We start from the raw sequence: 57,671 nt of genomic DNA, 5'->3' as shown, positions 1-57,671 counted from the left end.
CACGACCGGCTCGCTCATTACGGGCTACGTATTTGAACATTACGGCGGACAAACGGCTTTTTACTTTTCGCTCATACCCATCGGATTGCTAATTGTGGTTTTGATCTTATTCAGTCGTTTGCAGGGCAAAAATGTCACGCTTGAGATCAACTCGGTGGGTGGACATTGAGCGGATCATTGATGTATCATTTTTAATACTATGTACGAATGACTTTACCCGAATCTCAACATTCAGATGCTGCATTTGCTGAAAATTTTCAGTCGTTGTATAATGATGTACAGCAGAGTACCTTATTTCCTGACTCAAAAACATTTTCAGATGCAATTGCCAAATATCCTATTGTTCAGATAGTTGAGCAGTATGATCGGCAGAAGAATCAACCGAGTTTCGATTTAAAAACATTCGTTGAAGAGAATTTTACGCTTCCTGCCGAACAACTTACCGATTATCACAGCGACCTCCACAAACCGCTCCGGCAGCATTTGGAAGATCTATGGGAGGTATTGACCCGACAGCCTGAAAAAGCAAAAGATACAGGAAGTCTAATTCCGCTTCCGTTCAACTATGTGGTTCCCGGCGGGCGGTTCAGGGAGATTTATTATTGGGATTCATATTTTACAATGTTAGGGCTGCAAGCTTCGGGGCGCGAGGATCTAATCGAAAGTATGATCAATAACTTTGCTTATTTGATCGATACTGTTGGTTTTATTCCCAATGGCAATCGCACGTATTACCTGGGACGTTCGCAACCTCCTTTTTTTGCCTTAATGGTTGAGTTGTTGGTAGCCCAAAAAGGTGAAAAGATTTGGCAATACTATTTGCCTCAATTGGAAAAAGAATATGCATTTTGGATGCGCGGCCGTGAGGAATTATCAATAAAAAGTAAAGAAACATCGTCGAAAGGTCGTGTCGTAATGTTGCCTGACGGAAGCGTTTTGAATCGGTATTGGGACGACATTCCACAACCAAGACCCGAAGCTTACAAAGAAGATGTTGCGTTGGCGGCGCAGATAAAAGATCAATCTCCGGAAGATGTGTACCGACACTTGCGGGCGGCGGCTGAGTCAGGCTGGGATTTCAGCAGCCGATGGTTTAAGGATCGCGAATCCATGGCAACCATTCATACCACAGACCTTATTCCCGTTGATTTGAATTGTTTGATTTGGAATCTTGAAAAAAGTCTGCAATATGCCTATGAGTTACAGGGGAATACCTTTTTAGCAGCCATTTATCATCAGAAAGCAACCCAACGACAATTAGCTATCCAAACTTATTGTTGGAACGGGGCCCAGGGATTTTATTTTGATTATGATTGGAAACTGAACCAACAAACGAATAGCTACACCTTGGCAGCCACCTTTCCATTGTTTTTTTCATTGTCAACAGTAGCGCAGGCAACGCAGGTGGCGAAAGTGTTGGAGGAAAAGTTTTTGAAGAAAAACGGCTTGTTGACCACACTTCAATTTACACACGAGCAATGGGATGCCCCCAACGGCTGGGCTCCGCTGCAATGGATCTCCTATCAGGGCTTTAAAAACTATGATTTTGATGACTTGGCAAACCTGATAAAAACAAACTGGATGACCAATAACGAAGCGTATTACGCCAAAACGGGCAAAATGATGGAAAAATACAACGTGTTGACAGATGATGTTTCCGCTCAAGACGGCGAATATCCCAATCAGGATGGTTTTGGTTGGACGAATGGAGTGTATTTGAAAATGAAGGAAAGCCTTTGAATCAGCAGAAAAAAAATCTTTTGCTGATTTTATCAGACATGGCAAGGTTTGATCTTGTAGAAGAAAAACTTGCCATGTCTGATGATTAAAAACTAAAACGGCAGATTATCTTCATCACCGCTTTGGAAAGTAGACGGCAACTCAGTTGTAGGGCGAGTAGACGTGCCCGATGTGCCGGAAGTGGCAGGAGCAGGAGAAGCGTCAAAACCACCCGCGCCAAGCGCATCAATTTTCCATGCTTTAACGTCAGTGTACCAACGACCGTTGTATTCGCGGCTTTCAACGTCAAAAGAAACGTTTACTTCGTTGCCAACTTGCAGGGCGCTTTCATTGATCTTATCTCCCCAAGCCGAAATACATATCTTTTTTGGGTATTGTCCGTCGGTTTCAATGACGAAATCCTGTTTTTTCCATGCGCCGTTTTTGCCTTCACCCGTTTGTAAAGCCAATAACTGGATAACTCTTCCTTTAATGTCCATAATTAGTATATCGGAACGCCGATGCGATTTAAGGTTGCGTATAAAAAAACACGAGCCATCGGATGCTTCCAATCGCTCGTTCTTTTCTACGTACAAAAAGCATTGCTGCTTCGTACGATTGTACCTAGTCTTTAAAGAATTTTTTGTAGTTGCGCTCTTGGCTTTCCAAAATACTTCCTACCCAAAATGCGATTCCAAGTAACACAACATAAAATATAATTGTACCAATAGTTCTTAAGTCCATTATGATGATTTTAAATAGGTGAAACCTTTTTGTACTTCCTGCAAAAGTAATAAGGTAAGGTGCTTCGATACAAACTTAATTCGTTTTTTTTAAGAATTATAAAACTCCTTTGGTGGAGGGCAATACATCCAACGCTTTCAGATCACGTTTTACCGCCATTTTGATGGCTTTTGCCCATCCTTTAAAGATAGATTCAATCTTGTGGTGCTCGTTGGAGCCGGTACATTGAATGTTCAGATTGCAAAGCGCCGTATCTGAAAATGATTTGAAAAAGTGATAAAACATCTCAGTCGGCATTTCACCGATCTTTTCCCGTTTAAAATCAGCCTCCCAAACCAACCACGGCCGGCCCGAAAAATCAATGGCGACTTGGGCCAATGCTTCATCCATCGGTAGTAAAAAGCCATAGCGACTGATGCCGCGCTTATCGCCAAGAGCTTTGCGGTACGCTTCTCCAAGGGCTAAAGCTGTATCTTCGATGGTGTGGTGTTCGTCGATGTGAAGATCGCCTTCAACCGTTATTTTCAGATCTGCGCCTGAGTGTTTGGCCAATTGGTCGAGCATATGGTCAAAAAAGCCAATGCCTGTGTGCATTTCTGAATGCCCGTTGCCGTCAAGATTGAGTTCTATCTTAATTTGGGTTTCGCGGGTATTGCGCTCTACGGTGGCAGTACGCGCGGGCAAACGCAGATGTTCATAAATTTCATCCCAATCTTTACTTACCAACGAAATGGCATCGTGCTGCTCTTTGGGTAAATCAGCGGGCCATTCTGACGCAAATAAAATAGCTTTGGCGCCCAAATTTACCGCCAACTGCACATCCGTCAGGCGGTCACCAATGACGTAACTATGGGCCAGGTCGTACGCATCGCTGAAATATTCGTTCAATAACGCCGTACCCGGTTTGCGCGTGGGAGCGTTTTCGTGTGGGAAACTACGATCAATGTGAATATTTTGAAACGTAACACCTTCACCTTCCAGCGTTTGGAGCATTTTATTTTGAGCAGGCCAAAAAGTATCTTCAGGAAAGGAATCAGTGCCTAATCCATCCTGATTGGTCACCATCACAAAGCCGAAATCCGTTTCTTCAGCTAAACGGCGTAAGTTGGAGATGGTTTTAGGTAAAAAAGCCAGTTTTTCTAATGAATCTACCTGAAAGTCAACGGGCGGTTCTGCAATAATGGTCCCGTCGCGGTCTATGAAAAGAAGTTTTTGCATTAATCTCAATGGTTTAAACCGCGAATATCGAACATACCATTCCGATTTTTCATAAATTGCTTGAAATTTTTCTTAACGACAACTAATAACTTCATGAACAAACCTATCTTATGCGGCATTATTGCGGGGCTTAGCCTTTCTACCGGCTTTGCTCAAAGCGGCCTCAAACCCGTCATTAATCAGTCGGCCGATGCCATTGAAAGTAAAGTCATTGCGTGGCGTCGCGATTTTCACGAACATCCTGAATTAGGAAACCAAGAAGTAAGAACCGCCAATATCGTGGCCGAACATCTGCGTAAACTGGGCTACGAAGTTCGCGAAAAAGTAGCCGTAACGGGCGTAGTGGCGGTACTCAAAGGAGGTAAGCCCGGTCCGGTGGTAGCACTGAGAGCGGATATGGATGCCTTGCCCGTAACGGAGCGAGTAGACGTACCGTTCAAATCGAAAGTAATGACGGAATTCAACAACCAGAAAACGGGCGTTATGCACGCGTGTGGGCATGATAGCCACGTAGCGATCTTAATGGGTGTTGCAGAAGTATTGGCTTCTATGCAAAAAGATTTGTCCGGAACGGTAAAGTTGATCTTTCAACCGGCCGAAGAAGGAGTTTATAACGGGCAGACGTTTGGCGCCAACCGTATGATCGAAGAAGGTGCATTGGAAAATCCAAAAGTAGATGCCATTTTTGGGCTACACATCAATTCTCAAACGGAGGTTGGCAAGATTCGTTACCGTCCGGGCGCTACGATGGCGGCGGTTGACCAATTGACCATCAAACTGAAAGGAAAACAGGCACACGGCGCGTCTCCTTGGTCGGGCGTAGACCCTATCGTGACGGCTTCACAGATCGTAATGGGTCTGCAAACCATTGTTAGCCGTAATGTAAACATTACCGAAAACCCTGCCGTTGTCACCGTAGGCGCTATTCATGGTGGAATTCGTTACAATATTATCCCTGAATCACTGGAAATGATCGGTACCATTCGGACATTTGGCGACGATCAACAGGCATTGGTACACCGTCGTATCAAAGAAATATCTACCAATATTGCCGAAAGTGCCGGCGCAAAAGCAGATGTTGAAATCGGTATCGGCTATCCTGCAACGGTGAATGATCCTGCACTTACGGACAAAATGATTCCAACGCTGGAAGCATTGGCAGGAAAAGAAAACGTTATCATTTCTCCCGTTCAAACGGGGGCCGAGGATTTCAGCTATTTCCAAAAGAAAATCCCGGGCTTCTTTTTCTTCCTGGGTGGAATGCCCAAAGGCAAAAGCCCTTACGACGTTCCTTCGCACCACACCCCTGACTTTTTCATCGACGAAAGCGGTTTCACATTGGGCGTAAAATCCCTGAGCCATTTGGTGGTGGATTATATGGAAATGAACTCAAAAGCCGCTGCAACAACAAGCGCAAAAGCGAAGAAGGTAGGCAAGTAATTTCTTATTGATTTTATATGAAAAGAGCAGACGGAAAACCCTCTGCTCTTTTTGTTGCTGCTTAAATGTTATTTCTCAGTAGTGAAGTGAGTTTTTATTTGATCTCTTTCACTGCCGGTTGTTCTATGGAATAGTAGCTATTTTTGAAACGATCTCCCGAAATATAGTTGCCTCATTGTTCAAAAAATAAGTATAATGGTATATTGAATAAGTAAGCCATAAGAATTAATTTACATTATTTTGTTTGACCCCGGATGGGGTCAAACAACCGGCCAATAATTTAAACTGATTTTGAACAGGTACTTAAATAGTTTAGGATATTCTATCTTTGAAAATTCTATATGAAGTGAATTTTGGAAAGGTATTTACGATAGCGTTGCTCTCTGTTTCATTTTTCAAAGATAACTTTAGAAAAAAATAATACATTCACCGGGCCGATACAAAAATCAATGTCTGAACTTCTGCATTTTGCTTTTGGTTATTCTACTTCTATAAAAAAAATCTTATCTTTTCAGAGCCATAGACGCAACCTATCATTTCAAATTTCCGTAAACTGATACTGGATGTTATTTTCTCGTGCGTTGAAAACTTTACCGGAACTGCTTGAAGGCTGTCTGCAAAACGACCGCAAGTGTCAGGAATTGCTTTATAAGCAATTCTACGGTTACGCCATGGGAGTTTGCATGCGCTATGTGCCTAATCGGGAAGAAGCTCTGGAAGTGGTCAACGACGGTTTTCTGAAAATATTCCAAAAAGTTCAGAAATACGATGCTGAAAAACCCTTTAAAATATGGTTACGGCGCATTATGATTAATACTGCATTGGACCATTATCGCCAAAATGTAAAATACCAAAACCACACTGATCTCAGTGTAGCTGAAAATACTGTTGCCGCTTCCGACGGTGACAACGCATACAGTCAGTTGGCACACGAAGATCTGATCGAGCTTATTCAACAGCTTACTCCGGCTTACCGCACTGTTTTTAATTTGTACGTCATTGATGGTTATTCACACGAAGAAATCGCCCGGCAACTGGGCATAAGTGAGGGGACTTCCAAATCAAATTTGGCACGTGCCCGCGAAAATTTAAGAGTTATGTTATCTAAAAAGAAAAGCAATGAGTATGCAAGAGTTTCCGGACGATGAACTGGACGAACTCTTCAGAAAATCTGCTGAGGAGTTTGAACCGGAATATGAACCCCAGGCATGGGCCAAGATGCGCAAAAAGCTGGATAATAACGGAGGCATTCAAAAAAGGCCTCTGTTGTTACCGATTCTTCTATTGCTTTTAGTTTTATCTGTTTTCAGCGTTGGCGGTTATGTATTGTGGCCTCAACTTAAAACGTTGGCCTCTAAAGATTCTACAGGAACGTCCTCCGTTTCACATCAAAGTTTGGCGTCGAATCAACCCAACGCAGGAAGTGAAAAAGAGACGAAGCTTTCTCCCGAAAATACCTCCAACAGTCCTGAACAAAACGATCTCAAACAACAAACGGAATTGAAGCAAGCCGAAGTGGAGGGAACCAAAGGCGTTTTCCCAGCCAATGCTTCTGAAAATAAAGAGGACGTTTCAGACAAAACAGTTGCTGCTGCCTCTACTCTTGCTTCAACAAAAGATAAAAAGGACGATCTCATCAACCCCAAAAAACAGGCTGCCGACACTAAAAAAGCCGGTTCTCCCGAATCGCCTTCCCGCATATCAACGACGACCTATAAGGCTGAACGTTCGAAAGTGAAATCAGGTCAAAAAATGCGTGAGGTAAATCCGACCCTTTCAACCGTTCCTGCTGTTGCCTTTTCGACAAAACACTCGTCGTCCAAAACCGGATCAACGGCAGACCAACAACCGGTAAATGCTGCCAACAGGAAGATCAAAAACGAATTTTCAGGTTCGTTAGGTAAGAAAAGCAATTTAATAACTGCTGATCAAAACAAGCTTTTATCACCCGACCGTTCATCTGCCTCTACGCCGGCTTCAGAAAAATCCACTTCGATCAATTCTTCCGTTCCGGCCGGCAATAACGGTCTGGAAACGGCAGTTATGACGCCACAAATCAGTACTCCAAATGAACTTTCAATCCATCAGTGGAAGCTTCTAAAGGTGGCTCATGCACCTATTGAAGTTTCGTACGCCACTCCTCCGGCGCCTTTGGCAATCGTTAAAAAACCGGAAACGGGAGTTGCTTCCGTCTTTAAGCCGGGGTTGAGTCTACGAGTATTAGCCGCACCGGATTTGAGTTTTATTGGATTTGATCAAATGAAACGCCCGGGCATTACGTTGGGCGCTATGTTGGAATACCGATTCAACAACAGATTCAGCGTGCAGGCGGGCGCTATTCGGGCGATGAAACTGTACGATGCCCTCGGCAGCCAATACATCTGGCCGGAAGCATGGAATTCACAAAAAGCGCGCCCCAGCAACATTGAAGCCGCCTGTAAAGTATTGGATATTCCCTTCAATCTGCGCTATGACATTACCCAAGCCGCCGATAAAAGATGGTTTGTGTCATTGGGAATTTCAAGTTATAAAATGATCAACGAGAAATATATTTACATTTATCCTCCCCATTCCTATAACATCAAATGGCCTGATTGGGAAGGCTCTACCGGTAGTTATTGGTTTGGAGTGTTAAATGTATCAATGGGTTTTGAGCGTCAAATAAGCAAAAGATTCACACTACAGGGAGAGCCTTATCTTAAAATCCCGTTGTCGCAGGTAGGTTTGGGGAAAATAAAGCTCAATACCGCAGGCATATTCATCTCTGCCCGTTATCGGTTAGGTCGTTTTTAAACTTCAATTACATTAAATTCATCAACTCATTGACCATCGTCTCTGCGCCAATGTAAAGCGGTGCGCGTTGATGCAGTGATTCCGGCGTTATTTCCAACACCCGTTGAAAACCGTTAACGGCTTTTGCCCCCGCCTGTTCGGCAATCATTGCCAACGGAAAACACTCGTACAAAAGGCGCAATTTCCCTTTAGGATCTTTATTGGTTGGAGGATATAAATAAATGCCGCCTTTCAACAGATTCCGGTGAAAATCGCCTACCAACGAGCCAATATACCGTGCAGAATATTTGCGTTTACGGCACTTGATCAGGTACTCTCGTACAAAACTCTCGTAACTGTTATAGTTTCCTTCGTTGTACGAAAAGATCTTCCCATCCAAGGGGCTGCGAATATCCGCGTGAGAAAGAATGAATTCTCCCAACGAAAAATCATAGGTAAAACCCGCTACACCGTTTCCCGTAGTATAGACCAAAATGGTGGAAGAACCGTATAAAATATACCCGGCGGCTACCTGCTTATCTCCGCCTTGCAGAAAATCTTCCAATGTTGGCTTCTCGCCAAGCGGACTCACACGACGGTAAATCGAAAAAATAGTACCAATAGAAACGTTAACGTCGATATTGGAAGAACCATCCAACGGATCAATGGCCACTACGTATTTGCTTTGGTTATTTCCGGTATAGATAATATCGTCCTCTTCTTCCGAAATAATTCCGCATACTTCGCCGCCGTTGATAAGCGCCCGGATAAAACGAATGTTCGCCACCACATCCAATTTTTGCTGTGCCTCGCCCTGAACATTGTCGGTTCCAAAACCTCCCGTAATATCGATCAAACCGGCGCGATTAATTTCACGGTTAATGATTTTTCCGGCCAAAGCGATGTCTCTCAGTAATTGGGAAAGTTCTCCTGTAGCAAATGGAAAGGCGTTTTGGTTGTGCATGATATAACGGTCTAACGTTACACCTACGGGCACTGCAATGTGTTGAGCAATGTTCGTTTCCATATTTTCCGTTGAGATTGATTTTGTAGAACTGTATTACACAAAACTACAAAATATTATATTTTTGCAATCGAAAACAGAAAAATAAAATTTTGATTTTTATAAAAAATGTACAATTTTAAATCGCCCTGCTTTTCATCCAATTTTTTACTTAAAACGTGAAATTTTAAACACCGACATAACGCTTGACAAGTCGTTCGACGGGAGGCAAATAGCTTTTCCCGAAAAGATTGACATGAACCAGCAACGGGTACAGGTTATAAATGGGAATGCGCGCTTCAAAATGAGGTTCAAGCGGGAAGGCTTCTTCATAATTATCGTAAAATTCATCGTCAAAACCGCCAAAAAGGTGCGTAAAAGCAATTTCAGCTTCTCGTAAACCATAATAAGGAGCGGGATCTGCCAAGGCAACCCGCCCCTGTTCATTGACCAGAAAATTACCCGACCACAGATCCCCGTGCAGAAGTGCCGGGCGTTCGTTGGGAAGTAAGTTTTTAAGAAGGGGATAAAATCGCTCCAAGCGGTTGTACAATTCATGGTCAATCAAGTTATTGTACAATGCCAATCCTGCCTGGGCGCGCAGGCGATTTTCTATAAAAAAGTCAATCCCATTTTCGACAAATGTATTGACCTGCTCCAGCGAGCCGATATAATTATCAAAGTCTAACCCAAAATCGGGACGCGTGTGGGAATGAAGTGCGGCCAACGCGTGTCCGAAAATCCGCCAAAAATCGGGGCGCTGTCCTCCGTTCTCCACAAACTCCTGAATCAAATAGGCCTTGCCTCCGTTTTTACCATACCCATGCACAAGAGGAATGTGAATCGCATTTGTTTTTCGTAACAGTGCTAATCCACGCGCCTCTTTTTCAAACATATCTTCTTTTTCGGCGTGATTAAATTTAACAAAAAACGTACCTTCGGGCGTAAAAATTCGGGCGGCCGTATTGATACTTCCTCCCGAAACAAATCGAGCCTCTGTCACTTCAATGGTGTGCCCGAGGGTTTCAAAAAGTATACTTTCAAAAAATTGATATTGATCGTTTCCTGCCCACATAACACAAAATTAAACACCGATCGATTTTTCAATTGAGTATTGACATCGACTTTTATATGAATCCAAACCTAACAAAACTTTTCCACATCGCCCAAAAACCGGAACGCCGAATCATAGGCCTTATGTCGGGCACTTCCATGGATGGATTAGACGTTGCCGTGTGTCGTTTCAGCGGCAGCGGTTCGACTACAAGTGTCACGCTCGAACACTTCGATACCGTCTCATTCAGCGAAGACATCAAAGATGAGATCAGAAAAGTGTTTGCCAAGAAAGAAATTGATTTTCAACATCTTTGCCTGCTAAACGCATGGACCGGACAGCTTCACGGCAAACTGGTGTTGGACTGTTTGAAAAAATTTCAGCTTGAACCGCAGGATATAGATATCGTTGCAAGTCATGGACAAACCGTTTTTCACGCTCCGAAAATCCTGCACCGCCTCAAAAAATATCCCAATGCAACCCTGCAAATTGGCGACGGTGATCATATTGCCGTCACAACAGGAATCATTACTCTCAGCGATTTTCGGCAAAAACATTGTGCTGCCGGCGGCGAAGGCGCGCCATTGGCGGTGTATGGCGATTATTTTATTTTTTCCAAAAAAGACGAAAATCGCATTATGCTCAACATGGGTGGAATTGCCAATTTTACCTATCTGCCCGGCACTTTAAATGCGGAGGAAGTTTTTGTAACCGATACAGGTCCGGGAAATACGTTAGTCGATGCCTTTGCCCGTCAATTTTTCAATTTGCCGTACGATAAAGGCGGTGAAATTGCCGCAAGCGGAAAAGTAAATGCCGACCTTCTGGAATTTCTGAAAAAAGATCCTTTTTTTGAAGCACCTTTTCCCAAAACAACGGGTCCGGAATTGTTTAATTTAGACTATGTGCGCTTGGCACAACAACGCAGCGATACTACCTCTTTAGCCCCGGAAGATATCATGGCTACATTGACCCGATTTTCGGCAGAAACCATTGCAGAATCCATCCTGAGGGTTTGTAAAGAAGAAGAAAGCTATCGGTTGTATCTGAGTGGCGGGGGCATGCATAATCCTGTATTGGTGGGTGCATTGGGCGAATTGCTACCGAATTTTCCGATGGACGCTACCGATTCCTTAGGAATAGCCGGCGATGCCAAAGAAGCCGTCCTGTTTGCCATTCTGGCCAACGAAACACTGTGTGGTCAACCCACCGATTTTGGCAGCAGAGAAGGGGTCCCAAGTGTATCAATGGGTAAGATTTCCTTTCCTTCTTAAAAATACGCATATAAACCTTATAGGTCTGTTTACAGTTGACAAACAGACCTATAAGGTTTTGTTTTCAGATCATTCGCTTCAATTGGAATTTGGCAAATTGTATACTTCCTTTTCGACGAATAAGAAGCGTAATTTCTTTGCCTTCTCCTTTCTGAAGCAGTTTATAGACTTCACTGATGACTAAATCGTCTGAAGATTTATTATTGATAAACAGTACCTCATCGCCTTCCTGCAATCCGGCTTCCCACGCCGGGGAACCTTCTACAATTTTGTCAATGTAAAATTTACGAAGGTCAACACCTTTTGCCCGCAATTCCATCCCGCTCATGTCGTGTTCAAAGGTCTCTTTTAAACGGCGTTTGACAGGTTTAAGAACAATATACCGATCTGCATAGTTGAAGGTTACCCGAAAACGCCGCAGCAATTCACAGCCAATGTTACCCTGTCGTTCGGTACGGGCCGCGAATTTTACCCCAAAAGCCAAACTGTCGGGAAAAGAGGCCAGTACATTGTCCAGTTCATATTTTCCAAAACGGACTTTATCGATTCTACCTAAGTTTCCATTGATCACCCCATTAAGTCCTCGCCCTAATTGGGCACGCAGGACTTTCTCAGGAAGTTGAATTTTGTTATCGTACGATTTATCGATCAACAACGCATGGCCCGCCCCGGTATCGATCACCACTCGAATAGGAAGTTCTTTTCCATTTCCAACCAATGCAATAACATCTGCATAGGGTTTGGTGTCTTCAATAATAATGGGATATCTGTCTCCTTGTTTGCGACGGTATTTGTAGCTTTCAGGTTTTATCAAAACCAGTTCCCGATTGGTAAAATCAATGGTCACCACAAAATTATTGAATACTTCATAACCAAATATACCATCAATAGGAATGCCAACATATTCAGAAAGTTGCAGTACATCTTCTTCCAATACTACGATGTTTTGATATGTAGCCCGCATACGACCCATTTCGATCACATTACCGATCGCTACCGAAGCACTCAACGATTGTCCTTCGCCCGCCCCTGTGAGTTGCACGCGGCGTGTATAGCGCAGATTTTGCTTTTTAACCGCTGCAGGATTTGTAATAATAAGCGAGCTTACACCTGTATCAAGAATAAAATGAAGGGTATCAGAGTTATTGACTTTGACCGGAACAACAATAAGATTTGCGTGTAATTCAAAGGGAATTCGCGTGAATTTGGAATTCCCCAACAAAAAGTACCCGAACTTATCTTCTTTCCTGGTGCTTTTTTGAGCGAAGATGAAAAAAGGTAAAAAGGATAAAAGGGCCAAGTATATATAACGTCGTACCATAGCTACCCCCGGAAAAAACGATTGGCTGTTAGTAAAGTTATTGTTATTTCTTAGAAAAACAAAAAATATACCCAAAAAAGTGCCGTTTTGAATTAATATATTCTTACTAATTTCGCAACGCTTTCTTTACAGGCAAAAGCTCTTTTTCAACTAATTTTGAAGTTTTCATGCAAACAGCAGGAAAGTACTTTCAAAGCCTGAATATACGAAATAAAATCAACCCAATATTCATTCAAACTCCTCTATTCCAATGAGAAAAAAAATAGTAGCCGGCAACTGGAAAATGAACAAGACCCTCGACGAGGCGCTCATTCTTACCTCTGAAGTGGTCAATATGGTTCGCGACGAAGTGATTGGCGACGTGGAAGTTGTCCTGTGTACGCCTTACATCTACCTGCCGGTATTACAGAAATACGTTGAAGAAGTAGACCGCATCTCTTTGGGAGCACAAAATTGTCACCAAAAAGCATCGGGTGCTTATACAGGAGAGATTTCGGCCGCTATGCTTGCTGCTCTGGGTACGCCTTACGTGCTGGTCGGACACAGCGAGCGCCGCCAATATTTTGGAGAAACCGATGAGTTATTGGCCGAAAAGGTAAAAATTTCTTTGGCAAACGGTTTGAAACCTATTTTCTGTTGCGGTGAATTGTTGGAACAACGCCAAAACGAAGATTTCTTAGCTATCGTAAAAGCACAGATCACTGCTGCTCTTTTTGATCTGTCGGCCGAAGATTTCGGTAAAGTAGTAATTGCTTACGAACCTGTTTGGGCAATTGGTACGGGCTTGACGGCTTCGTCGCAACAGGCGCAGGAAATGCACGCGGAATTGCGCGCACACATCGCCGGTCAATACGGCGAGCAAGTAGCTGACGATACCACTATCCTGTATGGCGGAAGCTGCAACGAAAAAAATGCAGCAGAACTCTTCGCTTGCCCTGACGTTGATGGCGGTCTGATCGGTGGTGCTTCGCTCAAGTCTCGCGAGTTTACCAACATCATCAAAGCTCGGATGTAGATTTTTAAGAGTTAGCGGTCTGACGGTTTTGAACGGGGACACGGTACCGCAACGGCGTGCCGTTGCGGCCCGGTCCGTCAGACTGCTGATTATACCAACTTTATACACTGTATTCCTTTTCTTTAAAACTGTGCATTCGACCATGAAAATCTCTTACTTGTCTTCTGCTTTTGCCATAGGCTTTCTTTTATTTTTCAATGCCTGTCAACGCCCTGCTTCTAAACTGCAAACAGGCGGCACTATTGTAAAAGAAGGGTTTATTGATTGTTTTCAATCAGGACTTCAGGCTGCAGGACGGGAAGTATGGTGCGAAGCGTCGGCGGTTTTGAACGATGGCAAAAACATTTCAATTGCCAATGACAAAGATATGCCCGGCACCGATGCCTCAGTCTTTTATTGGGCGTATGCCGAAGCGGGCGTTTTTGGCAGTAAACCAACCTATCTTACCCAAAATCTTTTCAAAACTTCGCAGAAATACGAAGATTTTGCCCTGACTCCCGATCATAAAACAGCTTTTTTAACCACCGCTTTTGACCGCGTAAAAGAAGGTAGCAATGAATGGGACAGTTATAACGCGCTGCTTTATTGGCCCGTCAATGGCAATCCTCAGGCTATTCAACCGAAAGCAGTTCATTTGGCAACGGGCGAAAAGTTTTCAATGGGTTTGCGTAAAGCATTGTCTAAAACCTTACGCTCGTCGGAATTTCCTGACGGTATGCCTTATTTTAAAGTGGAAGGCTTTGCGGCTACGAATAATAAACTCTTTTTCGGGATTCGGGAAGAAGGTAAAAAATTCGACGATTTTAAATACAAAGCCAAAGTGTTGACAGTTTCGTATCGTTTTAATGGCGACTCGCTCATTGCAGGTACCGACTTTCAGACCTTAGCCGATATTGACATTGCGGCCTTGGAACCCGGTCTTCCCAAACCGCTCGCACTTTCATGCATTGAGTTTGATGCCAAACGCAACGTATTTTGGGTGCTGACTTCTATGGAAAGTGAAACACAACTCAACAGCGCGTACCTGTGGTGGGCAACGGAAGCGGAATTGAAAAGCAACAAGCTTCATTTGGTCAAAGACCGCACCACCGGCCAACCGCTAAAATTTACGCACAAAGCCGAAGACCTCACGCCAATCAGTGCTAATCGTTTATTAGTAATCCACGACGACGACCGCAATCGCACCAAGATCGGCGACCAAACCCGCCAACCGCATCAGGCGGCGTATACGATTGTGGAATTTTGAGATGAAAAACGACAACCCAAAACATTACATCAATGTTGAGCTTCTCCGAAGCTTTGTGGTTAATTAATGACTAAAATTTCTACAAATGTTGGGCTTCTCCGAAGCTTTTTGGATATCTAACGCCATCGTCGGTGTTTTTCACCTTTACTTATTTTAATAGTAGACCGGGAACAATCCTTTTACATTTTTCAGTTTACCATTTATCGGTTCAACAAAGCTCTAACGAATCTCAAACCTATCAGCATCTAAGTACGCCGGAAAACGCTCTCGAAACGCCTGTAACGCTTCGTAATCAAGCGTTTGCTCTATAATCATTTCGTTAGCGTTGCGACGACTGAGCAATTCTCCTTTAAAATCAACAAAAGCTGAATCCCCCGCGTAAAACAATTTATTACCATCCTCTCCCACTCGATTTACCCCCACTACATAACTTAGGTTTTCAATGGATCGGGCCTGCAAAAGTGTATTCCATATCTGGCGTCGAACTGCCGGCCAATTGGCTACATAGACCAATAAATCGTACTCTAACTGTTGGTTGCGTGCCCAGACCGGGAACCGCAGGTCATAGCATATCAATGGACACACGCGCCAACCTTTGATCTCTTTGATGATTCGACGCTCACCGGCGGCATAGTGTTCGTGTTCTTTGCCCATCCGAAACAAATGGCGCTTGTCGTAAGAATCAAATTCGCCATCGGGCTGCATCCAAAGCAGGCGATTGAAGTAGTTACCATTTTCCTTTACAACATAACTTCCCGTAACGACCGCACCCGTTTGAGCCGCCATTTGGCGCATCCACTTAAAAGTCGTAAAATTCATAGGCTCAGCTACCGTTTCAGGCTTCATTGTAAAACCCGTCGTGAACATTTCGGGCAATACAATGAGATCCGCAGGCTGCTCAATAGCGGCAATTTTCTCTTCCAACATGGCCAAATTGGCCGTTGGGCTTTCCCAATACAATGAAGTTTGAACAAGTGCGACGCGTAAATCCATACAATTCTCAGTTTACTGCGATTAAAATTATTTCAACTCACTTGCTTTGATCTCACGCGTCCAGAGTTGCTTATTTTGGGCATTATAAACAGTCACTTTCAAGGCTCTTTCTTTGGCAGGCCCGGTGATCTCGAACATGCCGAAATTGCGCGTATTTTCCACAACCGTTCCGTCCACAAATGTTTGAGCCTTTTTCTCTTCATCGTTTGGTTTGCCGGCACCCGAAGTAAGCGGTGAAATGGTAAAATCGTACAAAGGATACGTGCCGAAACGCTCCAGTTTGTGCAATGCCGTGTGGTGACGGTCGCCCGTTAAGAATATAACGCCGGGAATTTTTGCATCTGCGATCTTTTGCAGAAAACGAGTTCTTTCTTCTCCGTAAATCGCATAATTTTCAAACAACGCTGCCGAATTGATGATCTGGCCTCCGGATACAATAAATTTAAAAGGGGCTTTGCTGAGGGTCAATGCATCAATTAACCAATTGATTTGCGCCTCTCCGAAGTAAGTACGGTCATCGGCGCGGTTGTTGGGAGCACGAAACCAACGGTCGTCCAACAGGAAAAACTGGACATCGTTCCACTCAAAGGTGCCCGTACAGGCACCTTCAAAAATGTAATTGGGATTTCCCCAAAACAATCGAAAGGCCTCTGAAGTAACGTTTTTCAAAGCAAAACTACGGTCAGAATCATTGGGGCCGTAATCGTGATCGTCCCAGATCGCGTAGTGGTGTACCGAACCCAGCAAAGGCTGCATCTCGGGCAACGAACGGGTATGGGTATTGCGGTACAAAACACCCGTACGCGTATTCCAATCCGGATCGCGCGTATATACGTTATCGCCGCCCCAGAGCATAAAATCAGGCTTTTGTGAAGCAATGCTTTTAAATATTTCGTACTCTCCACCATATGCACTCGGACGATCGTAAGGGGCATCATTTACATATGCACAACTGCCAAAGGCAAATTTGAACGCCGGCGGTTCGCTGCGCCATTGCCACAATGTCTGTGATTGAAAGCTTAACGGATACGTAATGGCTGCTTTTTTGCCATCGATCCATACTTCGTAGTCATACTTTTTTCCCGGCTGTACCAGATCGGCAATGAGGCGGGCAACGAATGCCGTATTTTTAGCGGTGACTGTTTCGTCCGTCGTCCATTTTTGAGCCGTATTTCCCTGCTCCCAATACACAAACTTTACCTTGGCAGGCTGCTTGGTTTGCACCCATAATAGCACCTCCCGCATTTCAGAGTATCCCACCATTGGGCCTGATTGGATTTGCGCAAAAAGCGAAAACGAGACAAAACAAAGTAAGAAATGTAGGAATAGCCGTTTTTTCATAGTAATGGTTAATTTTGGTGCAAGTTAAAAAAACATCCTTTGAGGGTTATCTACATAATTGAGTTTCAGTGTAAAGATTTTGTAAAATTAATTCCAAAATGAAAGATCTATTCTCCGGCCATGCCACTGATTACGCCCTTTACCGCCCTGATTACCCGGAGGTGCTATATCAATGGGTTTTAGAAAGAGTTAAAAATTTCGATACAGCGTGGGATTGCGGTACCGGTAACGGACAGGTAGCCACCGTATTGGCCAAGCACTTTCAGCACGTTGAAGCAACGGATCTCAGTCAGGCGCAAATCAATCAGGCAGTTCCGTTGGATAACGTTCATTACCAAGTCAGTCCGGCCGAAACAACGCCTTTTCCGAACCAAACATTCGATCTGATCACAGTTGGGCAAGCGTTGCATTGGTTTGATTTTGAACGTTTTAACAATGAAGTAAAACGTGTGGCAAAGAAAGGTGCTATTTTGGCAGTATGGGGTTATGAATTACTGACAATTTCACCTGAAACAGATGCCGTCATTCTGGATTTTTATCAAAATACCCTAGGTGACTATTGGGATATTGAGCGCCGCCATATTGAAAATGAGTATGCTGATATTCCTTTTCCTTATACCAATGTAGCGAAGAGTGTTTTTCTTCAAACCTACCAATGGACGTTGGAGCAAGTGTGCAATTACCTGAATACTTGGTCGAGTGTCCGAAAGTTTGAAAAGGCCAATGGCTATAATCCGATTGAGTCATTATTTGATAGATTGGCCGCTGTTTGGGGCGATTTTCCTGCGCGTTCGGTTACATTTCCCGTTTTTGCACAACTCGGTGAGGTTTGAAAAAGAGGAAGCATCAACTATCTTTGCGGCTTCGTTTTCAACCAATCATCTTTTTTTTAACGTCATCATTAATAAGCCATAAGGCAATGTATTAATGATGAACGCATTAGACCCAATCATCATGCAATTAGTAAACGACCGTTACGAAATTCAAGGAATACCTGTTTTAGACATCGCGCAGCAATTCGGAACCCCGCTTTATGTATATGATGCCGATAAAATTGTCGATAAGATCAATCAGCTGCGTAATGCTTTTCCATCGGTCGATTTAAAGATAAAATTTGCCTGCAAAGCTCTCACCAATATTTCCATTTTGAAATTGATGCGCCAAAACGGTGTAGAGCTGGACGTTGTTTCGCCGCAGGAATTGCAATTGGGATTGCACGCAGGTTATGAAGGAACCCAGATCACTTTTACGCCCAGCGGAGTTTCTTTTGATGAAATAGAAGCCGCCGTTGCCGTAGGTTCGATCATCAATTTAGACAATCTTATTGTTCTGGAAAAATTTGGGCAACGCTACGGGGGAAATGTGCCGTGCATGATTCGTATCAAACCCAACGTAGCAGCGGGTGGCAACGCTAAGATCATGACCGCGCACGAAGGCTCGAAATTCGGAATCGACATTCGTCAACGTGAGGCTATTTTACGCATTGTTAATCAATACGGGATCAACGTTGTTGGTCTGCACCAACACACGGGTTCAGACATCAAAGAAGCAGATGCTTTCGTGCGTGCGGCTGATGTTATCTTTACCTTTGCCAATGATTTTTCAAATCTTCAGATCATTGACCTTGGCGGCGGGTTTAAAGTTGCTTACAAAGAAGGCGATCCTATTACCGATATGCCGGCGCTGGGCGCCAAGCTCAGCGAGGCGTTTTTAGGCCTCAGCGAAAAATTGGGCCGTAAACTTCAATTGTGGTTCGAGCCGGGCAAGTTTTTGGTGAGTGAATCCGGCGTATTGTTGGTCAATGCCAATGTGGTAAAGCCAACGCCTAATCGCACTTTTATCGGCGTCAACTCGGGACTTAATCATCTGATCCGTCCGATGATGTACGACGCTTATCATCACATAGTCAACGTTTCCAATCCTGTTTCGGATCAAGTCAAAACGTATGATGTGGTGGGTTATATCTGCGAAACAGATACGTTTGCCACCGACCGTTCGATCAGTGAAGTGCACGAAAATGATACACTTGCTCTCCTCAACGCAGGGGCTTATGGGTTTACAATGAGCAGCCAATACAACAGCCGTTTCCGACCCGCTGAGGTGTTGATCTATCAGGGAGGATCGCACATCATACGTCAACGCGAAACGATGGATGACATTCTGAAAAATCAAGTACTTTTGGAACTATAATTAACTAACATATACTCATTTAATATGGGACGCGCATTTGAATACCGAAAAGCAAGTAAATTAAAACGTTGGGGAATGATGGCGAAGGTCTTCACCCGAATCGGTAAAGACATCGTAATGGCCGTAAAATCAGGAGGTTCTGATCCACAGAATAACTCTCGTTTGCGGGCCATTATCCAAAATGCCAAAGCCGCCAACATGCCCAAAGAAAACGTAGAAAGGGCTATCAAACGGGCAATATCAAAAGATCAGGAAGATTACAAAGAAATAGTATACGAAGGAAAAGGCCCGCACGGCATTGCGATCCTGATCGAAGCGACCACCGACAATACCAACCGTACCGTAGCCAATGTCCGCAGTTATTTCAATAAATTGGGGGGCAGTTTGGGAACCTCAGGCATGTTGGATTATCTGTTCGACCGCAAATGTCTCTTCAAAATTGCCAACGAAGGTATTGATCTGGAAGAACTTGAATTTGAACTCATCGACTTGGGCGGCGACGAAGTTTTCTTGGACGATGAAACCAACGAAATAAATATTTATGGAGAATTCTCCGCTTTTGGAGCCATTCAGAAATTTTTGGAAGAAAAAGGGTACGAGCTGAAAGGTGCGGAATTTACCCGAATTCCGACGGAATTGAAAGAACTTTCCGAAGATGAAATCGCCGAAGTGGACAAACTCATTGAGCGTCTCGAAGAAGACGATGACGTACAAAATGTATATACCAATATGAAGTAGAATAAGGCGGCCGTGAAGTCCCTTATCTTTTTTTAAGCGAGGCATTTGCCTCGCTTTTTTATTCGCTTTCGGATTTCATTTCTGCCAATTCTGACCGTATTTGAAGCAATACACCTTCAAAATCATCCGCCCGAAATCCTTTGAAATTGCCTTGGTGCTTAAACCACGTTATCTGTCGTTTGGCGTAGCGTCGCGAATTGCGTTTCAGGAGCCGAACCATTTCTTCGTAATCGTACTGCCCGTCCAAATACTCAAATACTTCTTTATAACCAACCGTTTGCAATGCATTGTGCCAACGATACGCTTCCAATGCACGCGCCTCTTCTACCAAACCCGCCGCCAGCATTTGCTCCATTCGAAGGTCAATGCGATGATACAGTTCTTCCCGTTCCCGTTCCAACACGATCTGTAAAATTCGGAAGGGGCGTTGCGCCGGTTGGTGTTCTCTGAAAGAAGAGAACGGTCTGCCGGTCATTAAACAAACTTCCAATGCGCGTACCACGCGTTGGGTATTTTGAATGTCATTGTTTGCACAATAAATAGGATCTAATGCCTGCAATTGAGTTTGAAGTGCATAAAGGCCTTCATTCTCAAGACGGCTCATGAGTTCAGTGCGCAGTTCGGGCGGTGTTTCGGGCAGATCGTCCAAGCCTTCACAAACGGCTTTGATGTATAACCCGGAACCGCCTGTCAAAATAGCAATGTCGTGATTTTGAAAGAGTTGATCCAATACGACCAACGCGTCGCGCTCAAAAGCGCCTGCACTGTAAAGGACATCAATGGAATGGGAATTGATAAAGTAATGCGAAACACCCTGAAGCTCTTCTTCTGAAGGTTTGGCTGTTCCGATGGTCAATTCACGATAAAACTGCCTTGAATCGGCTGATACAACTTCAGTTTTTAAGGTTTGTGCCAAACGAACACAAAAATCAGTTTTTCCAACGGCGGTAGGACCCGCTATGACAACGAGAAGTTTTTGCAAAAGATAAATTATCCGTTTTTCTTAAAAGTACGTTCAACAGTTTCGCCAAAAAGGGTTTTTATCGAAAGGCGCAGCGTTACATTGTTGAGTTCCAGAATTGTATACCGCTGTTCATTATTGATGATAAGTTCGGTCTCACCGGCATTAAAGGCCCACGTTCCTTTCTCATAAATCTGGGGATCCTGTGAACGACATTTGGTCTCGCCTTCATTGATCTCATATGATTTATTAGTGCGGTAAACGGTGATATCATCCCGAGTACACACAAGGGATTGATTGAATATCTCTTTGCCATCTATTTTAGACGAAATAAGCACCCAATTTCTGGAAGATGTACCCGCCAACAATTCAGTTTTGGTAACTCCCGGTGCAGGGGTAGGATCTTCTTCTTTATTTTTATTGCATTGCGTCAAACCAAACACAAGCATTAACATTATAACCAACGCGGAGATATTTTTCATAGGATTTGTGCAGAAATATTATTCTCAAAATAACACTTTTATTTTTAATCAAGCAATGATTTTGCCAAAGTAACTGTCCAACAGAATCAACATTCTATTGGTCATAAATTTTACCTAACTTTCGCAAAATCCAACAATTATGGGACTGTCATCACTTATTTTTTTCATTATTACCTTAGGATTGGGCGGTAGCTTGGGATTTGGCATCTTTTATGTGCTGACCCAAAAACTAAATACCAATAAACAATTGGTGCAATCGTCTACGATTCTCCTTGAGCGCATCGAAAAAGTATTCAAAGTAGTGATGGCGGAAGGCTATTTCACCGAAATCTACGACTACAAAGACGACAAACCTTTTCTGTATTTATTCAAAAATTCTAAGAAAGCACTGGTCATTGCCAAAGCTAAAGTGCTGGTAGGTTTTGATTTTGCCAAGATGCGCTATCGTATAGACGAAAAAACCAACAAAATGGTTGTGGAATACTTTCCCGAACCCGAAGTTTTGTCGATTGACACCGATTATAAATTTTACGACATTGAAAACGGACTTTGGAATCGCTTCAATCACGAGGATTACACCAATTTGCTCGTAGATGCCAAACAGGCCATGAACGAAAAAGCCCTGACCAGCGATCTGCCGCGTATTGCCAACAACCAAGTCCAATTTATGATGTACCAATTGGCTGCTTCTATGGGTTGGAATGTTGACATGCAACTACCTCCAACCAATCAACAACAACTTGAAGAGTTTAAAAGCTACGAAGAAGTTAAAGCTGAGGTTAAGGTTTTAGGAGAAAGTGGAGAGGGATTAACTGAAAAATAATAAACTGAAAAATGTAAAACCGAAAAACTGTAATTCTTCGTCTTAATTATATAGCTTCGGAGAAGCATAACATTTGTAGGAGGTTCGTTATCAATTAATTAAAAGGCTTCGGAGAAGCCTAACCTGAATTTTAGGTTGGGCTTCTCCGAAGCCTTACTATTTGACAACCAAATCATTATCTACAAAGGTTGAACCTCTCCGAGGTTGCAGTACCATTGCTCGTGATAGCATCTGCTAAAGCGTAAGGACTACAATTTTTCGGTTTGTTATTTTTCAGGCGCAGGCGCATCGGCGCTTCGATTTACATTTTAAGGTTCAAAACCCTAATGCAATATCCTAAAAATCAACTCCTTTAAAATGGCTTCTTCGTCTACGCTTCCTGCTTCTATACCTTTGGAGGCATTGTCGGCGCGGCGAATGGCTTTGATGACGTTTACGACGTGGCCTAACGAATATTGGCGAGCTGTAGAAAGATAATCTTTTACAAAAAACGGATTTACGCCCAAGACCGATGCCAGATTTCCTTCCGATTTATCCTGTGTGCCGTGAACGACGAGTACTTTGCTGAAAAAGTTATAGAGAATAATGAGAACTTGCGGTAAAGGATTTTCTTTCGTATTGGCCGCCAAATAGTTAGCAATCCGATTGGCTTTTAAAATATCCCGTTGCGTAAGTGCTTTTTGGAGTTCAAAAACGTTGTATTCTTTGCTGATGCCAACGTATTTTTCCACAATCGCCGCCGTGATTTCTTCACTTGCGGTAAGATTCAACAATATTTTATCGATCTCACTTGTGATGCGTTTGAGGTCATTCCCAATGTTTTCGACGAGCATTTGAATCGCTTTGATGCTGATCTTCGTACCCAAACTTCGGGCGTATTCGCCTACCCAATCGGGCAGTTTGTTGTCGTACATTTTTTTGCTTTGAATCATTGCACCATTCTTTTCAAACACTTTGGGCAACGATTTTCGCATGTCGAAATTTCCCTGAAAACAAAGTACCAAAACAGTCGAAGCAGGCGGCCGCGACGCGTAATCTTCCAGAAAAGCCGTTTTATCTTTCGAGTCAAATCCGCTTATTTGTTGAGCTTCTTTGACCAATACCAACTGACGTTCAGCCATAAAGGGAAACCTGCGCGCATAATTCAGAATGGTACCGATATCCGTCTCTTTGCCAAACAACACAAATTGGTTGAAACCTTTTTCAGCTTCGGGAACCGTCACTTTTTCGATAGCGTCCGCCAGCAATTCTATATAATAAGGCTCATCTCCGTGGATAAAATACAGCGGCTGTAATTTCTTTTGACGAATATCTTTGAGGGCTTGTTCAGGAGTGAAGATCGGCATTTTTCTTTGGGAACGAAAAGGCAAAAAAGGATGAAAACAAAAGCGTAAAGAGCAAACCGGCCAATGGGCAATAGTTAACTTTTTTGCAAAAATCGTGATTCGTGTGGCGTAAATCAAAAATTACTTCATTTTCTCCCAAATTCAATCAGTCGATAACCCACCAATTGGTCGGCACGCGCGGCGGGCGGGCGATGGTAAACGAAGATTTCGTAGTCATTGGCGGTATTGGAAAAACTACCTTCAAAGGATGTTTCATCCACGTTGCCGTTGTTTAGCACTGCATAATAGCAATAATTAGCCACGCCCTGTTTGATATAAATACTTGCTTCATAGGCATTTCGCTCGGTGTTGTAGGTCATGCGGTTGGCGTCTTCGCGTTGCCAAAGATTAAACGCACCTCCTACGTAAACCTGAGCATCGGGATAAGGCGGACTTTGAAGCGTAAAAACTACGTTGATGTAGTCGGCCTCGTTGGTACTGTTGGCAGCATCCTGATTCAACACAATGTAGTTTCCGTTAAAATCACGTGCCTGAAAACTGGCTCCTCCACCCAATCGCGACGCGTCGGGGCGTAGATGCGCAACGGTCTGATCAGGAAGCTGTTGCACGTCGCTTACGCTCATACCCGCCGCTCGCGAAAGGCGCGTGTCAAACCAACGAAATTCATTTCCACCCAATATATTGTTAGATAAGTCAAACGGATGATACTCCAATCGCTGGTCAAAAACCCGCACATTGGTAGGGCGTAATTTGGTAATGACCTTATCCCAACGGAAATTTTGCCGAATAACGATCTTCAGATCTTCGGCCGGTGATAAAATCTCGTAGCCTTTGTATTCCAGATCAAAATCTATTTGTTGATGCGTGCGCTGCTCGGCAATACCTGTCGAAAGGCGTACCTGCGGAAACACATTTACGCGTGACTGATAAATCATGAATCGGCGCGTTAATACCAACTTGGCAGGACGAGCATCTTCGTACACAACCAATACATAATTGCCCGACAATTTTAGCTTCGGTACTTCCAACGTGTAATGAAAATACGGGATTTTGGTATTGAAAGATGCCTGATAATTGTTGATGGCGTAGTCGTTGTATTCATACGTAAATTCAATTTCGTTCAAATTGGAGGGGGTCCAATCGGCATTGCAGTGAAACACTTTGTATCTGAACGTACGAAAACGAGCCGTTAGATCATCAAATTCGGCAATGAGCGGATTAGTTGCGTCCAAACTGATAACGGGTGGATAGGTAGTTCGGGCGGGGTCTTGCAATTGTGCAGGTGCCGGATAAATACCAACGGTCTTAATGGTTGTTTCGTACGTCCGGTCTTCGTAGCGAATCGTTGGAAATTTTTGGGCTAAAAGTGCCGGCGAGCCGCTTAACACCATTAAAAGCAGAAACAAAATCCGTTGGTTAATCATACATTCATCGTCATTTATGGCTTAAAACTAACGTATGAAGCGCACATTTTATGTTGGCAAATACTTATATTAGCAAAAAATGTAAAAACGACTTTTCATGCAACGCCGAAATTTCCTTCAAGCCCTTGCCGCCACTGCTACTGTTTCCACAACCTCTTTTTCTAAAAACAAGCCTACTGTCAAACCGCCCCGCCTCAAAGCAGGTGATACCATCGGATTGGTTTGCCCCGCCGCTCCTGCTTACAGCAAACAAACTGTACAAGTGATCGTAGAATCAATGGAGGCGTTGGGTTTTAAAGTAAAATTCGGTAAGCGAATGTGGGACCGTTACGGCTATCTGGCGGGCAAAGATGCCGACCGCGCCGCCGATATCAATGAGTTTTTTGCCGATAGATCGGTACAGGGAATTGTGTGTGTGCATGGCGGTTGGGGTTGCGCGCGTTTGTTGCCGTTATTGGATTATGAAACCATTCGCAAAAACCCTAAAGTGTTGGTCGGTTATTCTGACGTCACGGCTTTATTGTTAGGTATTTATAGTCAAACGGGTCTTATTACTTTTCATGGTCCGGTGGGTGCGGTGAGTTGGAATGAATTTACGGTCAATTACTTCCGGAAAGTACTCATGGACGCCGAAGCTATCTTTTATGAAAATCCAAAGATCATAGGCGACAACCTTACCCAAATTGCCGACCGTATCGACACGCTTGGTTCGGGAAAGGCACGCGGTAAATTGTTGGGAGGAAACCTGACCGTTTTAAGTCATATGTTAGGCTCGCCGTATGTTCCTGACTGGAAAGGCTCACTCTTTTTTTGCGAGGATGTGGAAGAAGCGCCTTATCGCATGGACCGCATGATAACGCAGGTAAAACTGTGCGGAATTTTGGATGAGATCAACGGCTTTATCTTCGGAAAATGTACTGATTGTGAACCGGGTAGTGGCAGTTACGGATCACTAACCCTCGAAGATATTTGGAACGACCACATTCGTCCCTCAAAAAAACCTGCGTATGTCGGTGCCATGATCGGGCACATTCGCCAAAAATTCACCATCCCGGTCGGACTGGAGGCTGAAATGGACGCCGATGCCGGCACAATTCGCTTTCTGGAAAGCGCTGTACTTTAAGAAACGTTGGCCATTAAAAATCTATTAACCACAAACTTTTAGCCATTGTTCTGCGTTTCAAGTAGGTTATTGCCTCTCTTTCATGAAATCAATTTTCTATCAAATTTTCCTGCCGGTCGCGTTTTGCATTGCCTTTTCAGCGTGCGAAAACAAACCCAAAGAAGTCCCTGTCACTGTTCGTCGTCTTGAAAATGAGCTTTTTGCTGCTAAAAGCCCCGACGACCTCGCGCTTTTGCTCAAAAAAAATCCGTATTTAAGGGCTTATTTTGGATTAACCAAAAACGTTCCTGATTCGGCAGTTGTCAATCAATTGTTTGCTAATATCAATAATAAGAATCTACAACAATTCAACAGAGAAATTCAAACGCAATTTGGTGATTTGGGTGCAATCAAAACACAATTGCAGCAGGCATTTGGACAGATACAAGCTAATTTTCCCGATTTTAAAGCACCGCAATTGGTTACTTCCGTGACAGGTTTTATGGGAAGTGATCTATATGTTTCAGACAGTGTGATCGTGATCGGGCTTGATTATTTCGGGGGCCCGAAAGCGAGCTATCGTCCTCAATTATTTGATTATCAATTGCGTCGTTACCAACAGGAGTACATTGTTCCTGCCATTATTTTCCTGATTTCGGAAAAATACAATAAAGTACCCGCCAACGACCAAACGCTGTTGGCTGATATGATATGGTACGGCAAAGGGTTTGAATTTGTGAAACACGTAGCGCCCGAAACGCCCGACAGTCTTATCATTGGTTATTCGCAGGAACAACTCGAAGATGTGTACGCGTCGCAACAGGACATTTGGGCTTATTTTCTGGACCGAAAATTACTGTATCAAACCCGCGATGCTGAAAAAGAACGCTTCATCAGCGAGCGCCCGGCCACGCCCGAAATAAGTCAATATTGCCCGGGCGGCATTGCCCGATGGGTGGGTTGGCGAATCATCAATCGGTACCTGGCAGAAAAACCTTCCACTAAACTTCCGGATCTAATGGCCAATACCAACGTCAGACAGTTTTTGGAAGAATCAAAATACAAAGGACAAAAGGAAGAAGAGTAACTTTGCAGTTCCGTCGGAAATTGAGCCAAGGAACTCATACACACAACTATCATCTTATTAAAAAAAACGTTAACCGTTATCCGAGCATCCATTCTTATAACGATTAACCGTTAATCCAAAAAACAAATGGCAAAAGGAAGAGGAATGGGCACGGAACTGTTGCCCGAAGATAAAAAGCGAAAACTCAGCAAAGAAAGTGTTTCGAAAGCACTTAAGATATTTCGATTTATTTTACCGTATAAAAGTACATTTTTGGTAGGGATATTATTTCTACTCCTGTCACTCACAACCAACCTGATCTTTCCAAAATTGATCGGTGAAATTGTGGCGGTGATTGAAGGAAAATCTTCTTATCAACTCAATCAGGTGGTACTTTTTTTGATAGCGATCCTGATTCTGCAATCTGCCTTTTCATTCGGTCGAATTTACTTTTTCTCCATTGTGAGCGAAAAGGGAATGGCCGATATTCGTCGCACATTATACAGCAAAATAGTTTCGTTGCCCATTCCTTTTTTTGAGCAACGCCGTGTGGGGGAGCTCATGAGCCGCATCACCTCCGATGTGCAGTCATTGCAGGATGTGCTTTCATTTACCTTGGCGGAGTTGTTTCGTTCACTCGCCACCGTTGTGGTCGGAATTGTCATTATTTGTTTCATTTCCTGGAAGCTGACCATTTTTATGTTGGCTACATTTCCGGTTGCCATCGTAGTGGCCATGTTTTTTGGGCGCTACATTCGCCGACTGTCTAAAAAAGCCCAGGATGAACTGGCTAACGCTAACGTTGTGGTGGAAGAAACACTTCAATCCGTGACCATTGTCAAAGCTTTTACCAACGAATTTCTCGAAGTCAATCGCTACGGAGATGCGCTTTCACGCGTAATTACGGCGTCTTTAAAAGCGGCTCGTTTTCGCGGAGGTTTTGTGTCTTTTATCATCTTCGCTCTTTTTGGCGGCATTGTTGGAGTCGTTTGGTACGGAGCAACGTTGGTACAAAGCCACGAAATGCCTTTCTCGGAATTGATGACCTTCATTTTTTACACCATGTTTATTGGTGGTTCGATTGGAGGTTTGGGCGATATGTACGCCCAAATCCAGAAAACCTTGGGAGCCTCGGAAAGATTACTCGAAATCTTGGACGAGAAATCAGAAGTGGAAGTAAAGGAATACGTACAACCCATTTCGGTATCAGGTAATATTGCCTTCGAAAATGTCCGGTTCTCTTACCCTACCCGCCCTGATATGACGGTACTAAAAGGCGTTTCGCTCGACGTAGCTGCCGGACGCAAAATTGCGTTGGTTGGTTACAGCGGTGCCGGAAAATCGACGATTGTGCAACTGTTGATGCGTTATCATACACCCCAAGGCGGAAAAATTTCGGTTGACGGGCAAGACATTCAGTCCTTTGACATTACGGCTTATCGTCAAAACATCGCCGTTGTTCCGCAGGAAGTCATTTTATTTGGCGGCACTATCCGCGAAAACATCGCTTATGGTAAACCTAACGCAACGCTGGAGGAAATACGCGAAGCTGCCCGCAAAGCCAACGCCCTTGATTTTATTGACTCTTTTCCTGATAAATTGGAGACCATCGTCGGCGAGCGCGGTATCAAACTTTCGGGTGGACAACGCCAGCGCATTGCCATTGCCCGTGCGATTTTGAAAGACCCAAAAATCCTGATTCTTGACGAAGCCACCAGTTCATTGGATGCCGAATCTGAAAAATTGGTGCAGGATGCGTTGGACGGTTTGATGCAAAATCGTACTACCATTATCATCGCTCACCGGTTGGCGACAGTACGCAACGTAGATTGCATTTATGTGATCAAAGACGGTACCATCTTCGAATCAGGCACGCATGAAGAATTGGCCATGAACGAAAACGGTCTTTACGCCGGCTTGATCAAATTGCAATTTGAATTGGTCGAAGGTGCTTAAAGAAACCGCAAAATGATAAACTGAAAAATGTAAAAGTGTGGAGACGTGCGTCGGGTTGCTCACAACCCGACATAGGACCGTCCGACCATTTTTTCAAATATCCTAAAGATTGATAGTAACTGTCGTTTTACAACTTCATTTTACCGGATTTTCAGGAAAAATACATAGTAATATCATTTTGGATAGTGCTATGTATTTTTAATTTTACAGCCGAAAATCCTTTCATTTAACATTCCCAACTCCCAAACTCTATGATAAATCTGATTGTTCGCCTCATTGTCAGTACCGTCGTGGTGATAGCCGCCAGCCGTGTGCTTCAGGGCTTTTACGTTGATACTACCCAAACCGCTATTATTGTCGCCATTGTGATGGGGATACTCAACACGTTTATAAAACCGATATTGGTATTTTTATCATTGCCAATTACCATTCTGACGCTTGGATTGTTTTACTTCGTGATCAACATTCTCATGGTCTATCTTTGTTCATATTTGGTCGATGGTTTCAATGTTGCGAGTGTTTTTGCTGCATTATTATTCAGCTTAGGGCTATCTTTAGCTCATGCTATTGTAGGAATTTTTCTGGACTAAATCGTTAGCTTAAATGAGTACACGGCCTGATTTTCAACGAAAATCAGGCCGCTTGTTTTTACGTAATTATCTATTTATTTCAGGCTGTCTTTTTGCAACGGATTTCCCGTAAAGTCTTCCGCGATGAGTTGCGGGAATAATTCAATACCTGCCTTAGACGTAATTTGGTTATTTTGAAGCATCAGCCAACGCACATTAGGGCAACCGGACAATGTTTTTAAGTCGCGGATAGCATTGTCGGCCAATTCCAAACGTTCTATTCTGAGGTTTTTTAAACCCGACATATCACTCAGGCGGCATCCTCTCAGGTATACCTGCCCTAACTCCGGGAACTGCGAACATACACCTACTTCTCGTATCGGCACATTTAAAACGCTCAAACCTGTAATATGGCCTTTCTGAAGGCAAATTTTCAGAGGCGCATCTTTATCCATCAGATGCCAATGTTCGGTCAATTTTACCTGTTGCGGCGTCAATCCTGTTGTATGTAATAACTGATCAAAAGCTGCTTTTTCAGAAGGAACCAATGTAGAAATATCTCCGTCGTATTGTCCGGGGCTTGCTCTTCCGCTTCCCAAACTCATTACTATCCCGAATGCGTATATGCTAAGTCCGAACACGCAGAGCGCCATTGAAAAAAGTGCGGTTACTTTATGCGCATTGAAACCTTGAATAGCCCACCAAAAAGCCAGTATATACAGCAGAGCAAATACAATTAGTAATACAAAAGACATCCAATCGGGTATCTTTTTCAAATAGGAATCAGGATCAGTGAGACCAACGGTCAATGAATATCCCAGCATTATCGTCACTAAAAGCGAAATGAACAAACTCTTGATTGCCATGTTTTGAATGTGTTTGACGAATCAAAAGTAATAGGCTCATTTAAGCCTCGAAATCAACAATGTAAGGGTTGCCGAAAAACGCCTAAAAGTGGTTAGGATGAATGTAAAAACGGCGGCTGAAGTCGGATAAAACACAAAAAACCCGTCAGAGTTTCTGACGGGCCGGTTCAAAATCGAAATGTCAAGATGGAGTGGTTATAGTAATTTGTTGATGAACGACGTCATTGTGGGTTATTTCACTTTAACGGATTGTTTGAAAGATTTGTCAGCTACTCCGAATTCAAAAGTATATTCGCCACTTGGCAAATGTCCTAAATTGAAACGGCTGGCAGCCGATAAATATCCGTTGTATACGACTTCACCGGTACGGTCAGCAATGGTCACTTCCATATCTGCCAGGTTTTTGTTGGTAGTTACAACTTCGAAGCGATTGATAGCAATGGTCTCAACTTTTGGAGCCAAAGCTTCTTTGTAGCTATTCTCGTTGATCTCAACGTTACCGTTTGTGATAGAAAGTTGTTGCGAAGACCAGAAATTCTCGTTAGAACAATTTAGAACGTACTCACCGTTAGGCAATGCATTCAAATTAAATTGAGTTGTAACGTTCTCTCCGCCCTGGAGTTCTCCCGTGTATATAAGTACTCCTTCTTTATCTTTTAATTCTACATCCAGTACGCCAACATTAAGTTGGTTTACACGTACTTCAACTTTCTTGGTATCGCGTTTTACTATTTTCACATCTTTCGTGAAAAGGTGACTTTCAGCCATTGCATTTCCTGTGCTTACAAAAAACATAGCGGCGAATATTGACAGAAGCATTGTGTTCTTTTTCATTGTTTTATTGTTTTTGTACCATCTTGTCTCACCCGTGGTGATGACTTCGTTTTGACACTACAAAGGTGTAAGGTTTTGAATTACAAAAAAATAGGGTAAAAACACCCTCTTGATAAATTCATATGCCCTGTTTAAACCTTTTCTTAGAATAGTACAAATCTTAGAATAATACAACAGGAAAATTCAAACCGTGCTGTGTTCCGTCCAATTAAATTTTTTACAAAAATGAAAAGTTCTTTAAATAGTACAACGAAAATGGAAATAGTACAACTATCTATCGTCCTGTTCCCTAACGGGAATGTGCAAATTTGTCATTTTGACAATTATTATTGATGCGCCAAACTCGTTCGGTTCACCATAATTTGATGATGATGTCGGAGATGGTAGGCGGTAAAAAGCAACATTTCACGAACTGTCAGCGGCCCCAATAACGGGTGCGGAATCACGTATTCATCCGGCTCGTTTTCTTCCCATTGCGCAATATGATCGGTCAAAGCAGTATAATCTTGCTTAAACCCTTCCATTAATAGAGTAATATCAGGATTAGGACTCATGGGTACAAATACTCCTGTGGCTACCCGACCGGTACCCAAAGCAGCATGATAAGCCTCAATAATTGCTTCATACGACTGTGAAGGATGGTTCGGCGGACCCCATTTTTCCATAAAGTAACTTTTTGGCCGCCCAAAAAGGCGATTAAGCGGTTGAGCCGATTGCGCCAAATGCTGTACATTCTCCGCCGCAGACCACACGTTTTCGGCGGGCTTGAAGTAAAAAGCATCCAAGGGTGTAGCTTGTGAAAAAGCCATAATCTCGTTCACACCTTCGGTTAGAAAATCAATCAGTGTCGTTTTGTTCATATCAATCAGAGGTTTACTTTTTTGAGCGCGGGATTATTATAGGTAAGATTGGTGGAAATCATCGCCTCCAGATCAGCCACGATTTTGGTCCAAAAATGCGTTTTTACTTTTCGTGAGAATAACCCAAAATGACCAATACTTTTTAATCCATAATCTGCCGGGCGAATGGTCTCGGTCAGGATGTCGGCTTTACGAAAATGGCGCAGCAATGCGGGAACCGTCACAGCATTGGCAATGGGGTCGTCGGTAGTCCAGTAGGCTTTGATGGGCAACGCAAGTTGATCGTAAGCGCTGTACGGAATGCTTTTCTCCAAAAAATCAAATAGGTAGTTTTCGGAATTACACCATTCTCGCCATTCCATGATCAGGGCTGCCGGCAGATCTTCCATGATTTTCAGCTTTTTAGCGGGCAAATAACCCGTCCATGGAACTGTAAGTGGAGTAAGAATATTAAAGAAGAAATAGGATTTGAGGCGATAAGGCAGTGAATGATGCCACCATGTTCCTGTTGAACAGGTAATCATGACCATTCCTTTGAGTATCGAATAATTTGGCAATAATCCCAAAAGCTGCCCTCCGATACTGTGTCCGATCATTAACTTTGGCCAATCAGGGTACCTTGCCTCCAGAAAATCCAGCACTGCCCGCATATCAATGGCCCAATCCTGCATGGTGATGCAGGCAAATTCGTCTTTATCATACGGTTTTGACTCGCCCATTCCACGATACTCCCACAGACAGACGATAAAACCGTTTTCGGCCAGGTAACGCGCAAAATTTGCGTAGAACTCCTTTCGCATGCCCGTTCCGATGTTGAGCTGGACCACCGCTTTGGGTGCGCCGCAATATTCATACAAAATACCTGACAGCTCAAAACCATCGGGAGTAAGTACTTTGATATTGATTTCGTTCATCATTTTAAGTTATCGAAAACAGACCTATAAGGTTTTATATTCAGTGTGTATTACTATCGTGAGTGTCAAATCGTACCAAAGCCCGTTCCAGCACATCCTGTAAATAATGGGAACTATCGGTCAATTTGACCATTACCCAAGCCCCTTCGTACTCGACCAGTGCCTGCTCGGCTATTTGCCTTGCTTTTTTCGGTTCATATTTATAAGTATAGATATGAACCAAGGCATTCAAATATTCTTCAAAGAAGGCGCGCATGGCGGGCCGAAATTCATCCGTTACAAGTGCCGTTTCGATGGCCATGTTTCCCATCAAACACCCACCTTCGGTACTGCAAGCTACCCTGATCTGTTTGGCAAGCATTTTTTCAAGCCGTTGCCGTGGCAAAAGAGATTCATCGTAGGCAATCACAAATACTTTTGTTTTAAAATACGTGTGAACCGCCTCCAACACCTCTTTCATGAGTGCTTCTTTTCCGCTGAAATAATGGTAAAAACTTCCTTTCAGTAAACCACAGGCGGCTGCCAGATCGGCCATACTCGTGCGGTGATAGCCTCGTTTCTTAAACAAGAACAGGGCTTGTGTAACAACTTCTTCTTTCGTTACTTTTTGGATCGGCATTGTGTGGTATCTTTTTTTATTATATCTACAAATATGAACATAATTTCATTTTTACCAAACAAACGTTTGGTAAAATATTTTCACAAACTTTCTTCCTTCTTTTCAGTTTAGCATAACAAGTCCTTGCCTACCTTTGTTAAACATCAACACCCTTTACAATCTTGAAACGCTCGCTCTTATTTATCAGCATTTTGATGTTCTTTCATTGGAACAGTTTTGCCCAAGCATCTTATTTACTCAAACCCGACCGCGTATTTGATGGATTGGATATTCACGAGGGTTGGAGTGTACTGGTGCAGAAAGAAAAAATCGTTGCAGTTGGAGAGCACAAAAGCGTCGAAGAAACTGCTCGCAAAAGCGCAACTTCCGATAAAACGACCCTTCAAGTGATTGAACTAAAAGGCTGTACGCTGCTTCCCGGATTTATTGAAGGGCACTCTCATTTGTTCTTGCATCCCTATAATGAAACAACGTGGGACGATCAGGTATTGAAAGAAGCACGCTCTTTACGCACGGCAAGGGCTACACTACACGCTAAAAAAACGCTTTTGGCAGGCTTTACCACTGTCAGAGATCTGGGCACGGAAGGTGCTGAATTTGACGATGTTGGCCTTAAAGAGGCTATTAATAAAGGCATCATTCCCGGGCCGCGCATGGTGATTGCCACCAAAGCCCTCATTGCCACAGGCAGTTATGCTCCAAAGGGATTCAGCGCCGATATTGACGTTCCACAGGGGGCCGAAGAAGCCGACGGCCACGACCGCCTCATTCAGGCAGTGCGCCGACAGATTGGCAAAGGAGCTGATGTTGTTAAAATTTACGCCGATTATCGATGGGGATTGATGGGTGAAGCACGTCCTACTTTTCTGGTGGATGAAATAAAACTTATTGTTGAAACGGCTCACAGCAGTGGTCGCCCTACCACTGCGCACGCCGCAAGCGCCGAAGGAATGCGTCGAGCCATTCTGGGAGGCTGCGAAACATTGGAACATGGTGATGCAGGCACGCCCGAAATTTTTTCGCTCATGCACGACAAAGGCGTAGCGTTGTGCCCTACTTTAGCGGCGGGTGATGCCGTAAACCAATACCGAGGGTGGAAAAAAGGCATTGAGCCGGAACCGGAACGCATTAAAAATAAACGGATTACCTTTAAACAAGCCTTAGATGCAGGCGTTACGATCTGTTTTGGCGGCGACGTCGGGGTATTCTCCCACGGCGATAACGCCCGTGAGATGGAAATGATGGTTGACTATGGCATGAAGCCCATTGACGTATTGCGCTCGGCAACTTCAACAAACGCCAAGGTTTTTCACTTGAATCAATTAGGCCTTGTTAAATCTACTTTTTTGGCCGATTTAGTTGCTGTAGAAGGCCGTCCCGAAGAGCGCATCAGCGATGTTCGTAAGGTGAAATTTGTAATGAAAAATGGGGATATTTTCCGTAACGATGCCGACACCCTTATAAAGCCCGGCAAATAATAATTGCTGAAAATTGGTTAAAAACGAACCAAAAAAGCCTTTTACTTCTAAAGTATCCTTTCCTTGTTCAGCTTCTTTCAAGAAGAAATTTTGAAATATTTAATCCATAATGTTTCATAGAAAAAACTTTTTTATGAAAATTGTACCTTTATCCCAATCCATCCAATATTTTAACCTACCACCACTGTATGTCAGATAAAGCCCAACTTATATTAGACGGAAAAACCTATGAGTTCCCTACCACCGAAGGAACCGAGCAGGAAAAAGCGATTGACATTAATTCCTTACGAGACTCAACGGGCTATATTACCATTGATAGTGGATATAAAAACACAGGAGCCACCAAAAGTGCAATTACTTTTTTAGATGGCGAAGAAGGGATTTTACGCTATCGCGGCTATTCAATTGAAGAGTTAGCCGAGAAAGCTACCTTTCTGGAAGTAGCCTATTTGTTGATTTACGGTGAGTTGCCGACTAAATCACAGTATGAAACCTTTGAACACGCAATTCGTACACATACGCTTGTCAACGAAGACATGCGAAAAATTTTCGAAGGTTTCCCGGTCAACGCGCACCCAATGGGCGTTTTGTCTTCATTGGTAAGTGCCATGAGCGCTTTTTATCCGGATTCGTACGATGATAAAGCGCCGGACAGTACCGAAACCCACATCATTCGGTTGATGGCTAAGATACCAACCATTGCTACCTGGTCATTCAAAAAGTCACAGGGACATCCCGTCAACTATCCTAAAAATGAACTCGACTACTGCTCAAACTTCCTTCATATGATGTTTGCTTTGCCGGTAGAAGAATACAATGTGGACCCTGTCGTATCTAAAGCGTTGAATAAGTTGCTTATTCTTCACGCCGACCACGAACAAAACTGTTCTACTTCAACCGTGCGCTTGGTAGGTTCATCGCGGGCTAATATATACTCTTCTATTTCGGCAGGTATCTGTGCGTTGTGGGGACCACTCCACGGCGGTGCAAATCAAGAAGTAATCGAAATGTTGGAAGACATCAAAGCCGACGGCGGCGATGTAGCCAAATACGTTGACATGGCCAAAAATGCCAAAACAAGCGGCTTCCGTTTGTTCGGTTTCGGTCACCGTGTGTATAAGAACTTTGACCCGCGCGCCAAGATCATCAAAAAAGCCGCCGATGAAGTGTTGGCAAAATTGGGCGTAAATGACCCTGTTTTGGAAATCGCCAAAGGCCTGGAAGAAGCAGCTTTGCACGATGAATATTTCGTGAGCCGTCGTTTATACCCCAATGTAGACTTTTACTCAGGGATCATTTATCGCGCGCTTGGTATTCCTACCAATATGTTCACCGTGATGTTCGCTTTAGGCCGTCTGCCGGGTTGGATTGCACAGTGGAAAGAAATGCGCGAAAATAAAGAACCGATCGGTCGCCCGCGTCAAATTTACACCGGCGCAACATTACGTTCTTTTATTCCGATGGATGAAAGATAAAAAATAGGTATCAAACACTAAAAAACGCAGCAGGATTAATTCTTGCTGCGTTTTTTATTTTGTTATGGTCTTTGGAGCAATCAAAGTATTTATTATCTGAAAACAACTGTTTCGACAACACAATCGAAGAGGATTAAATAAGTAGGATTTAGCAAGTCAATGCTCTTTTATAAGTAGTACATTTACGAGAAGTTGCGGTATATAACAAGGAATATTCCACCTTCAGCGACAGGTACTTTTCAATCGATTTCACAACTTTTATCTTTTTGTTTAAAACCGTGCAGGAAACAACGGAAATCTTCTGGCTTTGGCAGTTTTTAGGTCGATTACACCCATTGATCGTCCACTTTCCCATCAGCTTGCTTTTTGTAGCGTTAGTATTGGAAATGATGAGTTGGCGGCGCAAATCTGCTGAATTGAGGGCCGGTATCAGTGCGTTGGTGTGGATCGGAGCCGTTAGTGCTGTGGTAGCGGTGGTGTTGGGTTTGCTGTTAGCCAACCAGGAAGAATACGGCGGAGACACCGTTGCTATCCATCAATGGTCAGGTATCACTACCATGCTTTTCTCGGTAATTGCAGTGATTGCCCTTCGTTTTGGGCGTACCAATCTCTACAAAAGTATGCTTTTTCTGACGGTTGGCGGCGTAACGATAGCAGGACATTACGGAGCGTTGTTGACCCACGGAGACGATTACCTTTCAAGCGTACTTCCTTTTAATAAAACCTCGGGAGGTACTGCCGGAGGTGGCGCAAATTTTACGTTTGCCAATACCAATCAACCGCTTACGCAGGAACAGATCGTGGAGTTGAACGTAGAAGTGCGGTCTATTTTTGCCCACAATTGTTACAGTTGCCACAGCGCGACCAAAACAAAAGGAGAATTACGGCTTGATAAAAAAGAGTTTATCTTTCAGGGCGGTGAAGACGGCCCCGTCATCGTGGCGGGCGCTCCCGATAAAAGTGAATTGATTCGAAGAGTTACGCTCCCAACGGGTCACAAAGAAGCCATGCCAACCAAAGGCAAAAGGCTGAGTGAGAAGGAGGTTGCCTTGCTGGAATTTTGGATAAAACAAGGTGCGCCGTGGCCCGATGGCCCTGAGAAAAGTATCTACCGCGTAGCGGCTTTGGAACCTCGCCTACCGGTATTGCCCCCTGCTACGGCCGAACTTATACAGCCCGTTGATCGCTTGGTCAATGCGTATTTTCAAAAGAATAAAATTGTCTGGAAAAATGTGGTCGATGATCGTACTTATATCCGTAGGGTGTATTTGGATGTGATCGGTTTGCTGCCTTCTCCCGAAAATATTCAGGTGTTCATCGAAGATAATCGCCCCGATAAACGTGAGCAACTGGTTAAAAGTCTGTTGGCCCGAAATGAAGATTATGCCCAACATTGGCTCACATTTTGGAACGATGCTTTGCGTAATGATTATTCAGGAACGGGGTACATTACAGGAGGGCGCTTTAACATCACCAAGTGGCTGTATGCTTCACTTAAAGACAATAAACCGTACAACCTGTTTGTCAAAGAATTAATAAGTCCTACCAAAGAGTCGGCAGGATTTATTAAAGGGATCAAATGGCGCGGAACCATCAACGCCAGCCAGCGCAATGAAATGCAGGCTGCCCAAAACGTAGCCCAGGTTTTTCTGGGACTGAACCTCAAATGCGCGTCTTGCCATGATAGTTTTATCAGCGATTGGAAATTGGAAGATGCGTACGCATTTGCCAATGTGTTTGCCGATACCACCCTTGAGATACACCGTTGCGACAAACCTACGGGTAAATTGGCCGGGCGCGGGATATTGTTTAAAGAATTGGGACAGATCAAAGAAACGCCCATCACCGAAGAAAGACTCAAAGAATTGGCCGAGTTTTTGGTTCAGCCCAAAGACGGTCGCCTTTACCGTACATTGGTCAACAGAGTCTGGGCGCAACTTATGGGGCGCGGCATTGTGGAACCCGTTGATGTTATGGACAATGAGCCGTGGAGTCAGGATCTGCTTGATTGGTTGGCGTCTGATTTTGTGGCCAATGGCTACGATATTAAGAAGTTAATGTATACCATTTTAACTTCTAAAACGTATCAATTGCCTTCCGTTGGCATTAAAGATGCAGGTTTGGTTACTGCACCCGATTTTGTATTTGAAGGAATGGTACGTCGGCGGTTGACAGCTGAACAATTTTCGGATGCTGTGAGCATCGTTTTTAACCCGGTCTACGCCGATACAATGATCGTGTTTAAACAATTGCCGGAAACTATAAAGAAAGAGATCCCTTTTACGCGTGCTTCTTTGGTGCAAAGAGATCCATTTCTGACAGCTTTAGGGCGACCTAACCGAGAAACGGTGAGTACAAGCCGCAACTCACAGGCTAATTTGTTGCAGGCGTTGGAATTGACAAATGGTTCAAAATTCAATGAAGCCCTGAAAAACGGCGCAAAAATCTGGAAAGCAAAATACCCCACGTCCGAAGTATTGGTAAAAGAATTGTACCGAAAATCGTTGGGGCGAGAGCCGTTGCCCAAAGAAATGGCAGCAGCTCAAAAGATCATCGGACCAAGCCCTACCGTTGAAGGAATCCAAGATTTGGTGTGGGCGATGACGTTACATCCTGAGTTTCAGTTAATTTATTAGAAAGGAAAGATAAACGGGAAGTGTGAAATCACGAAAACAACCAAATTCCAAAAAGCCCCGGCGGGGCGCAACCTTTGTAGTAGGATTGATAATTGGATAAAACGAAAACCCCCAATTCCAAAAAGCCCCGGCGGGGCGCAACCATTGTAGATTGGATAAAACGAAAATACCCCCAATTCCAAAAAGCCCCTGAGGGGCGCAACCTTTGTAGGATTTGTCATGAAAAATAGATGGAATAGAAGAGAGTTTCTTCAAAAGACCAGTGCCGCAACGTTGGCCGCATTAGCCGCAAGTGCTCCAATACCAAGTCTTTTATCGGGCTGTAAAAGCAAAGCAATCGGTCAAACGGACGGTACCGCCGATACGGTGATTTTGCTCTGGATGGCAGGCGGCATGGCCCATACCGAAACCTTTGACCCAAAGCGACATACACCGTTTGAAACAGGCATGGAAGGCAATCGGGTATTGAGCACATTCAAACCCATTCCTACCGTTTTGGATGGCATCCATTTCTCCGAAGGGCTTCAGTCCATCGGAAAAGTGATGGACAAAGGCACCTTGATTCGGTCGTATGTGGCAGCGGATATGGGTCATATTTTGCATTCGCGCCATCAGTATCACTGGCATACCTGTTATGAGCCACCGCAAACGGTCGCTGCGCCGCACCTGGGCGCGTGGATCGCAAAAGAACTGGGCCCAAAGAACCCCGTTATCCCGGCCTTTATTGATATCGGTCAACGGTTTACGGTCGGGGAGGCCGAAGAATTGAAAGCATTTCACACGGCCGGATTTTTAGGCAATGAATTTGGGCCGTTCTTTATTCCGGACCCCAGTCAGGGCTTGGAAAGTGTGCGCCCGCCCGTTGGGATGGACGCCAAGCGTTTTGAACGCCGAAATCAACTGTACAACGACCTGATCAGTAATAGCCCCGTGGGCGAGTTTGGCAGTGATTACCAAAAAGAATCGCTCAAACGCTCTATGGAACAGGCCTATATGCTGCTCAACTCGCCCGAAGCCAAGGCGTTCAATTTGAGTACAGAGCCTAAAGAAAGCTATGATATTTATAATACCGGCCGCTTTGGATTAGGCTGTTTATTGGCCCGACGTTTGACCGAACAAGGCGCTCGTTTCATCAGCGTGACTACCGAATACGAGCCTTTCTTTGGCTGGGATACGCACGAAAACGGGCATACCCGTTTGGAAAAAATGAAACAAATGATTGACGGCCCCGTAGCTCAACTTGTCAAAGATTTGGATAAGTCGGGGCATTTGGATCGTACGATGATTATTTTGGCCAGCGAGTTTAGCAGGGATATGATGGTCGAAGGCCGCCCCGATGCCAAAGTACTTGAACAGGTCAATCAGCCTGATATTCTTTCTGATATGAAGTTTTACGGAATGCATCGCCATTTTACCGACGGCGGTTCGGTGTTGATGTTTGGAGGAGGCACCAAAAAAGGGTTTGTGTATGGAAAAACAGCCGATGAACGTCCGTGTAAAACCATCGAAAATCCTATCAAGATCGACGGCCTTCACCAAACCATTTACCATGCCTTAGGGATTGCGCCTGATACTCAGTATGAAATTGAGAAGCGCCCCTTTTATACAACACCCGACGGTAAGGGAAAGGCAGTCTTGGATTTATTAACCTGAAACCAAAAAAGTATCGGAGATGCCCGACCTTAATGCAGTGCCGGATTTATTGACTTGAAACTAAATCTAAAAAGCATCGGAGATGCGCAACCTTTGTATAATTTTATTAGCAGGAATCTTAGGGTATTTGCAATCATGCACCAATACCTCAACGACGCAGGCCACGCAGGAGCATATTCCTGATCGTGTCAGCTATAATTTTGACATTCGCCCCATTCTTTCGGACAAATGTTTAACCTGCCACGGACCCGATGCGAATAAAAGACAAGCCGGTTTGCGACTTGACGACCCCGAAAGTGCCTTTAGTGCGTTGAAAGAACATCCGTCTGCGCATGCTATTGTGGCCGGGGAACCGCAGCTTTCGGAAGTTTTTTTGCGGATTTCTACCAAAGATACCAGCAAGATGATGCCGCCGTCAGGGTCTAATTTAAAACTGTCACCGCACGAGATTTCGCTCATTGAGAAATGGATAAAGCAAGGTGCCAAGTACGAAAAACACTGGGCATTTGTAGCCCCTAAAAAGCCTACTTTGCCGGAAGTAAAAAAAGAAGATTGGCCTAAAAATGAGATTGACTATTTTGTTCTGCACAAACAGGAACAAAAAGGATTTAGCCCCAACGAAGAAGCCGACAAAGAACGTCTGTTGAAGCGTGTCAGCCTTGACTTGACCGGATTGCCGCCAACGCTGAAAATGATGGATGCTTTTCTGGCCGACAAGTCTCCCAACGCTTACGAAAAAGTAGTGGATGAGTTGTTCAAAAATCCTGCGTATGGCGAAAAAATGGCGGTTTATTGGTTGGATCTGGCCCGCTATGCCGATTCACATGGGTATCAGGATGATGGTTACCGGACCCAATGGCCCTGGCGAGACTGGGTGATTCATGCGTTGAATACCAATATGCCTTACGATCAGTTTGTTACGTGGCAATTGGCGGGCGATTTACTTCCCAATAAAGACAATGTCGCGCTCTATAAACAGCAACTTTTAGCGACGGGTTTTAACCGAAATCACAAAATTACGGAAGAGGGCGGCGTCATTCCTGAAGAGTACCGCATCAGTTATGTGACCGACCGAAATGATTTGTTTGGCAAAGCATTTTTGGGCATGACGTTGGAATGCGCTCATTGCCATGACCATAAATACGACCCTTTTTCCCAAAAAGAATATTACCAACTTTTCGCCTTTTTTAACAGCGTCAGCGAAGTAGGCATTGAATCGGTGATCGGCGGACCGGAAACGTATGCGAAAAAACCGTTGATGGAAATCAGCAATGACGACGTTAAAAATATCCTGAAATTCATCAATAAGCCCGATACAAACCGCCTGATCGTGTCGGTCATGAGCGATTTGGACACCATGCGCAAAACGCATATTCTGCGACGCGGAGCGTACGATGCGCCCGGCGATGAAGTCCAACCCAACACACCGAACTTTATCCTTCCTTTTAATAAATCGTTTCCCAAAAACCGATTGGGGTTGGCAAAATGGTTGGTCGATAAGCAAAATCCGCTCACGGCGCGGGTTTTTGTCAATCAGGTATGGCAGGAATTTTTCGGAAAAGGCATTGTGAAAACTTCCGGCGATTTTGGAATGCAAGGAGAATTGCCTTCGCATCCTGAACTGCTCAATTGGCTGGCGGTCGATTTTATGGAACACGGTTGGAACATCAAACGGCTCGTCAAACAATTGGTACTATCGGCTACGTATCGACAATCGGCGATAGTTACGCCCGAAAAACTGGCCGCCGATCCTGAGAATATTCTGTTGGCTCGTGCGCCGCGCTACCGTGTCAATGCTGAATTCGTTAGGGATGTGGTATTATCGAGCAGTGGTTTATTGGTCGGAAAGATCGGCGGTCCCAGTGTAAAACCGTATCAGCCAGCAGGTTTGTGGGAAGGTGCTACGTCGGGCCGTGGATTGCTTTCGATGTATACTCAAGATCACGGCGCAAGTCTCTACCGTCGAGGAATGTACACGCTTATTAAGCGTACGGTGCCGCCGCCGGCCATGAGTATTTTTGATGCCAGCAATCGTGATCTGTGCGAAGTAAAACGCCTGAAAACCAATACCCCTTTGCAGGCATTGGTGATGATGAACGACCCAACGGTATTGGAAGCGTCGCGCGTATTGGCGGCGAAGTTATTGCAGGAAAACGGCTCTGCGCAAGACAAAATCTCGAAAGCATTTCGCCTCATTGTGTGCCGAAAGCCGACCGAGAAAGAAGTGTTGATCTTGACTTCTTATTACGAAAAAGAACTCAAAAAAATAAACAAATCAAGCGCCGAAAAACTACTGGCAGTGGGCGAATATCCCATTCCTGCCCAATTGGATAAAACACAATTGGCGGCTTTGATGCGCATTGTTAATACCATTTATAATCTGGAAGAAACGATTACTAAGTCGTAAGAGTGAGGAGTAAGAAATAAGTTACGCCAACATCATGGAAAAAGAATTTTTAGAACATGGTCTGACCTTTAACCGTCGGCGCTTCCTGTCCACGATGAGTTTGGGACTGGGAAGTGTGGCGTTGGGTTCATTGATGATCCCCAATCTGCTCAATGGCGGCGAAGTAGACGAAGCGGGTTTTGTGCCGGGCATTCCACATTTTGCGCCCAAAGCCAAGCGGGTCATTTATCTGTTCCAAAACGGTGCCCCTTCGCAGTTTGAAACCTTTGATTTTAAGCCCAAACTGTGCGAAATGATGGGACAGGAACTGCCGCCTTCCGTGCGGGGTACTCAGCGCCTTACGGGCATGACGGCCAACCAGGCGTCGTTTCCGTTGGCCGGCTCATTTGTGGATTTTAAACAATACGGTCAATCGGGCGCATGGATAAGTGACTTGCTGCCCTATACGTCCAAAATCGTGGACGATCTGTGCATTGTCAAATCCATGTATACCGAAGCCATCAATCATGATCCTGCCCTTACGTTTTTTCAGACGGGCTCTCAACAGGGCAATCGCCCCAGCATGGGTGCGTGGCTGAGTTATGGCTTAGGAAATGAAAATAAAAACTTGCCCGATTTTACCGTTTTGCTTTCACGCGGTATTGGCAACGGGCAGGGAGTTTACTCTAAACTTTGGTCCAATGGTTTTCTGGATTCCATTCATCAAGGTGTGCAGTTCAGCAAAGGAGAAGACCCTGTACTCTATCTCCGCGACCCTGAGGGCATGGATCGAGCGGCCCGCCGCGAAATGCTGGACAATTTATCGGAACTGAACCAACTTTCCTATAATGAATTTGGCGACCCTGAAATTGCAGCTAAAGTAAAGCAATATGAGATGGCTTATCGCATGCAAACGGCGGTGCCTGAGGTGATGGATCTGTCAAAAGAGCCCGACGATATTGTGAAGTTGTACGGCCCGGATTGTTTGGTGCCCGGCACGTATGCGGCCAATTGTCTGTTGGCGCGCAAATTGTCGGAAAACGGCGTTCGTTTTGTGCAATTGTATCATCAGGGTTGGGATCAACATGGCAATCTCCCGTTTGAAATCACCAGTCAGGCCAAAGACGTAGACCAAGCTTCGGCAGCTTTAGTAACTGATCTGAAACAGCGCGGCTTATTGGACGAAACATTGGTCATTTGGGGGGGAGAATTTGGTCGTACCAGTTACAGTCAGGGGAAATTAACAACCGATAATTATGGCCGTGACCACCATCCGCGCTGTTTTACCATTTGGATGGCCGGCGGTGGTATCAAACCCGGAATCGTTTACGGAGATACAGATGAGGTAGGGTATAATGTTAGCAAAAATCCGGTACATGTGCATGATTTTCAGGCCACAGTGCTGCATCTGTTGGGGCTGAATCACGAAAAACTTATTTTCAAACATTTGGGCCGAAGATACCGTCTGACGGATGTATCGGGAAAAGTAGTGCGCGATATTATTAGCTAAAAAGCCTCGGAACGGTCCGCCGCGCGGAGGCATAACCTTTGTAGGTTGGTAAAAAATATCAACAACGTTCAAAAAAGCCTCGGAACGGTCCGCCGCGCGGAGGCGCAACCTTTGTAGGTTGGTAAACAATATCAACAACGTTCAAAAAAGCCTCGGAACGGTCCGCCGCGCGGAGGCGCACCATTTGTAACTCTGTCGCCAATAAATGATTCGAAAGTTCAAATACATTGCCGAGCAGGCAGTAATTGTGTTCGCGATTTTTATCGTTTTCTTGCTGCTCTTTGAAAGCAAACTGGTAATACCCGTTTGGCTGCAACCTATCGGACGAATGCACCCGATGCTTCTTCATTTTCCTATCGTACTTATGCTTTTAGCGTTGGGAATGGAGTTTTTTCGGTTCAATCCTGCCAATTCCAATAATACATTCTACCGTACATTTTTGACCAATTTCTGGCTGATCGGGATTTTGTTGGCGGGAATGACGGTCATCATGGGGCTGTTTTTGTCGAAAGAACCCGGATACGAAGGGGAAGTTTTGCCTTGGCATAAATGGACAGGAATTGCCGCTTTTTTTCTTGCCGCTATCGGGTATTGGTGCCGAACAATGTCGTGGTATCAGGCACCTATTGCCAAAGGATTGGCATTGGTTACATCTTTATTGGTGGTGTTGGCAGGACATTACGGCGCTGTGTTGACCCACGGTGACAATTTCATTACTGCGCCTGTGCTCAAATCTGCGCCCGTTTCGTTGGATGAGGCGATTGTGTTTAATGACGTAATTCAACCCATTTTAGAACAAAAATGCGTAAGTTGCCATAATCCTGACAAGCTGAAAGGTGAACTTGTTTTGACCAATCGCCAATCCATTTTGAAGGGCGGTAAAACAGGAAAATTGTTTGTGGCGGGCCAACCTGAGATCAGTCTGTTGTTGCAACGCATTCATTTGCCTTCGGAAGATAAAAAACACATGCCGCCGTTGGGCAAATCTCAACTGAATCCACAGGAAATTGCGTTACTGTCGTTATGGATAAAAGCCAATGCAGACTTTACAAAGAAAGTAAAAGAATTGCCGGCCAACGATTCGTTAAGAGTCATTGCAAGTTCTTTTTTGTCGCCCGGACAATCCGAAGAAGCTACCTTCGATTTTGCAGCGGCGGATGAAGAAACCATTCAGAAGTTGACAACAGAATTTCGCAGTATTGCGCCTTTGGCGCGGGAATCACCCGCTTTGGCGGTCAATTTTTTTAATAAAAGTGCTTATACTTCTCAAAAATTAAAGGAATTGGAGGAGATCAAAAAGCAGGTGGTATTTCTGAATCTGGCCAAAATGCCCGTGAAAGATGCTGACCTTGCCCAACTCACCGCATTTGAAAACCTGCAAAAACTGGAACTGAATTTTACAGATATTACCGGAAAAGGGCTGAAAGAACTGACGAAACTGAAACAACTCAAAAATTTGTCACTTTCCGGTACAAAGGTGAATTTTAAGGACTTACAGGCAGTTATTCCGAGTTTTAAAAGTCTCAATACCGTGGTGGTCTGGAATACAGAATTGACGCTTTCGGAGATTCAACAATTGCAGAAAACCTATCCGAACATTCGATTTATTGAAGGATTTAAAGACGATGGCAGCAATCCCATTAAGTTGAATCCGCCGCAGGTTAAAAACAAATCGACCATTTTCAATGAACCGCTGTTGGTCCAATTGAGTCATCCCGTTAAAGGCGTTCAAATTCGATACACTACCGACGGCACCGAGCCTGACAGCATCAAATCTCCTTTGTTTACCAACCAAACACTCATCAAAGAAAGCACGAGCATCCGCGCCAAAGCCTACAAAAATGGCTGGTTTGGCAGTGATGCCGCTGATTTTGATTTTTTCAAAAGAACGTATAAACCGGACAGCGCACACTTATTGTTACCACTCAATCGAGTACACCAAGCCGATGGCGCCAATACCTTTTTTGACGGCAAATTAGGCACTTTCAACGCCAATAGCCCTGCTTGGGCCAACAATTGGGCGGGAGTACGGAACAATGACTTGGCCTTGGTTGCCGAATTTAAAAAGCCGATTTTGCTTTCATCGGTGGAATTACGCATCATGGAAGAAACCGAGACGGGCATTTTCCCTCCCGAAGCCATCGAAGTTTGGGGCGGAAATTCGCCTGATCAACTGAAAAAAATCGCGGTGCTGAAACCAAGCATGCCGACCAAATACCGTACCCATTTGTTACAATCAGTGGGAGGGAAGTTTAAACCCCAAACGATTTCTTATTTGAAAATTGTCGCAAAGCCATTGGCGAAAATGCCTCAATGGCACGGCAGCAAAGACCGGCCGGCTTTATTACTGGTAGATGAGATGTTTTTTAATTAAAACAGACTTGCCAAGTGTCCAACACTTGGCAAGTCTCATGCAATCATAACCTCGGCGCGGTGGGTTTATTGGGTTTATCCCACGCATTTGCTCCTTTTACTTTCACTTTTCGTTTATAAACTTTATCGCCGCAGGTAGCGTAAAGGATGTCAAAATTCTCTCCTCCGAAACAAATATTGGAGACATCGCCATTAGGTGTTGGAAGGATAGCATTGACACGCCCGGCCTGATCGCACACCTGAATGCCCAATCGCGTAGCCACGTACAGACGCCCGTCGCGGTCGGTTTTGAGACCGTCGGAACCGGCATCGTCGAAGTTGTCCGGAGCATGTATCCAGTAATATTTTTGTTTGTTGGCCAGTGTTCCGTCGGGTAAAATGGAATAACTGTACACCCAATGCGAGTGATCATCGGCTACATACAGAAGCGTTTGATCGGGAGAGAGGGTGATGCCGTTGGCAAAATGAAGGCCGTTGTCCACTTCCACTTTCTCGCCGTTGGGCCGAATAAGCCATACTTTGCTCTTTACATTGGCGTCGGAGGAAGGGTTGGTTACATAGGTATTTCCGTTGTTGGCAACCACAATGTCATTTCCGGCAAAACCGTCTGCTAATTTAACAGCCTTGCCATCAGCACTGTATACCATTACTTTTTTGGCATTCATGGCCGCGGCATACATTTTTCCGTCGGGACCAAAAGCCTGCCCATAGACATTGCCCGAATTTTTGGCGAATGAAGTTAGTTTGCCGTCCAAACTAACTTTCCAGATATTTCCCGCCGGGCCGTCATCAAAAAATACTTCTCCTTTGGCATTAGACGTTGGGCCTTCGGAAAATTTGTACCCTTCGCCCACGAGTTGCCAGCCTTCGTTGGGCAGTAAAATATCGTTCAGCATGGGATTTTTGGTAGCGCCTGTTTTAACGGGCTGCGGCCAATCTTTCCACAAATACCGCATGGCGTCGGGAAAGATCGCGGTTCCGTGTTTGCCGTTATGGGCGCCTTCGCCCCAAACGTGCTGTACTTCATAACCCGAAAAAATAAGCGATCTTTCAATGGTTTGATTGGCCATCCACCAGTCGCCGGCGTAAATATTATTATCGTTGGCTCCATCTTGGAGAAATATACGGAGCGGTTTGGGTTCGTATTTTCGTAAGAGCGTATGGTAGCGGTCTGCACCGCGTAAGCCAACGTATGTACCAATAGCACTAAATACCCGACTAAATGCGTCAGGACGCTCCCAAGCGGCCGTAAAAGCGCACACCGCACCGCTGCTTGAACCGCCAATGGCGCGGTCGTTGCCGCTTTTGGAAAGTTTTATGGTGCGGCCATCGGAGGTTTTCTTGGTTTCCACCTCAGGGAGAAGTTCTTCCAATAGAAAACGGGCATAATTATCACCCAAACCGTCGTATTCAAAACTGCGATTGAAGCGGTCGAGGGCAGCATCGGGAGTGGTTGCTTTTACACGACCGTGCATCACAAAAACCCCGATCGTAACGGGCATTTCTTTTTTGTGGATCAGGTTATCAAATACGGCGGGAGCCTGCCATTGCACCCCGTCCTGATTTACGTAGACACAGGCGGGTTTGGAAGCATCGTATTGGGCGGGAACATAGACCCAATATTCCCGCCAAGTGCCGGGGAAAATTTTTGAATTTTCGAACGTAAATTTAAGGATTTCTCCTTTGGGAACGCCTTCTTTTACCTGTGCGTCGGGATGGACAGGGTATTCTTCGGGCGTTTGGGCAAGAAGGGAAAAGGGAGTAAGAAAAAAGAAGGAAAGGATGAAAGCTTTCATGAAATAACAGTTGATTGTTAATCACTTAAAGCCCGGTATTATTTATAATTACCTTCGCCGAACTTGGAAAGTTTTGGAAATCGTAAGACATGCCAAGACCGGGCGTCCCCGACTGAGCGTCCCCGTTTTAAAAACTTGGCATGTCTTACAACGTTACTCCCAATGCTTTTGAATTACTTCCAACAACTCCGTCTGTGCAGCACAGCCGGCAATGACATCACCGCCAAAGAGCCAATCCTGCCCACCTGAAAAATCAGTGATCTGACCTCCTGCTTCTAAAATAAGAAGTGCGCCCGCAGCCATGTCCCAAGAGTTAAGATTATATTCATAGAATGCTTCAAAGCGTCCGGCTGCCACATAGGCCAAGTCGATGGCTGCCGCGCCCATGCGTCGAAGTCCATGACAGCTTTGCATGAGCGTTTCCAACACTTTGAGGTATCTGTCCTGTTTTTCAAATTTGTAATACGGAAAGCCGGTGGCCAACAGGCTGTCGCCCAAGGTTGTTGCTGCCGATACTTTCAGGCGAGTGGCATTTTGGAGGAAAGACTCATCCAATGGCAAGCCGCCCAACATATAGCGCAAACTAAGGCTCCACGCACCACCGCCTTGCCAACCGAAAAAAAGCTCTTCCGTTCCCAGATGATAGATCACACCGGCGATGGGTATTTTATTCTTTACCAATCCCACGCTGACGCAATAAACGGGCAGGCTGTGAATGAAATTGGCGGTGCCGTCGAGTGGGTCAATGACCCAATAGAGTTCGTCGGGATTTGATTCTTCGCCGGCGGTGCCTTCTTCCGTAATGAAACCTGCGTCGGGCAAGATTTGGCGCAAGCCGGTCACCAGAAGCTTTTCCGTTTCTTTATCTACATACGAAACCAAATTATTGGCGGCTTTATATTCCGTTTGCGCACGGTCAAACTTGGCAGCTTCCTGTTTGATAAATGCCCCTGCCTGACGGACGATTTCTATGGTTTGGTGGGTGAGGAGTTCGAGGTTCATATACGCTCGTTTAAATTTTTCGATTTCGTTGGGATCTTGTGATTTGAAGATAGGTATGATTTGACAGAAACAATCGATTTTAGATTATATGATCTATGTATCTATTTGGCTGCAAGGCGTTTGCGTAAAAAGTTAAGTCTGGCTATTACAGCAATGATAAAAAGTTCTGATCCGCGAGGGATGGCGGAATCTCCCCAAAAGAAATTATCAGCTATGGAAACGGCCAAAGCTAAACCAACAGCGACCAGACTTGCACCTATAAAATAAGATGCCCAAGGACGTTTGATGAAGTAGATAAATGGTAAATAAAATGGCATAACCCACAGTAAATTAAAATTCCAGGCCGTTACGCCGTGGTCAGTAGCGACCCATAAGAGAAATAAAACCCAACCGGCCAAACCGATGATAGAGAAGAAAATTTTGTCAAACAAAAACGTAACCTTTTGTTGCTTTTGCTGCCTGTACATAAGCAGTATAATTAAAATTCCTAAAAGATGAAAAATTGCCATTGGGCTGTAAAGTATTTCCCACCAATTGCTGCTCTCAGGTTTCGGTGATTTTGTAAATAGATCTTTGTATTCCGCTACGGCCTTTTGTCCGCCGATGGTCGCCAACTCAATGTGTTGCTGTAAATTGTCAGGAAGATACATTTCTTCCTGAACCGAGGCTTTTCGGTCAGAAGGTAAACCGATGGCTAAATTCATCCCAAATTTTGACCAAGGCTTATCACCAAGATACTTATTCATCCACCATCGAAAACTCTTCAACATTCCGTCTTTGGCTACAGTATTTCGACTAAATACCAGACTGTCACCACAGGCAGCATTCAGAGCGTCGCGCAGGCGGGTAGCGCAGTTGTCGTAAAAGAACTTATAGGCATACTGCCGATTTTGGGGCAGGTAATTATTTTCTAAAAAATCGAAAAGCTTCTGCTTTTGATTTTGGGAAAGATTCAATACTTGCTCCGTTACACTGCGATTTTCAGCCTGTGCACCATACATGGTGTGATACATGGGCGAAACAGAAAGTTGATAGGGGAGAGTGCCGCGCAGAAATTTGATGTAAAACCCTTCAGTCCTGAAATCAAAGGTTCCGTAGTTATAAACACGGTCAATGCCCTGCATCGGGTCGGAGACCCACAGTGCATTGTGACCAAAACTGCTGTATAACTCTTCGCCCGGTGATACAGTAATGAGGCTCACTTTGGCCTCTTTGGTCAGGGGCTGGGCAAAGAGTGTAGGGTGTAGAGTGTAGAGTGGAAAGAAAATCACGAGAAAGAGCAAGGCTCTTTGGACCGCGGTACGCTTTGTAGCGGCAGGCGCGAGGTGCGGTTGGGCAGACGCGAGGCCTGCCCCTACAGCCTTTAACCTTTTTCCTTTAACCTTTACACTTTTTTTAAGGTTTCCCTGCAACAACGATAACGATTTCACCTTTGATTGTTTTTTCGGCAAAATAAGCAATAATTTCCGTTAAAGTTCCACGAACAGTCTCTTCATAAAGTTTTGTTAATTCTCTCGAAACAGACGCCTGACGTTCGGCACCGAAGTATTCCGCAAACTGTTCCAATGATTTCAGAAGCCGGTGGGGCGACTCGTAAAAGATCATCGTGCGCTCTTCTACTTTCAGTTCTGTAAGGCGCGTTTGGCGACCTTTTTTGTGAGGAAGAAAACCTTCAAATGTAAAGCGGTCGGTTGGCAGACCGGAATTGACCAAGGCAGGCACAAAAGCCGTTGGTCCGGGCAGACATTCAATGTCAATGCCGTTTTTGAGGCATTCGCGCACCAATAAAAAACCCGGGTCCGACACCGCCGGCGTACCGGCGTCGGAGACCAGGGCCATGGTTTCACCTTTCAGAATACGCTGAATGATGCGCTGCACCGTTTGATGTTCATTATGAATATGATAGCTCTGCAGGGGTTTGCTGATGCCCAAATGCTTAAGCAAATGGCCCGAAGTGCGGGTATCTTCGGCCAAAATAACATCTGCATTTTTCAGAACATTGATGGCCCGCAGCGTAATATCTTCTAAATTGCCGATAGGCGTAGGGACCAGATAAAGTTTTGGATTCACAGTTTATGGTAATTTATAGCGTCATTTAGTTTAATAAGGCAATTTGTACGATTTCAAGGTGTTAACAAATAGATTTTATTGCGCTAGGCAACCGGCCGGGTTACGTTTGATTTGGGCAAAAAAACCTATTTCCGGCCAAAATAAGGGCAAAAAAGTTCTTAACAATTATTTAAAACAGCAATTTGGAAAAATAACGATAAAAAAATGGATTATTCCAATGAATCAAGCTTTTACGACCGCTAACCTACTATTTTCTTTGGAAATGGCTTTTGTTTGTCCCATAAATTTCTTGTTTCTTTGCAGCGAATTTTGACATCAATCAACTGATTTTACCAAACACAATTCTAACTAAAATTCCCAAATTTATGAATGTTAAACATTTACGAAGGATGAGAGTAATAATTGCACTTTTCGCAGTCGTAACCTCTCTTTTTATGGGTTTATCTGACGTGCAGGCTCAGGTTACGGCCTCTTCGATTCGTGGTCTTGTGAAAGACGACAAGGGTGCTGAACTGCCGGGAGCCACCGTTGTAGCTACTCACTTACCTTCCGGATCAAAGTACGGTACGGTTACCAACGAAAAAGGCCGGTATGTATTACCGTCCGTTCGTGTGGGCGGTCCTTATAAAGTTACTGTTACGTTTGTTGGCTTTAAAGAACAATCAAAAGAAGACATCGTTGCCAGTTTGGGTGCTTCTTCTGATGCTAACTTTACATTGGTTGAAGACGGAAAAGAAATTCAGGAAATTGTCGTAACGAGCAGTCGTTCGGATATTTTCTCTTCAGGCCGTACCGGTGCCGCTGCTACTTTAGGGCTTAATGCGGTTAACAGTTTACCTACTATCGGTCGTACCATCGACGATATCACAAAATATAACGCTTACAGCAACGGTCGTTCATTTGCAGGTCAAGATGCCCGTTTGAACAACTTTACCATTGACGGCGCGGTATTTAACAACGGTTTCGGCTTGGGTAACTCAGCGCAGGCGGGTGGTCGTACCGGAACAACGGCTGTATCTCTTGATGCGATCGAACAAGTTCAGATTAACATCGCTCCTTTTGATGTACGTCAATCAGGTTTTGCCGGTGCGGGTATCAATGCCGTAACTCGCTCAGGAACAAACGAAGTGACGGGTTCTGCGTATTATCTTACCAGAGGAAGCGGTTTAGTGGGTAAAGAAGCCGCCGGAGAAAAGTTGCCAACGGTTAATATCAATGAAAAAACGTTTGGTTTCCGTATTGGTGCGCCGATCATCAAGGATAAGTTGTTCATTTTTGCCAACTTCGAAAACTTTACCAGTTCTACACCTGCTACTACTTGGGTGGCGGCTCGTCCGGGAGCAGCGGGTAACGTTTCCCGCGTAACTGCAGAGGATCTGACCGATATTGCCAATTTCATGAAGACCAACTTCAATTATGAATCAGGCGCTATTGACAATTTTAATAATGAAGTTAAAAGTACCAAAGGGCTGGTTCGTTTGGACTATAACATCAACAACAGCAATAAATTAACGTTGCGTTACTCGCATCATAATTCACAATCCGGGGCCATCATCAGCAACAGTAACAGTAGTAACACCGCAGGTAACGGTAACCGTACCAACTCTTCGTTGGCATTGTCACCTGAAAATACCGGTTACCTCATTGCCGATAACACGCGCTCTTTAGTAGCTGAATTGAACTCTAACTTTGGCGGCAAATTTGCCAACAACTTCATTGCTACTTATAATAAGCAAATTGAAGACCGTCAGTACAAAAACGATATCTTCCCAACGATCGATATTCTGAAAGACGGAAGTACCTATACTTCTACGGGTTTTGACCCTTTTACCCCAAACAACAAACTAAACTACTCAACGTTGAACATTACCAACAACCTGAGTTACTTTGCGGGTAAGCATACGTTAACATTAGGTCTGTCGTATGAGCACTATACGTCAAACAACGTATTCTTCCCTTCTTCAAACGGGGTATATGTATTTAACTCGATCGCTGATTTCAAAACAGCATTGCTGGCTTACAAAGCTAATCCAAGCTTGACTACTTCGCCGGTTACGATGGCTCGTTTCAACTATCGTTATTCATTGTTACCTGATGGAGCTGAGCCTTTGCAGACATTGAAACAATCAACGTATTCAGCATATGTACAGGATGAATTCCAAGTAACGGATAAATTTAAACTGACCGGCGGTGTTCGTTTTGACATGTTTGATTACAATGATGACTTGGCAAAAGACTTTAACAACCCTGTAGTAGCCGGTTTGACTTATAAAGACGAAAACGGTAAGGATCTGAAAGTAAGCACAGGTGCTTTCCCAAGCAATAAACTTTTGGTATCTCCTCGTATCGGTTTCAACTTGGACGTAAAAGGAGATAAAACAACTCAGATCAGAGGTGGTACCGGTATCTTTGTATCACGTATTCCTCAGGTATTGGTTTCTAACCAATTGGGTAACAACGGGGTGAACACAGCGGTATTGAACTTTACCAATACAACTGCCTATCCGTTTACGTTGGACCCATCTCGTTATAAGCCAACCACCACCGATATTACAAAACTTCCTGCATACGTAATCAACGCATCGGTAGACGGTTTGAAAAACCCCGTCATTTGGAAATCTAACCTGGCCATTGACCAAAGATTGCCTTGGGGATTGATCGGGACATTGGAAGGTATCTATAACAAAAACGTTCAGGCACTTCGTTACATTGACGGAAACCTGAAAGGTCCAAGCAGCACATTGAGCGGTCCGGATACACGCGGTCGCTTCCCTGCTTCGGGATTGTCAGGTACAGCGGTTAACCCTGCCCGTTTTATCAATGCTGCCAACACCAACGCGTTTATCCTGACCAACACCAAAGAAGGATATTCATACTCTTTCACGGCTAAATTGGAAAAAACGGCCAGCAGAGGATTCAGCGGAATGTTGGGCTATACATACGCTTTAGCCAAAGATCTACAGTCAGTAGCCAGTACGGTATTGGCTAACATCCCAACTGTAGCCGGTCAAAATTATTTGACTCCTTCATGGTCTGACAACGACCTGCGTCACCGTTTTGTAGGATACCTTAACTACCGCATCAACTATGGCGGCAAATTGGGAGGTTCTACCATGTTTACGCTTGGAATGGTTTCTAACAGCGGATTCAAGATATCTTATACTTCAGGAAGCGATATTAATGGCGACGGACAAACCAACGACCTTATCTTTGTACCAAACAAAGCGTCTGACCTGACATTTACTTCATTGACCACCGGTTCAGGAGCTACCGCTAAAACCTTCACTCCTGACCAACAGGCGGCTGCTTTCGATGCATACATCGATAAAGATCCTTACCTGAAATCACGTCGCGGACAATATGCAGAACGTAACGGTGCGGCTGTGCCTTGGTTGACCCGTTTTGACTTTACCGTTGAGCAGGACTTCTTTGTAGCGGTTGGTTCAAAAGGAAAGAAAAACATTATTCGTCTTCGTTTTGACGTGTTGAACGTAGGTAACTTGCTTAACAACAAGTGGGGTGTCGCTAAAACATCAACCACTACCAATCCATTGACAATGGCAAGCATCAGTGCAACGGGTGTTCCTACGTATCGTTTGGCTACGCAAACGATAACCAACAACGGCACCAGCGAAGTTATCTTATTGCGTGATGCATTTGTGAACAGTATCAACGTAAACAACGTATGGCAAGGCCAATTCGGTATTCGTTATATTTTTAACTAGTATCAGTCGTTTATCAATACAAAAAGATCCCACGCTTTAAACGTGGGATTTTTTTGTATCAACAACTGCAAAAAGAGATGGATAAAAAACAGGTATTTTCGGACTTGATTTTCCCACCATTCTGTAATGGAGATAAGCAGCTCTCCGCTGAGTTGACAGCGTTGTTATATCAACGATTTATAGTGGAGAACAGCAGCTATCAGAGCACCAGTGTATGGCATATCGTCGAAAGCTACTTCATCGGTAAAGTGATTCCGCACAAAATAGAAGTGCGTAAGGCCGGATTGGAGCTGTTGGAGCACAATTGGTTTGTCAAGCTACTGTCTCTGTCAGATTATTCTGTCTCCGAAAACCCTGTTGAGACGTTTAAATACAACCTGTTCATTCACGACCTTTCAAAATTTTCGTTGAACGAAGCTTATGGCTACGCCATTCATGATTTCAAAAATCCGGAGCCAACGTTATCCATTTTTAAGAATGCCTGGCATCATCACAAAATAAACAACCCTCATCATCCCGAATACTGGTTTGATGTAGGAAGAGACGGTAAAACGACACCGCTGCCCATGCCCGGTATCTATGTTGCCGAAATGGTAGCCGACTGGATGGGAGCCTCACGGAGCTATGGTCAAAATTTGGAGGAATGGCTGTCAAAAAACGTATCTCAATACCTATTTCACCCTTACACGGCGACGTTGTTACACAATTGTCTTTCCGAAATGGGCTTTAAAGTTCAAAACAACGGACAGCAATTGTCGATTAATTAAAAGTCTGACCTGTTCAAAGAATAGTTACCATACTTGTTTTTTGAAGGAATACAGGTCGTTTTTTGGAAGCAGTTCGTTGGTTTTGCAATTTTTACATTTTTCTGTTTTTCAGTTTCTGATTTTTCTGTTTCTTAGTGTCACATTTCTTTGTTCTTTTGCAGGGAATACAGTAAACAACCAAAACATAATATACCATGTCGCAAAAGCGCGTTCTCATCGCTGAGGATAGTTCCGTAATCCAAAACTTAGCCCGTAAGATTTTGGAATTTCAAAATTATGAAATCACAGCCGTCAAAAACGGTGAGCAAGTAATGCAAATTGTAGACAAAGAAGATTTTGACATCGTTTTGCTCGACATCAACATGCCAATCATGGATGGGATGGAGTGCGTAAAAGCCATCAGAGCATTGGGCGATAAGAAAAAGTCAAACTTGCCGGTCGTGGCCATCACGGGCAATGCCAAAAATTATTCGGAAGAAGAATTTAAATCGGCAGGCTTCAACGATGTGCTGGTGAAGCCGCTCAACTTCGACCGTCTTGTGGAAATTGTAAATGAATTAACGGAAGAGTAAAAATAAGGAGCCGGAAATCAGGAGACAGGAGAGCGAAATGTTAAACTCCTGTCTTCTGTCTCCTCACTCCTCGCTCCTGAAAAATGCTTGTCACCCTCTTAGGTACCGGAACATCTTCGGGCGTGCCGCTGATTGGCTGTAGCTGTGAGGTATGCCGTTCACTGGACTACCGCGACAAGCGACTGCGGGTTTCAGTCTATTTGGAAGTTAATGGGCACCATTTTGTGATTGATACCGGCCCGGATTTTCGTCAACAGATATTGCAGGAAGGAATTGATCAATTGGACGCTGTAATTTTCACGCATCAGCACAAAGACCATACGGCGGGTCTTGATGAT

At 44.3% G+C, this 57,671-nt stretch carries 47 protein-coding genes (2 of these 47 cut by a window edge); 27 read left to right on the top strand and 20 right to left on the bottom strand.

The annotated features are described in order from the left end of the window. Together ACQY73_RS09190 and treF are read left to right on the top strand one after the other, a co-directional pair. Positions 1-169, top strand: partial view of an MFS transporter gene (locus ACQY73_RS09190; protein WP_428664530.1) — the end only. 1,088 nt of this gene lie to the left of the window's left edge; 169 of the gene's 1,257 nt are visible here — the last part of the coding sequence; its start codon lies beyond the left edge, outside the window; its stop codon occupies positions 167-169. A gap of 38 nt (positions 170-207) precedes the next feature. Continuing rightward, the gene (gene treF, locus ACQY73_RS09185; RefSeq protein WP_428664527.1) at positions 208-1,740 is read left to right on the top strand and encodes an alpha,alpha-trehalase TreF; all 1,533 of its coding nucleotides are present in this window, start codon (positions 208-210) and stop codon (positions 1,738-1,740) included. A 92-nt stretch (positions 1,741-1,832) separates the two neighbouring features. Here the strand turns inward: treF and ACQY73_RS09180 are convergent, their stop codons facing one another. Then, a complete protein-coding gene (locus ACQY73_RS09180) occupies positions 1,833-2,315 on the bottom strand; it encodes a DUF3127 domain-containing protein (RefSeq protein WP_428664525.1) in 483 nt (160 codons plus the stop codon). A 244-nt stretch (positions 2,316-2,559) separates the two neighbouring features. Next, complete coding sequence (gene hisB, locus ACQY73_RS09175) at positions 2,560-3,681, bottom strand: bifunctional histidinol-phosphatase/imidazoleglycerol-phosphate dehydratase HisB (protein WP_428664523.1); 1,122 nt, start codon at positions 3,679-3,681, stop codon at positions 2,560-2,562. Positions 3,682-3,774: 93 nt separating this feature from the next. Between hisB and ACQY73_RS09170 the strand changes: the two genes are divergently transcribed. From ACQY73_RS09170 to ACQY73_RS09160, 3 genes are all read left to right on the top strand, one after another. Continuing rightward, positions 3,775-5,121, top strand: coding sequence for an amidohydrolase (locus ACQY73_RS09170; protein WP_428664521.1), 1,347 nt, complete (start codon positions 3,775-3,777; stop codon positions 5,119-5,121). 563 nt (positions 5,122-5,684) lie between these two features. Further along, positions 5,685-6,269 carry an RNA polymerase sigma factor gene (locus ACQY73_RS09165; protein ID WP_428664518.1) on the top strand — a complete coding sequence of 195 codons (585 nt, stop codon included), beginning with the start codon at positions 5,685-5,687 and terminating at the stop codon, positions 6,267-6,269. Continuing rightward, the gene (locus ACQY73_RS09160; protein ID WP_428664516.1) at positions 6,241-7,914 is read left to right on the top strand and encodes a hypothetical protein; all 1,674 of its coding nucleotides are present in this window, start codon (positions 6,241-6,243) and stop codon (positions 7,912-7,914) included. The genes ACQY73_RS09165 and ACQY73_RS09160 overlap by 29 nt, the downstream gene beginning before the upstream one ends. A gap of 7 nt (positions 7,915-7,921) precedes the next feature. Here ACQY73_RS09160 and fbp read toward each other — a convergent pair whose 3' ends face one another. After that, positions 7,922-8,920, bottom strand: a complete 999-nt coding sequence (gene fbp, locus ACQY73_RS09155) for a class 1 fructose-bisphosphatase (RefSeq protein ID WP_428664513.1) — start codon at positions 8,918-8,920, stop codon at positions 7,922-7,924. A gap of 163 nt (positions 8,921-9,083) precedes the next feature. Beyond that, on the bottom strand, positions 9,084-9,971 hold the full coding sequence (locus ACQY73_RS09150; protein ID WP_428664510.1) for a fructosamine kinase family protein: 888 nt from the start codon (positions 9,969-9,971) through the stop codon (positions 9,084-9,086). A gap of 56 nt (positions 9,972-10,027) precedes the next feature. Between ACQY73_RS09150 and ACQY73_RS09145 the strand changes: the two genes are divergently transcribed. Then, complete coding sequence (locus tag ACQY73_RS09145) at positions 10,028-11,224, top strand: anhydro-N-acetylmuramic acid kinase (RefSeq protein ID WP_428664507.1); 1,197 nt, start codon at positions 10,028-10,030, stop codon at positions 11,222-11,224. Positions 11,225-11,288: 64 nt separating this feature from the next. Here ACQY73_RS09145 and ACQY73_RS09140 read toward each other — a convergent pair whose 3' ends face one another. After that, positions 11,289-12,545, bottom strand: a complete 1,257-nt coding sequence (locus tag ACQY73_RS09140) for an aspartyl protease family protein (RefSeq protein WP_428664504.1) — start codon at positions 12,543-12,545, stop codon at positions 11,289-11,291. A 250-nt stretch (positions 12,546-12,795) separates the two neighbouring features. Between ACQY73_RS09140 and tpiA the strand changes: the two genes are divergently transcribed. Together tpiA and ACQY73_RS09130 are read left to right on the top strand one after the other, a co-directional pair. After that, positions 12,796-13,560, top strand: a complete 765-nt coding sequence (tpiA, locus tag ACQY73_RS09135) for a triose-phosphate isomerase (protein ID WP_428664501.1) — start codon at positions 12,796-12,798, stop codon at positions 13,558-13,560. A gap of 142 nt (positions 13,561-13,702) precedes the next feature. Next, on the top strand, positions 13,703-14,806 hold the full coding sequence (locus tag ACQY73_RS09130) for a hypothetical protein (RefSeq protein WP_428664498.1): 1,104 nt from the start codon (positions 13,703-13,705) through the stop codon (positions 14,804-14,806). Between the two features lie 219 nt (positions 14,807-15,025). Here ACQY73_RS09130 and ACQY73_RS09125 read toward each other — a convergent pair whose 3' ends face one another. Further along, positions 15,026-15,799, bottom strand: a complete 774-nt coding sequence (locus tag ACQY73_RS09125; protein WP_428664495.1) for an amidohydrolase — start codon at positions 15,797-15,799, stop codon at positions 15,026-15,028. A 27-nt stretch (positions 15,800-15,826) separates the two neighbouring features. Beyond that, positions 15,827-17,062: an alkaline phosphatase D family protein gene (locus ACQY73_RS09120; RefSeq protein WP_428664493.1), complete on the bottom strand. Its 1,236-nt coding sequence runs from the start codon at positions 17,060-17,062 to the stop codon at positions 15,827-15,829. A gap of 176 nt (positions 17,063-17,238) precedes the next feature. On the opposite strand from ACQY73_RS09120, the gene ACQY73_RS09115 reads away from it, so the two are divergent. From ACQY73_RS09115 to ACQY73_RS09105, 3 genes are all read left to right on the top strand, one after another. Further along, positions 17,239-17,973 (top strand): class I SAM-dependent methyltransferase, encoded by a 735-nt coding sequence (locus ACQY73_RS09115; RefSeq protein ID WP_428664491.1) that lies wholly within the window; start codon positions 17,239-17,241, stop codon positions 17,971-17,973. A gap of 94 nt (positions 17,974-18,067) precedes the next feature. After that, positions 18,068-19,330, top strand: coding sequence for a diaminopimelate decarboxylase (lysA, locus tag ACQY73_RS09110; protein ID WP_428664488.1), 1,263 nt, complete (start codon positions 18,068-18,070; stop codon positions 19,328-19,330). Positions 19,331-19,354: 24 nt separating this feature from the next. Further along, positions 19,355-20,068 (top strand): YebC/PmpR family DNA-binding transcriptional regulator, encoded by a 714-nt coding sequence (locus ACQY73_RS09105; protein WP_428664486.1) that lies wholly within the window; start codon positions 19,355-19,357, stop codon positions 20,066-20,068. Positions 20,069-20,126: 58 nt separating this feature from the next. Here the strand turns inward: ACQY73_RS09105 and miaA are convergent, their stop codons facing one another. Continuing rightward, the gene (gene miaA / locus ACQY73_RS09100) at positions 20,127-21,050 is read right to left on the bottom strand and encodes a tRNA (adenosine(37)-N6)-dimethylallyltransferase MiaA (protein ID WP_428664483.1); all 924 of its coding nucleotides are present in this window, start codon (positions 21,048-21,050) and stop codon (positions 20,127-20,129) included. A gap of 8 nt (positions 21,051-21,058) precedes the next feature. Continuing rightward, entirely contained in the window at positions 21,059-21,511 is a 453-nt protein-coding gene (locus ACQY73_RS09095; RefSeq protein ID WP_428664480.1) for a hypothetical protein, read from the bottom strand. Between the two features lie 139 nt (positions 21,512-21,650). Between ACQY73_RS09095 and ACQY73_RS09090 the strand changes: the two genes are divergently transcribed. Then, positions 21,651-22,334, top strand: a complete 684-nt coding sequence (locus ACQY73_RS09090) for a DUF4230 domain-containing protein (RefSeq protein ID WP_428664477.1) — start codon at positions 21,651-21,653, stop codon at positions 22,332-22,334. A gap of 323 nt (positions 22,335-22,657) precedes the next feature. Here the strand turns inward: ACQY73_RS09090 and holA are convergent, their stop codons facing one another. Both holA and ACQY73_RS09080 read right to left on the bottom strand, forming a co-directional pair. Beyond that, complete coding sequence (gene holA / locus ACQY73_RS09085) at positions 22,658-23,680, bottom strand: DNA polymerase III subunit delta (RefSeq protein ID WP_428664474.1); 1,023 nt, start codon at positions 23,678-23,680, stop codon at positions 22,658-22,660. Between the two features lie 125 nt (positions 23,681-23,805). After that, the gene (locus ACQY73_RS09080; protein WP_428664471.1) at positions 23,806-25,104 is read right to left on the bottom strand and encodes a DUF5103 domain-containing protein; all 1,299 of its coding nucleotides are present in this window, start codon (positions 25,102-25,104) and stop codon (positions 23,806-23,808) included. A 97-nt stretch (positions 25,105-25,201) separates the two neighbouring features. Here ACQY73_RS09080 and ACQY73_RS09075 point away from each other — a divergent pair, with 97 nt between their 5' ends. From ACQY73_RS09075 to ACQY73_RS09060, 4 genes are all read left to right on the top strand, one after another. Further along, positions 25,202-26,227, top strand: coding sequence for a S66 peptidase family protein (locus tag ACQY73_RS09075; protein ID WP_428664468.1), 1,026 nt, complete (start codon positions 25,202-25,204; stop codon positions 26,225-26,227). Between the two features lie 82 nt (positions 26,228-26,309). Continuing rightward, the gene (locus ACQY73_RS09070) at positions 26,310-27,293 is read left to right on the top strand and encodes a gliding motility protein (RefSeq protein WP_428664465.1); all 984 of its coding nucleotides are present in this window, start codon (positions 26,310-26,312) and stop codon (positions 27,291-27,293) included. A 126-nt stretch (positions 27,294-27,419) separates the two neighbouring features. Then, complete coding sequence (locus ACQY73_RS09065; protein ID WP_428664463.1) at positions 27,420-29,228, top strand: ABC transporter ATP-binding protein; 1,809 nt, start codon at positions 27,420-27,422, stop codon at positions 29,226-29,228. 251 nt (positions 29,229-29,479) lie between these two features. Continuing rightward, the gene (locus tag ACQY73_RS09060) at positions 29,480-29,818 is read left to right on the top strand and encodes a phage holin family protein (RefSeq protein WP_428664460.1); all 339 of its coding nucleotides are present in this window, start codon (positions 29,480-29,482) and stop codon (positions 29,816-29,818) included. Positions 29,819-29,892: 74 nt separating this feature from the next. Here ACQY73_RS09060 and ACQY73_RS09055 read toward each other — a convergent pair whose 3' ends face one another. The 5 genes from ACQY73_RS09055 to ACQY73_RS09035 form a co-directional block, all read right to left on the bottom strand. Then, positions 29,893-30,663 (bottom strand): hypothetical protein, encoded by a 771-nt coding sequence (locus ACQY73_RS09055; protein ID WP_428664457.1) that lies wholly within the window; start codon positions 30,661-30,663, stop codon positions 29,893-29,895. Between the two features lie 231 nt (positions 30,664-30,894). Then, a complete protein-coding gene (locus tag ACQY73_RS09050) occupies positions 30,895-31,497 on the bottom strand; it encodes a hypothetical protein (RefSeq protein WP_428664454.1) in 603 nt (200 codons plus the stop codon). 326 nt (positions 31,498-31,823) lie between these two features. Next, on the bottom strand, positions 31,824-32,357 hold the full coding sequence (locus tag ACQY73_RS09045; protein ID WP_428664451.1) for a DinB family protein: 534 nt from the start codon (positions 32,355-32,357) through the stop codon (positions 31,824-31,826). A 5-nt stretch (positions 32,358-32,362) separates the two neighbouring features. After that, entirely contained in the window at positions 32,363-33,274 is a 912-nt protein-coding gene (locus tag ACQY73_RS09040; protein WP_428664448.1) for an alpha/beta hydrolase family protein, read from the bottom strand. A gap of 37 nt (positions 33,275-33,311) precedes the next feature. Then, positions 33,312-33,890, bottom strand: coding sequence for a TetR/AcrR family transcriptional regulator (locus ACQY73_RS09035; RefSeq protein WP_428664445.1), 579 nt, complete (start codon positions 33,888-33,890; stop codon positions 33,312-33,314). A gap of 194 nt (positions 33,891-34,084) precedes the next feature. Between ACQY73_RS09035 and ACQY73_RS09030 the strand changes: the two genes are divergently transcribed. The 7 genes from ACQY73_RS09030 (at position 34,085) to ACQY73_RS09000 (ending at position 47,402) form a co-directional block, all read left to right on the top strand. Then, complete coding sequence (locus ACQY73_RS09030) at positions 34,085-35,368, top strand: amidohydrolase family protein (protein WP_428668441.1); 1,284 nt, start codon at positions 34,085-34,087, stop codon at positions 35,366-35,368. A gap of 188 nt (positions 35,369-35,556) precedes the next feature. Then, positions 35,557-36,843 carry a citrate synthase gene (locus ACQY73_RS09025; protein ID WP_428664443.1) on the top strand — a complete coding sequence of 429 codons (1,287 nt, stop codon included), beginning with the start codon at positions 35,557-35,559 and terminating at the stop codon, positions 36,841-36,843. Positions 36,844-37,121: 278 nt separating this feature from the next. Beyond that, positions 37,122-39,479 (top strand): DUF1549 domain-containing protein, encoded by a 2,358-nt coding sequence (locus tag ACQY73_RS09020; RefSeq protein WP_428664440.1) that lies wholly within the window; start codon positions 37,122-37,124, stop codon positions 39,477-39,479. A 219-nt stretch (positions 39,480-39,698) separates the two neighbouring features. Further along, positions 39,699-41,132, top strand: coding sequence for a DUF1501 domain-containing protein (locus ACQY73_RS09015; protein WP_428664437.1), 1,434 nt, complete (start codon positions 39,699-39,701; stop codon positions 41,130-41,132). An 82-nt stretch (positions 41,133-41,214) separates the two neighbouring features. Continuing rightward, complete coding sequence (locus ACQY73_RS09010) at positions 41,215-43,539, top strand: PSD1 and planctomycete cytochrome C domain-containing protein (protein WP_428664434.1); 2,325 nt, start codon at positions 41,215-41,217, stop codon at positions 43,537-43,539. Between the two features lie 34 nt (positions 43,540-43,573). Beyond that, on the top strand, positions 43,574-45,028 hold the full coding sequence (locus ACQY73_RS09005; RefSeq protein ID WP_428664431.1) for a DUF1501 domain-containing protein: 1,455 nt from the start codon (positions 43,574-43,576) through the stop codon (positions 45,026-45,028). A gap of 205 nt (positions 45,029-45,233) precedes the next feature. Further along, a complete protein-coding gene (locus tag ACQY73_RS09000; protein ID WP_428664429.1) occupies positions 45,234-47,402 on the top strand; it encodes a c-type cytochrome domain-containing protein in 2,169 nt (722 codons plus the stop codon). A gap of 43 nt (positions 47,403-47,445) precedes the next feature. Here ACQY73_RS09000 and ACQY73_RS08995 read toward each other — a convergent pair whose 3' ends face one another. From ACQY73_RS08995 to rsmI, 4 genes are all read right to left on the bottom strand, one after another. Next, the gene (locus ACQY73_RS08995; protein WP_428664426.1) at positions 47,446-49,197 is read right to left on the bottom strand and encodes an SMP-30/gluconolactonase/LRE family protein; all 1,752 of its coding nucleotides are present in this window, start codon (positions 49,195-49,197) and stop codon (positions 47,446-47,448) included. A gap of 153 nt (positions 49,198-49,350) precedes the next feature. Continuing rightward, positions 49,351-50,199 carry an inositol monophosphatase family protein gene (locus tag ACQY73_RS08990; protein ID WP_428664423.1) on the bottom strand — a complete coding sequence of 283 codons (849 nt, stop codon included), beginning with the start codon at positions 50,197-50,199 and terminating at the stop codon, positions 49,351-49,353. A gap of 101 nt (positions 50,200-50,300) precedes the next feature. Further along, the gene (locus tag ACQY73_RS08985; RefSeq protein WP_428664420.1) at positions 50,301-51,629 is read right to left on the bottom strand and encodes a DUF4105 domain-containing protein; all 1,329 of its coding nucleotides are present in this window, start codon (positions 51,627-51,629) and stop codon (positions 50,301-50,303) included. Beyond that, positions 51,595-52,269, bottom strand: a complete 675-nt coding sequence (gene rsmI / locus ACQY73_RS08980) for a 16S rRNA (cytidine(1402)-2'-O)-methyltransferase (protein ID WP_428664418.1) — start codon at positions 52,267-52,269, stop codon at positions 51,595-51,597. Before rsmI ends, ACQY73_RS08985 begins: the two co-directional genes overlap by 35 nt. 389 nt (positions 52,270-52,658) lie before the next feature. On the opposite strand from rsmI, the gene ACQY73_RS08975 reads away from it, so the two are divergent. From ACQY73_RS08975 to ACQY73_RS08960, 4 genes are all read left to right on the top strand, one after another. Beyond that, positions 52,659-55,994 (top strand): TonB-dependent receptor, encoded by a 3,336-nt coding sequence (locus ACQY73_RS08975; protein WP_428664415.1) that lies wholly within the window; start codon positions 52,659-52,661, stop codon positions 55,992-55,994. Between the two features lie 53 nt (positions 55,995-56,047). Next, a complete protein-coding gene (locus tag ACQY73_RS08970) occupies positions 56,048-56,761 on the top strand; it encodes a DUF5662 family protein (protein ID WP_428664413.1) in 714 nt (237 codons plus the stop codon). Between the two features lie 194 nt (positions 56,762-56,955). Then, the gene (locus ACQY73_RS08965; RefSeq protein ID WP_428664410.1) at positions 56,956-57,333 is read left to right on the top strand and encodes a response regulator; all 378 of its coding nucleotides are present in this window, start codon (positions 56,956-56,958) and stop codon (positions 57,331-57,333) included. An 83-nt stretch (positions 57,334-57,416) separates the two neighbouring features. Further along, positions 57,417-57,671, top strand: partial view of an MBL fold metallo-hydrolase gene (locus ACQY73_RS08960; protein WP_428664407.1) — the 5' end (the start) only. The gene runs 507 nt beyond the window's last position; 255 of the gene's 762 nt are visible here — the first part of the coding sequence; its start codon is at positions 57,417-57,419; its stop codon lies beyond the right edge, outside the window.

Origin of the sequence: Runella sp., assembly GCF_965279615.1 — a bacterium.
Classification (GTDB): domain Bacteria; phylum Bacteroidota; class Bacteroidia; order Cytophagales; family Spirosomataceae; genus Runella.
The sequence above is the reverse complement of the archived record's forward strand: the minus strand, read 5'-3'. Positions and strand labels throughout refer to the sequence as shown.

Excerpts from the sequence above, each read along its gene's own strand:
- treF (WP_428664527.1), top strand. The coding sequence starts at position 208 with ATGACTTTACCCGAATCTCAACATTCAGATGCTGCATTTGCTGAAAAT.
- hisB (WP_428664523.1), bottom strand. The coding sequence starts at position 3,681 with ATGCAAAAACTTCTTTTCATAGACCGCGACGGGACCATTATTGCAGAA.
- ACQY73_RS09170 (WP_428664521.1), top strand. The coding sequence starts at position 3,775 with ATGAACAAACCTATCTTATGCGGCATTATTGCGGGGCTTAGCCTTTCT.
- ACQY73_RS09165 (WP_428664518.1), top strand. The coding sequence starts at position 5,685 with ATGTTATTTTCTCGTGCGTTGAAAACTTTACCGGAACTGCTTGAAGGC.
- ACQY73_RS09160 (WP_428664516.1), top strand. The coding sequence starts at position 6,241 with ATGAGTATGCAAGAGTTTCCGGACGATGAACTGGACGAACTCTTCAGA.
- fbp (WP_428664513.1), bottom strand. The coding sequence starts at position 8,920 with ATGGAAACGAACATTGCTCAACACATTGCAGTGCCCGTAGGTGTAACG.
- ACQY73_RS09150 (WP_428664510.1), bottom strand. The coding sequence starts at position 9,971 with ATGTGGGCAGGAAACGATCAATATCAATTTTTTGAAAGTATACTTTTT.
- ACQY73_RS09145 (WP_428664507.1), top strand. The coding sequence starts at position 10,028 with ATGAATCCAAACCTAACAAAACTTTTCCACATCGCCCAAAAACCGGAA.
- ACQY73_RS09140 (WP_428664504.1), bottom strand. The coding sequence starts at position 12,545 with ATGGTACGACGTTATATATACTTGGCCCTTTTATCCTTTTTACCTTTT.
- tpiA (WP_428664501.1), top strand. The coding sequence starts at position 12,796 with ATGAGAAAAAAAATAGTAGCCGGCAACTGGAAAATGAACAAGACCCTC.
- ACQY73_RS09130 (WP_428664498.1), top strand. The coding sequence starts at position 13,703 with ATGAAAATCTCTTACTTGTCTTCTGCTTTTGCCATAGGCTTTCTTTTA.
- ACQY73_RS09125 (WP_428664495.1), bottom strand. The coding sequence starts at position 15,799 with ATGGATTTACGCGTCGCACTTGTTCAAACTTCATTGTATTGGGAAAGC.
- ACQY73_RS09120 (WP_428664493.1), bottom strand. The coding sequence starts at position 17,062 with ATGGTGGGATACTCTGAAATGCGGGAGGTGCTATTATGGGTGCAAACC.
- ACQY73_RS09115 (WP_428664491.1), top strand. The coding sequence starts at position 17,239 with ATGAAAGATCTATTCTCCGGCCATGCCACTGATTACGCCCTTTACCGC.
- lysA (WP_428664488.1), top strand. The coding sequence starts at position 18,068 with ATGATGAACGCATTAGACCCAATCATCATGCAATTAGTAAACGACCGT.
- ACQY73_RS09105 (WP_428664486.1), top strand. The coding sequence starts at position 19,355 with ATGGGACGCGCATTTGAATACCGAAAAGCAAGTAAATTAAAACGTTGG.
- ACQY73_RS09095 (WP_428664480.1), bottom strand. The coding sequence starts at position 21,511 with ATGAAAAATATCTCCGCGTTGGTTATAATGTTAATGCTTGTGTTTGGT.
- ACQY73_RS09090 (WP_428664477.1), top strand. The coding sequence starts at position 21,651 with ATGGGACTGTCATCACTTATTTTTTTCATTATTACCTTAGGATTGGGC.
- holA (WP_428664474.1), bottom strand. The coding sequence starts at position 23,680 with ATGCCGATCTTCACTCCTGAACAAGCCCTCAAAGATATTCGTCAAAAG.
- ACQY73_RS09080 (WP_428664471.1), bottom strand. The coding sequence starts at position 25,104 with ATGATTAACCAACGGATTTTGTTTCTGCTTTTAATGGTGTTAAGCGGC.
- ACQY73_RS09075 (WP_428664468.1), top strand. The coding sequence starts at position 25,202 with ATGCAACGCCGAAATTTCCTTCAAGCCCTTGCCGCCACTGCTACTGTT.
- ACQY73_RS09070 (WP_428664465.1), top strand. The coding sequence starts at position 26,310 with ATGAAATCAATTTTCTATCAAATTTTCCTGCCGGTCGCGTTTTGCATT.
- ACQY73_RS09065 (WP_428664463.1), top strand. The coding sequence starts at position 27,420 with ATGGCAAAAGGAAGAGGAATGGGCACGGAACTGTTGCCCGAAGATAAA.
- ACQY73_RS09060 (WP_428664460.1), top strand. The coding sequence starts at position 29,480 with ATGATAAATCTGATTGTTCGCCTCATTGTCAGTACCGTCGTGGTGATA.
- ACQY73_RS09055 (WP_428664457.1), bottom strand. The coding sequence starts at position 30,663 with ATGGCAATCAAGAGTTTGTTCATTTCGCTTTTAGTGACGATAATGCTG.
- ACQY73_RS09050 (WP_428664454.1), bottom strand. The coding sequence starts at position 31,497 with ATGAAAAAGAACACAATGCTTCTGTCAATATTCGCCGCTATGTTTTTT.
- ACQY73_RS09045 (WP_428664451.1), bottom strand. The coding sequence starts at position 32,357 with ATGAACAAAACGACACTGATTGATTTTCTAACCGAAGGTGTGAACGAG.
- ACQY73_RS09040 (WP_428664448.1), bottom strand. The coding sequence starts at position 33,274 with ATGATGAACGAAATCAATATCAAAGTACTTACTCCCGATGGTTTTGAG.
- ACQY73_RS09035 (WP_428664445.1), bottom strand. The coding sequence starts at position 33,890 with ATGCCGATCCAAAAAGTAACGAAAGAAGAAGTTGTTACACAAGCCCTG.
- ACQY73_RS09030 (WP_428668441.1), top strand. The coding sequence starts at position 34,085 with ATGTTCTTTCATTGGAACAGTTTTGCCCAAGCATCTTATTTACTCAAA.
- ACQY73_RS09025 (WP_428664443.1), top strand. The coding sequence starts at position 35,557 with ATGTCAGATAAAGCCCAACTTATATTAGACGGAAAAACCTATGAGTTC.
- ACQY73_RS09015 (WP_428664437.1), top strand. The coding sequence starts at position 39,699 with ATGAAAAATAGATGGAATAGAAGAGAGTTTCTTCAAAAGACCAGTGCC.
- ACQY73_RS09010 (WP_428664434.1), top strand. The coding sequence starts at position 41,215 with ATGCGCAACCTTTGTATAATTTTATTAGCAGGAATCTTAGGGTATTTG.
- ACQY73_RS09005 (WP_428664431.1), top strand. The coding sequence starts at position 43,574 with ATGGAAAAAGAATTTTTAGAACATGGTCTGACCTTTAACCGTCGGCGC.
- ACQY73_RS09000 (WP_428664429.1), top strand. The coding sequence starts at position 45,234 with ATGATTCGAAAGTTCAAATACATTGCCGAGCAGGCAGTAATTGTGTTC.
- ACQY73_RS08995 (WP_428664426.1), bottom strand. The coding sequence starts at position 49,197 with ATGAAAGCTTTCATCCTTTCCTTCTTTTTTCTTACTCCCTTTTCCCTT.
- ACQY73_RS08990 (WP_428664423.1), bottom strand. The coding sequence starts at position 50,199 with ATGAACCTCGAACTCCTCACCCACCAAACCATAGAAATCGTCCGTCAG.
- ACQY73_RS08975 (WP_428664415.1), top strand. The coding sequence starts at position 52,659 with ATGAGAGTAATAATTGCACTTTTCGCAGTCGTAACCTCTCTTTTTATG.
- ACQY73_RS08965 (WP_428664410.1), top strand. The coding sequence starts at position 56,956 with ATGTCGCAAAAGCGCGTTCTCATCGCTGAGGATAGTTCCGTAATCCAA.